This window comes from Alkalihalophilus pseudofirmus (genome assembly GCF_029094545.1).
GTDB classification, from domain to species: Bacteria; Bacillota; Bacilli; order Bacillales; family Bacillaceae_D; genus Alkalihalophilus; species Alkalihalophilus pseudofirmus.
Window position 1 is genome coordinate 1 of sequence record NZ_CP117835.1, and the last position, 57,671, is coordinate 57,671.

At 42.6% G+C, this 57,671-nt stretch carries 44 protein-coding genes, 1 tRNA gene, 6 rRNA genes, 1 other RNA gene and 2 other annotated features; of the genes, 46 read left to right on the forward strand and 6 right to left on the reverse strand.

The window, feature by feature from the left end:
• The 11 genes from dnaA to rrf (PQ478_RS00055) all read left to right on the forward strand — a co-directional run bounded on the left by dnaA (window position 1) and on the right by rrf (PQ478_RS00055) (window position 15,835).
• The gene (gene dnaA, locus PQ478_RS00005; RefSeq protein WP_075681595.1) at window positions 1-1,353 is read left to right on the forward strand and encodes a chromosomal replication initiator protein DnaA; all 1,353 of its coding nucleotides are present in this window, start codon (window positions 1-3) and stop codon (window positions 1,351-1,353) included.
• Between the two features lie 179 nt (window positions 1,354-1,532).
• A complete protein-coding gene (dnaN, locus tag PQ478_RS00010; RefSeq protein WP_012957019.1) occupies window positions 1,533-2,675 on the forward strand; it encodes a DNA polymerase III subunit beta in 1,143 nt (380 codons plus the stop codon).
• A 253-nt stretch (window positions 2,676-2,928) separates the two neighbouring features.
• Window positions 2,929-3,144, forward strand: coding sequence for a S4 domain-containing protein YaaA (yaaA, locus tag PQ478_RS00015; protein ID WP_012957020.1), 216 nt, complete (start codon window positions 2,929-2,931; stop codon window positions 3,142-3,144).
• 11 nt (window positions 3,145-3,155) lie between these two features.
• On the forward strand, window positions 3,156-4,271 hold the full coding sequence (gene recF / locus PQ478_RS00020; RefSeq protein ID WP_289235500.1) for a DNA replication/repair protein RecF: 1,116 nt from the start codon (window positions 3,156-3,158) through the stop codon (window positions 4,269-4,271).
• Window positions 4,272-4,282: 11 nt separating this feature from the next.
• Window positions 4,283-4,573 carry an extracellular matrix regulator RemB gene (remB, locus tag PQ478_RS00025; RefSeq protein ID WP_289235501.1) on the forward strand — a complete coding sequence of 97 codons (291 nt, stop codon included), beginning with the start codon at window positions 4,283-4,285 and terminating at the stop codon, window positions 4,571-4,573.
• Window positions 4,574-4,693: 120 nt separating this feature from the next.
• A complete protein-coding gene (gyrB, locus tag PQ478_RS00030; RefSeq protein WP_289235502.1) occupies window positions 4,694-6,634 on the forward strand; it encodes a DNA topoisomerase (ATP-hydrolyzing) subunit B in 1,941 nt (646 codons plus the stop codon).
• 26 nt (window positions 6,635-6,660) lie between these two features.
• The gene (gene gyrA, locus PQ478_RS00035; RefSeq protein WP_289235503.1) at window positions 6,661-9,228 is read left to right on the forward strand and encodes a DNA gyrase subunit A; all 2,568 of its coding nucleotides are present in this window, start codon (window positions 6,661-6,663) and stop codon (window positions 9,226-9,228) included.
• A 183-nt stretch (window positions 9,229-9,411) separates the two neighbouring features.
• On the forward strand, window positions 9,412-10,521 hold the full coding sequence (locus PQ478_RS00040) for an HD-GYP domain-containing protein (protein WP_289235504.1): 1,110 nt from the start codon (window positions 9,412-9,414) through the stop codon (window positions 10,519-10,521).
• Between the two features lie 282 nt (window positions 10,522-10,803).
• A 16S ribosomal RNA gene (locus PQ478_RS00045) occupies window positions 10,804-12,355 on the forward strand.
• 363 nt (window positions 12,356-12,718) lie between these two features.
• Window positions 12,719-15,658, forward strand: a 23S ribosomal RNA gene (locus PQ478_RS00050).
• Window positions 15,659-15,719: 61 nt separating this feature from the next.
• Window positions 15,720-15,835: ribosomal RNA gene (gene rrf / locus PQ478_RS00055) — 5S ribosomal RNA — on the forward strand.
• Together the 16S, 23S and 5S rRNA genes form the textbook arrangement of a ribosomal RNA operon.
• A 363-nt stretch (window positions 15,836-16,198) precedes the next feature.
• On the opposite strand, the gene PQ478_RS00060 is transcribed toward rrf (PQ478_RS00055), so the two are convergent.
• On the reverse strand, window positions 16,199-17,161 hold the full coding sequence (locus tag PQ478_RS00060; RefSeq protein ID WP_289235505.1) for a YaaC family protein: 963 nt from the start codon (window positions 17,159-17,161) through the stop codon (window positions 16,199-16,201).
• 150 nt (window positions 17,162-17,311) lie between these two features.
• On the opposite strand from PQ478_RS00060, the gene guaB reads away from it, so the two are divergent.
• The 5 genes from guaB (at window position 17,312) to serS (ending at window position 23,487) form a co-directional block, all read left to right on the forward strand.
• The gene (guaB, locus tag PQ478_RS00065; protein ID WP_075684328.1) at window positions 17,312-18,769 is read left to right on the forward strand and encodes an IMP dehydrogenase; all 1,458 of its coding nucleotides are present in this window, start codon (window positions 17,312-17,314) and stop codon (window positions 18,767-18,769) included.
• A 163-nt stretch (window positions 18,770-18,932) separates the two neighbouring features.
• A complete protein-coding gene (locus PQ478_RS00070) occupies window positions 18,933-20,228 on the forward strand; it encodes a D-alanyl-D-alanine carboxypeptidase family protein (RefSeq protein WP_435521074.1) in 1,296 nt (431 codons plus the stop codon).
• Window positions 20,229-20,393: 165 nt separating this feature from the next.
• The gene (gene pdxS, locus PQ478_RS00075; RefSeq protein ID WP_075684329.1) at window positions 20,394-21,278 is read left to right on the forward strand and encodes a pyridoxal 5'-phosphate synthase lyase subunit PdxS; all 885 of its coding nucleotides are present in this window, start codon (window positions 20,394-20,396) and stop codon (window positions 21,276-21,278) included.
• A 36-nt stretch (window positions 21,279-21,314) separates the two neighbouring features.
• Window positions 21,315-21,911 carry a pyridoxal 5'-phosphate synthase glutaminase subunit PdxT gene (pdxT, locus tag PQ478_RS00080; protein WP_289235507.1) on the forward strand — a complete coding sequence of 199 codons (597 nt, stop codon included), beginning with the start codon at window positions 21,315-21,317 and terminating at the stop codon, window positions 21,909-21,911.
• Window positions 21,912-21,913: 2 nt separating this feature from the next.
• Window positions 21,914-22,132: a binding site (T-box leader), on the forward strand.
• A gap of 80 nt (window positions 22,133-22,212) precedes the next feature.
• Entirely contained in the window at window positions 22,213-23,487 is a 1,275-nt protein-coding gene (serS, locus tag PQ478_RS00085) for a serine--tRNA ligase (protein WP_289235508.1), read from the forward strand.
• Between the two features lie 46 nt (window positions 23,488-23,533).
• On the opposite strand, the gene PQ478_RS00090 is transcribed toward serS, so the two are convergent.
• From PQ478_RS00090 to opp1C, 4 genes are read right to left on the reverse strand one after another with little or no spacing between them, the layout of a single operon-like run.
• Window positions 23,534-24,547 carry an ABC transporter ATP-binding protein gene (locus PQ478_RS00090; RefSeq protein ID WP_289235509.1) on the reverse strand — a complete coding sequence of 338 codons (1,014 nt, stop codon included), beginning with the start codon at window positions 24,545-24,547 and terminating at the stop codon, window positions 23,534-23,536.
• The gene (locus PQ478_RS00095) at window positions 24,528-25,556 is read right to left on the reverse strand and encodes an ABC transporter ATP-binding protein (protein ID WP_289235510.1); all 1,029 of its coding nucleotides are present in this window, start codon (window positions 25,554-25,556) and stop codon (window positions 24,528-24,530) included. The genes PQ478_RS00090 and PQ478_RS00095 overlap by 20 nt, the downstream gene beginning before the upstream one ends.
• 32 nt (window positions 25,557-25,588) lie before the next feature.
• Window positions 25,589-26,509, reverse strand: a complete 921-nt coding sequence (gene nikB / locus PQ478_RS00100) for a nickel ABC transporter permease (RefSeq protein WP_012957034.1) — start codon at window positions 26,507-26,509, stop codon at window positions 25,589-25,591.
• A 17-nt stretch (window positions 26,510-26,526) separates the two neighbouring features.
• Complete coding sequence (opp1C, locus tag PQ478_RS00105) at window positions 26,527-27,423, reverse strand: nickel/cobalt ABC transporter permease (protein ID WP_012957035.1); 897 nt, start codon at window positions 27,421-27,423, stop codon at window positions 26,527-26,529.
• 323 nt (window positions 27,424-27,746) lie between these two features.
• On the opposite strand from opp1C, the gene PQ478_RS00110 reads away from it, so the two are divergent.
• The 22 genes from PQ478_RS00110 to rsmI all read left to right on the forward strand — a co-directional run bounded on the left by PQ478_RS00110 (window position 27,747) and on the right by rsmI (window position 46,932).
• A complete protein-coding gene (locus PQ478_RS00110) occupies window positions 27,747-29,363 on the forward strand; it encodes a glutathione ABC transporter substrate-binding protein (RefSeq protein ID WP_289235511.1) in 1,617 nt (538 codons plus the stop codon).
• Window positions 29,364-29,477: 114 nt separating this feature from the next.
• Window positions 29,478-29,570: transfer RNA gene (locus PQ478_RS00115), tRNA-Ser, on the forward strand.
• Between the two features lie 75 nt (window positions 29,571-29,645).
• Window positions 29,646-30,134, forward strand: coding sequence for a tRNA adenosine(34) deaminase TadA (gene tadA, locus PQ478_RS00120; RefSeq protein WP_289235512.1), 489 nt, complete (start codon window positions 29,646-29,648; stop codon window positions 30,132-30,134).
• 81 nt (window positions 30,135-30,215) lie between these two features.
• Window positions 30,216-30,481: signal recognition particle sRNA large type (ffs, locus tag PQ478_RS00125), an RNA gene on the forward strand.
• A 141-nt stretch (window positions 30,482-30,622) separates the two neighbouring features.
• Complete coding sequence (gene dnaX / locus PQ478_RS00130) at window positions 30,623-32,308, forward strand: DNA polymerase III subunit gamma/tau (RefSeq protein ID WP_289235513.1); 1,686 nt, start codon at window positions 30,623-30,625, stop codon at window positions 32,306-32,308.
• Between the two features lie 18 nt (window positions 32,309-32,326).
• Window positions 32,327-32,638, forward strand: a complete 312-nt coding sequence (locus tag PQ478_RS00135) for a YbaB/EbfC family nucleoid-associated protein (RefSeq protein WP_012957039.1) — start codon at window positions 32,327-32,329, stop codon at window positions 32,636-32,638.
• Window positions 32,639-32,649: 11 nt separating this feature from the next.
• A complete protein-coding gene (recR, locus tag PQ478_RS00140) occupies window positions 32,650-33,246 on the forward strand; it encodes a recombination mediator RecR (protein ID WP_012957040.1) in 597 nt (198 codons plus the stop codon).
• Between the two features lie 16 nt (window positions 33,247-33,262).
• Window positions 33,263-33,490 (forward strand): YaaL family protein, encoded by a 228-nt coding sequence (locus tag PQ478_RS00145; protein WP_012957041.1) that lies wholly within the window; start codon window positions 33,263-33,265, stop codon window positions 33,488-33,490.
• 64 nt (window positions 33,491-33,554) lie between these two features.
• The gene (locus PQ478_RS00150) at window positions 33,555-33,818 is read left to right on the forward strand and encodes a pro-sigmaK processing inhibitor BofA family protein (protein ID WP_012957042.1); all 264 of its coding nucleotides are present in this window, start codon (window positions 33,555-33,557) and stop codon (window positions 33,816-33,818) included.
• 309 nt (window positions 33,819-34,127) lie between these two features.
• Window positions 34,128-35,679 (forward strand): 16S ribosomal RNA (locus PQ478_RS00155).
• 363 nt (window positions 35,680-36,042) lie between these two features.
• Window positions 36,043-38,982 (forward strand): 23S ribosomal RNA (locus tag PQ478_RS00160).
• 183 nt (window positions 38,983-39,165) lie between these two features.
• Window positions 39,166-39,281: ribosomal RNA gene (gene rrf, locus PQ478_RS00165) — 5S ribosomal RNA — on the forward strand.
• A gap of 682 nt (window positions 39,282-39,963) precedes the next feature.
• Window positions 39,964-40,170 (forward strand): sigma factor G inhibitor Gin, encoded by a 207-nt coding sequence (locus PQ478_RS00170; protein ID WP_289235514.1) that lies wholly within the window; start codon window positions 39,964-39,966, stop codon window positions 40,168-40,170.
• Window positions 40,171-40,308: 138 nt separating this feature from the next.
• Complete coding sequence (locus tag PQ478_RS00175; protein ID WP_289235515.1) at window positions 40,309-41,760, forward strand: aminotransferase class I/II-fold pyridoxal phosphate-dependent enzyme; 1,452 nt, start codon at window positions 40,309-40,311, stop codon at window positions 41,758-41,760.
• Window positions 41,757-42,398, forward strand: coding sequence for a dTMP kinase (gene tmk / locus PQ478_RS00180; protein ID WP_289235516.1), 642 nt, complete (start codon window positions 41,757-41,759; stop codon window positions 42,396-42,398). The genes PQ478_RS00175 and tmk overlap by 4 nt, the downstream gene beginning before the upstream one ends.
• A gap of 34 nt (window positions 42,399-42,432) precedes the next feature.
• Entirely contained in the window at window positions 42,433-42,762 is a 330-nt protein-coding gene (gene darA / locus PQ478_RS00185; protein WP_075684083.1) for a cyclic di-AMP receptor DarA, read from the forward strand.
• Window positions 42,763-42,777: 15 nt separating this feature from the next.
• Window positions 42,778-43,767 (forward strand): DNA polymerase III subunit delta', encoded by a 990-nt coding sequence (holB, locus tag PQ478_RS00190; protein ID WP_289235517.1) that lies wholly within the window; start codon window positions 42,778-42,780, stop codon window positions 43,765-43,767.
• Window positions 43,768-43,771: 4 nt separating this feature from the next.
• Window positions 43,772-44,602 (forward strand): PSP1 domain-containing protein, encoded by an 831-nt coding sequence (locus PQ478_RS00195; protein ID WP_012957050.1) that lies wholly within the window; start codon window positions 43,772-43,774, stop codon window positions 44,600-44,602.
• A gap of 15 nt (window positions 44,603-44,617) precedes the next feature.
• Complete coding sequence (yabA, locus tag PQ478_RS00200) at window positions 44,618-44,968, forward strand: DNA replication initiation control protein YabA (protein WP_012957051.1); 351 nt, start codon at window positions 44,618-44,620, stop codon at window positions 44,966-44,968.
• A gap of 110 nt (window positions 44,969-45,078) precedes the next feature.
• Entirely contained in the window at window positions 45,079-45,819 is a 741-nt protein-coding gene (locus PQ478_RS00205; RefSeq protein ID WP_075684081.1) for a tRNA1(Val) (adenine(37)-N6)-methyltransferase, read from the forward strand.
• Window positions 45,816-46,085 carry a GIY-YIG nuclease family protein gene (locus PQ478_RS00210; RefSeq protein ID WP_012957053.1) on the forward strand — a complete coding sequence of 90 codons (270 nt, stop codon included), beginning with the start codon at window positions 45,816-45,818 and terminating at the stop codon, window positions 46,083-46,085. The genes PQ478_RS00205 and PQ478_RS00210 overlap by 4 nt, the downstream gene beginning before the upstream one ends.
• Window positions 46,069-46,932 carry a 16S rRNA (cytidine(1402)-2'-O)-methyltransferase gene (gene rsmI / locus PQ478_RS00215; RefSeq protein ID WP_289235518.1) on the forward strand — a complete coding sequence of 288 codons (864 nt, stop codon included), beginning with the start codon at window positions 46,069-46,071 and terminating at the stop codon, window positions 46,930-46,932. The genes PQ478_RS00210 and rsmI overlap by 17 nt, the downstream gene beginning before the upstream one ends.
• A gap of 48 nt (window positions 46,933-46,980) precedes the next feature.
• Here the strand turns inward: rsmI and abrB are convergent, their stop codons facing one another.
• On the reverse strand, window positions 46,981-47,271 hold the full coding sequence (abrB, locus tag PQ478_RS00220; protein ID WP_012957055.1) for a transition state genes transcriptional regulator AbrB: 291 nt from the start codon (window positions 47,269-47,271) through the stop codon (window positions 46,981-46,983).
• A 202-nt stretch (window positions 47,272-47,473) separates the two neighbouring features.
• On the opposite strand from abrB, the gene PQ478_RS00225 reads away from it, so the two are divergent.
• From PQ478_RS00225 to yabG, 8 genes are all read left to right on the forward strand, one after another.
• A complete protein-coding gene (locus PQ478_RS00225) occupies window positions 47,474-48,436 on the forward strand; it encodes a DNA double-strand break repair nuclease NurA (protein WP_289235519.1) in 963 nt (320 codons plus the stop codon).
• 12 nt (window positions 48,437-48,448) lie between these two features.
• A complete protein-coding gene (locus tag PQ478_RS00230; RefSeq protein ID WP_289235520.1) occupies window positions 48,449-50,281 on the forward strand; it encodes an ATP-binding protein in 1,833 nt (610 codons plus the stop codon).
• Window positions 50,282-50,351: 70 nt separating this feature from the next.
• Window positions 50,352-50,593, forward strand: a binding site (T-box leader).
• Between the two features lie 67 nt (window positions 50,594-50,660).
• Window positions 50,661-52,661 (forward strand): methionine--tRNA ligase, encoded by a 2,001-nt coding sequence (metG, locus tag PQ478_RS00235; RefSeq protein ID WP_289235521.1) that lies wholly within the window; start codon window positions 50,661-50,663, stop codon window positions 52,659-52,661.
• Window positions 52,662-52,746: 85 nt separating this feature from the next.
• Entirely contained in the window at window positions 52,747-53,517 is a 771-nt protein-coding gene (locus PQ478_RS00240; RefSeq protein ID WP_289235522.1) for a TatD family hydrolase, read from the forward strand.
• 228 nt (window positions 53,518-53,745) lie between these two features.
• A complete protein-coding gene (locus PQ478_RS00245; protein WP_289235523.1) occupies window positions 53,746-55,005 on the forward strand; it encodes a G5 and 3D domain-containing protein in 1,260 nt (419 codons plus the stop codon).
• A gap of 116 nt (window positions 55,006-55,121) precedes the next feature.
• A complete protein-coding gene (gene rnmV, locus PQ478_RS00250) occupies window positions 55,122-55,682 on the forward strand; it encodes a ribonuclease M5 (protein WP_289235524.1) in 561 nt (186 codons plus the stop codon).
• Window positions 55,675-56,583, forward strand: a complete 909-nt coding sequence (gene rsmA / locus PQ478_RS00255) for a 16S rRNA (adenine(1518)-N(6)/adenine(1519)-N(6))-dimethyltransferase RsmA (RefSeq protein ID WP_289235525.1) — start codon at window positions 55,675-55,677, stop codon at window positions 56,581-56,583. Before rnmV ends, rsmA begins: the two co-directional genes overlap by 8 nt.
• Before the next feature lie 49 nt (window positions 56,584-56,632).
• On the forward strand, window positions 56,633-57,508 hold the full coding sequence (gene yabG, locus PQ478_RS00260) for a sporulation peptidase YabG (RefSeq protein WP_075684073.1): 876 nt from the start codon (window positions 56,633-56,635) through the stop codon (window positions 57,506-57,508).
• Window positions 57,509-57,671: the final 163 nt, after the last annotated feature.

Genomic DNA, 57,671 nt, shown 5'->3' on the forward strand with positions numbered 1-57,671 from the left:
TTGGAGAACATACACGATTTATGGGAACGGGCTTTAGCTGAGATGGAGAAGAAAGTAAGCAAGCCTAGTTATGAAACATGGCTGAAGTCTACAAAAGCAAATGATATTCAAAATGATGTCATCACCATTACAGCACCAAATGAATTTGCACGTGATTGGCTAGAGGAGCACTACGCCGGACTAACCTCCGATACTATAGAGCATCTAACTGGAGCGCGGCTTACACCAAGATTTGTCATCCCTCAAAATGAACTTGAGGATGATTTTTTAATTGAACCGCCAAAAAAGAAAAAGCCGGTTTCAGACAACGGATCTACCAATAACGGTACAAAAACAATGTTAAATGACAAATATACATTTGATACGTTTGTTATTGGTTCAGGCAACCGCTTCGCGCACGCTGCATCACTTGCAGTAGCTGAAGCGCCAGCAAAAGCATACAATCCTCTATTTATTTACGGGGGGGTTGGGTTAGGAAAAACGCACTTAATGCATGCGATTGGCCATTATGTAATGGATCATAATCCAAATGCGAAAGTTGTTTATTTATCATCTGAGAAATTCACAAATGAATTTATTAATTCTATTCGAGATAATAGAGCCGTCAATTTTCGCAATAAATACCGCAATGTAGACGTGCTGCTAATAGATGATATTCAGTTTTTAGCTGGAAAAGAACAAACTCAAGAAGAATTTTTCCATACATTTAATGCCTTGCATGAAGAATCTAAGCAAATCGTCATTTCAAGTGACCGTCCGCCTAAAGAGATTCCAACGCTTGAGGACAGACTGCGTTCAAGATTTGAGTGGGGATTGATTACTGATATTACACCGCCGGATTTAGAGACGCGAATTGCAATCTTAAGGAAAAAAGCAAAAGCTGAAAACCTTGATATTCCTAATGAAGTTATGCTCTATATTGCGAATCAAATTGATACGAATATTAGAGAATTAGAAGGCGCACTTATTCGAGTAGTTGCTTATTCATCTCTTATTAACCAGGATATGAATGCAGATCTTGCAGCTGAGGCACTAAAAGATATCATTCCTAACTCTAAGCCAAAAGTGTTAACCATTACGGATATCCAAAAACTTGTTGGAGAGTTTTATCACGTTAAATTAGAAGATTTTAAGGCTAAAAAGAGAACGAAATCCGTAGCTTATCCAAGACAAATTGCTATGTACTTGTCTCGGGAGATGACTGATGCTTCTCTTCCTAAGATCGGGAGTGAGTTTGGAGGACGCGATCACACAACTGTCATTCATGCTCATGAAAAAATTTCTAAAATGCTCACAACAGATCAAGAGCTTCAGCAAAAAGTTCAAGAAATTATGGAACAGCTTCGTTCTTAATATATTTAAGTTCTGTGTACATTGTTAATAAACCGTGCAGGCCTATCAACACACTATCCACATGTTGATAGGCTGTCTATTTCAGCTTTCTTGCAGGGTTATCCACAAATCCACACCCCCTATTACTATTATTACGATCTTTTTTAAATATAAATTAATTATTAAAGGAGCATTTAATCATGCAATTTACTATTCAACGAGATCGTTTTGTTCATGATGTTCAAAATGTAGCTAAAGCCGTTTCTTCACGTACCACAATTCCGATTTTAACTGGAATTAAAATTGTCGCTGATCACGAAGGAGTTACACTTACTGGAAGTGACTCTGATGTTTCAATTGAAACGTTTATCCCTAAAGAGGATGCAGAAAATGAAATTGTTACAATAGAACAAGAAGGCAGCATTGTTCTTCAAGCGCGTTTCTTTGCAGAAATCGTAAAGAAGCTTCCAGGTGAGACAATTGAATTGATCGTGCAAGATCAGTTTGCAACAACGATTCGCTCAGGTTCCTCTGTATTTAATTTAAACGGACTTGACCCTGAAGAATATCCACGTTTGCCTCAGCTTGAGGAAGATCTATTATTCCGATTGCCTCAAGACATGTTAAAAAATATGATCCGCCAAACAGTGTTTGCCGTGTCCACTCAGGAAACACGCCCGGTGTTGACAGGTGTAAACTTGGAAACGGAAGAAGGGGAATTAATCTGTACTGCTACAGACAGCCACCGTCTAGCGATGCGCAAAGCAACGATTGAGCGGAATGATGAAGAGCTGACTTTTTCAAATGTAGTAATACCTGGAAAATCACTTAATGAACTTAGCAAAATTATTGATGATTCAAATGAATTGATCGATGTCGTCGTTACAGAAAATCAAATTTTGTTTAAGTTTAAAAATCTCTTATTCTTCTCCCGTTTACTTGAAGGGAAATACCCTGTAACGAAAAATATGATTCCAGCTCAATCAAAAACTTCGTTTACGCTAAAAACAAAGCCTTTTCTGCAAACGTTAGAACGTGCGTTGCTTTTATCACGAGAAGGAAAGAATAATGTAATTAACTTAAAGACCTTGGACGAAGGCTTAATAGAGATTACCTCTATTCAGCCAGAAGTAGGGAAAGTAACAGAGAATATTCAAAGTGAGCAGATGCAAGGAGAGGATATGCGTATATCCTTCAACGGTAAAAATATCATTGATGCTCTTAAGGTCATTGACAGTGAAGAAATTAATATTGTGTTCACAGGAGCTATGAGCCCATTTGTCATTAGACCTACAGACCATGATCACTACCTGCATTTATTCTCACCTGTCCGTACGTACTAGTCCATAAGGGCAAGTGTTCTATAAGTGTTTATTTAAGTAGGACTTGGCTATCTGGCTTGTCTCTAGTACAATAGAGTAAAGACTAACTAAATGACGGAAAACAAAGAAGGCAGCATCTCACCATTGATTTGCTGTCTTAACTTTGATGGATAAAGATCGTCTGTTTCTATGCATAAAACTATATGTACAAAACAAATAGACGTGAGAGTAGACGATTTGGTTTAAATCATTTTAGAAAGAGTGAGGATTCTTAATGGAGAAGCTTTCGATTTCAACAGAATATATCACCCTGGGACAAGTGTTAAAAGAAGTTGGTGCGATCGATACGGGTGGAATGGCGAAATGGTATTTAAGTGAGTATGAAGTATATGTTAACGGAGAACTCGAAAATCGCCGCGGAAAAAAACTCTTCAGTGGAGATCGTGTGAAACTAGCTGATGAGACGTCAATAGAAATCGTACATGAATAAGGAGCAGGCTGATGTTTATTAAGTCACTCCTTATTCGCCAATTCAGAAATTACGAACGGGTTGAACTTGAATTTGATGAAAGAATGAATGTGTTTATCGGTGAGAACGCGCAAGGGAAAACGAATGCGATAGAGGCAATCTATGTATTGGCACTTGCTAAGTCACACCGGACCTCAAAAGACAAAGAGTTAATCCGCTGGAATGATGAGTTTGCTAAAGTGCAAGGTCAAGTACAGAGACAATCTGGACTAATTGAGCTTGACTTAGTGATTTCAACTAAAGGGAAAAAAGTTAAATTAAATGGGCTTGAACAGCGGAAGTTAAGTGAATACGTAGGGGCCGTTAATGTCGTCATGTTTGCACCTGAGGATTTAAACTTAGTGAAAGGCAGTCCACAGCTGCGCAGACGGTTTATTGATATGGAACTTGGGCAGATCAGTCCGGTTTATCTTCATCACTTAGGACTCTACCAAAAAGTCTTGCAGCAGCGAAATTTTTTGTTAAAGGATTTACAGATTGGCAAAGGCTCTAAGGATATGCTTGATATTCTTACGGATCAATTAATTGAGTTAGCTGTGCAGATTACGAAGCGGCGCTTTGTCTTTTTAGGTCAGCTGCAAAAGTGGGCTGAAGAAATCCATCGCGATATCAGCCGGGCTAAAGAGACGCTTAAAATTATATATAAACCCTCTTGTGATGTATCAGAAGAGATGGATATGCCGAAAATGAAAGAAGTATTCATAGAAACATATGAAAATAAGAAGCAAAGAGAAATTGCTCGCGGCGTAACATTATTTGGTCCCCACAGAGATGATCTTGGTTTTCTAGTAAATGAGCATGATGTTCAGACCTACGGTTCGCAAGGGCAGCAAAGAACAACAGCTCTAAGCGTGAAACTCGCTGAGATTGAATTAATTCATGCGGAAGTAGGAGAGTATCCCATTCTTCTTCTTGATGATGTCCTCTCAGAGTTAGACGATTACAGACAGACTCATTTACTGCATACAATAGGCCAGCGTGTACAGACATTTGTGACGACAACATCTATAACTGGCGTCCATCACGAAGCGCTTGATGGAGCTTCGATATTTAAAGTCGAGCAAGGAACCATTTCAAACGACGCATAAGGCGGTGGGTTATGTTTATTCATTTAGGCGGAGATGTCATTATTCGTTCAAAAGAGATCATTGCCATCCTAGATCGGGATGTAGGTGATATGTCGGTTATAACGAAGGATTACTTAAAGTCAGAAAAAGAGCGGAAAAAGTGTACAGTTATCTCGCAAGATTTCACAAAATCTATTGTTATAACGGATGATGTTGTATATTTATCTCCTGTTTCGTCTCTGACTTTAAATAAAAGAGCCCAGGCTGTCTCAGAACTTGAGCTTCAATTAAGTACAGAAGAAGATCAAGTACAGAAGAATTAAATACAGAAGAATTAAATACAGAAGAAGATTAAATGCCGAAGATGATTGAATAAGACTGAGTGAAGAAGAAGACGTATAAAAAAGTTAGGTCTTTTTTAAATAGATGGAAGAACTTTGAGAATGAAGGTGAAAAAAGTGACGAATGAACAACATTCTGAACAGCAATCGTACGATGAGAGTCAAATACAAGTCCTTGAAGGTTTAGAAGCAGTTAGAAAACGTCCTGGGATGTACATAGGTTCGACTAGCGGACGGGGCCTTCACCACTTAGTATGGGAGATCGTTGATAATAGTATTGACGAGGCAATGGCAGGGCATTGTGACACCATTCAAGTAACCATTGAAGAAGATAATAGTATTTCAGTAGAGGATAATGGACGTGGTATTCCAGTTGGGATTCATGAAAAAATGGGGCGCCCGGCAGTAGAAGTAATCATGACGGTACTGCATGCCGGCGGTAAATTCGGCGGCGGCGGTTATAAAGTGTCAGGCGGTCTTCACGGTGTAGGGGCTTCTGTTGTAAATGCGTTATCTACAAAGCTTGAGGTTGAAGTACACAGAGAAAATCAAGTGTATTACCAAGAATTTCACCGAGGAGTTCCTGCTGCAGATCTTGCTGTAATTGGTGAAACAGAAAAGCGTGGAACAATTATTCGCTTTAAACCAGATTCGGAAATTTTTACGGAAACGACTGAATATGAGTATGATATTTTAGCTACTCGTTTACGTGAACTTGCATTTTTAAACAAAGGCTTAACGATTACCATCACTGACAAGCGAGAAGAAAATAAATCGTCTACTTATTTTTATGAAGGCGGTATTGCTTCTTTTGTCGAGCACTTAAACCGTTCAAAAGAAGTTCTTCATGATGAGCCAATTCATATTGAAGCTGAAAAAGACGGCTTAAATGTAGAAGTGGCCGTTCAATACAATGACGGCTATGTGAGCAATATTTATTCCTTTGCAAATAACATTAGTACGCACGAAGGCGGGACACATGAGTCTGGTTTTAAAACAGGATTAACGCGTGTCATTAATGATTATGCTAGAAAACATAATCTCTTTAAAGAAAATGATCCAAACTTAACAGGAGAAGATGTACGTGAAGGGTTAACTGCTATCATCTCTGTTAAAATTCCCGATCCTCAATTTGAAGGGCAGACAAAAACAAAGCTTGGGAACAGTGAAGCGCGTACGGTTACAGATTCCTTGTTCTCAGAAGCATTCTCCCGCTTTATGATCGAGCATCCTCAAGTCGGGAAGAAAATTGTTGAGAAAGGTTTAATGGCTTCTCGTGCTCGTGAAGCGGCTAAGAAAGCACGTGAACTAACGAGACGTAAAAGTGCGCTAGAAGTAAGTTCTCTGCCAGGTAAGTTAGCAGACTGTTCTTCAAAGGATGCAACAATTAGTGAGATTTATATTGTAGAGGGTGACTCTGCCGGCGGTTCAGCTAAGCAGGGCCGTGATCGTCATTTCCAAGCAATCCTTCCGCTAAGAGGAAAGATTATTAATGTGGAGAAAGCTAGACTTGATAAGATCCTTGCAAATAATGAGATCCGAGCGATTATTACGGCATTAGGCACTGGTATTGGCGATGATTTTGATATTGAAAAAGCTCGTTACCATAAAATTATCATTATGACAGATGCCGATGTCGATGGAGCGCATATTCGAACATTGATTTTAACGTTCTTTTATCGCTACATGAGACCTTTAATTGAAAAAGGATATATTTATATCGCACAGCCTCCTTTATACAAAGTGACTCAAGGCCGCGATCTTCAATATGCCTATAATGATAAAGAGTTAGATCAAATTATGTCTCAATATACAGAACGTAATAAAGTAGGTATTCAACGTTATAAGGGTCTAGGGGAAATGAATCCGACTCAGCTTTGGGAGACAACGATGGACCCTGAATATCGTACGGTCCTGCAAGTGACTTTAGAAGATGCAATGAAGGCTGATGAAATCTTTGAGATCTTAATGGGTGACCGTGTGGAACCGAGACGTGATTTCATTCATGAAAATGCACAATACGTGAAAAATCTTGATATTTAGGCGGATAGATGGAGGTTTGTTATTAAATGGCTGAACAAGACCAATCAAGAGTAAAAGAAATAAATATTAGCCAGGAAATGAAATCATCGTTTATGGACTATGCGATGAGTGTCATTGTCAGTCGTGCCCTTCCGGATGCGCGCGACGGGCTAAAGCCTGTTCACCGTAGAATTTTATATGCGATGAATGAGCTTGGTATGACGTCTGATAAAGCCTACAAAAAATCAGCCCGTATCGTAGGGGAAGTTATTGGTAAGTATCATCCTCATGGTGACTCTGCCGTGTATGAAACGATGGTACGTATGGCTCAAGATTTTAGTTATCGTTACATGCTTGTTGATGGGCACGGTAACTTTGGATCAATCGATGGAGATGCCGCTGCTGCCATGCGTTATACGGAAGCGAAAATGTCCAAAATCTCTATGGAGCTCCTTAGAGATATAAACAAAGATACCATTGACTATCAGGATAACTATGATGGTTCTGAGCGTGAACCAATTGTAATGCCTGCTAGATTCCCTAACTTATTAGTAAACGGGGCTTCGGGGATTGCTGTTGGTATGGCGACTAATATCCCGCCTCATCAATTAGGAGAAGTAATTGATGCAGTTCTTGCATTATCAAAGAACCCTGATATCAGTATTCCAGAACTAATGGAATATATTCCGGGTCCTGACTTCCCGACAGGAGCAGAAATTTTAGGACGCTCTGGGATCAGAAAAGCGTATCAGACTGGTAGAGGGTCGATTACCTTAAGAGCTCAGACTGAAATTGAAGAGTATAAAGGGAAACCAAGAATCCTTGTATCTGAACTCCCTTATCAAGTGAACAAAGCCAAGCTGATTGAAAAAATTGCTGAGCTTGTTCGCGACAAGAAAATAGACGGCATTACTGATTTACGTGATGAGTCTGACCGTAACGGAATGCGTATTGTTATTGAATTAAGACGTGATGCGAATGCGAATGTCTTACTAAATAATTTATACAAACAAACGGCGCTTCAAACAAGCTTCGGTATCAACCTGCTTGCTTTAGTAGAAGGACAGCCGAAAGTCTTAACTCTCAAAGAATGTTTAGAGCATTATTTGGGACATCAAGTACAAGTCATCCGTCGTCGTACGGCGTTTGAGTTAAGAAAAGCGGAAGCTCGTGCGCATATCCTTGAAGGGCTGCGTATTGCTCTTGATCATCTTGATGAAGTCATCAGCTTAATCCGCAGCTCACAAACTACTGAAATTGCTCGAAATGGTTTAATGGAGCAATTTTCACTAAGCTATGAGCAGGCTCAAGCAATTCTTGATATGCGTCTTCAGCGTTTAACAGGACTAGAGCGCGATAAGATTGAAAACGAGTATAAAGAATTAATTGCAAAAATTGCTGAATTGAAAGCAATCCTTGCAGATGGTGAAAAAGTGTTGGAGATTATTCGTGAAGAACTAATCGAACTAAAAGAGAAGTTTAATGATGAGCGTCGTACAGTGATTTCTATGAATGAAGATCATCTTGAGGATGAGGATTTAATTCCAAGACAAAATGTTGTCATTACACTTACTCATCATGGCTATATTAAACGGATGCCTATCTCTACTTACCGCAGCCAAAGACGTGGGGGGAAAGGAATTCAGGGGATGGGAACGAATGATGATGACTTTATGCAGCATCTTTTCACAACTAATTCCCACCATACGATTCTCTTCTTTACGAATAAAGGGAAGGTATACCGTCTGAAAGGTTATGAAATTCCAGAGCTAGGTCGAACAGCAAAAGGAATTCCAATCATAAACCTCTTGCAAATTGAACAAGATGAGACGATTAGTACAGTCATTCCTATTGAAGAATTTGATGATAATTCTTATCTATTCTTCTTAACAAAGCACGGAATTGCCAAACGTACACAGTTGTCTTCATTTGCTAATATCCGTCGAGGCGGCTTGTTTGCGATTACCTTGCGTGGTGATGATGAACTTCACGGCGTGCGTTTAACAGATGGTGGACAAGAAGTTATCATTGGTACAAAACACGGGATGGCTATCAGATTCCATGAAACAGACGTCCGTCTAATGGGCCGAACAGCAGGCGGGGTCAAAGGGATTTCCCTGTCAGACGACGATCATGTTGTAGGAATGGATATTTTAGAAGAAAACCATCAAGTACTTATTGTAACCGAAAACGGCTACGGAAAACGAACGCCTATTGAGGAATATCGTGTTCAAAATCGTGGTGGTAAAGGGATTAAGACATGTAATATCACCGAGAAGAATGGTTCACTCGTATCCTTAAAAGTGGTGTCTGATGAACATGATATTATGATTATTACGGCGAGCGGTATTATCATCCGTATGCATGTTGAAGGAATTTCAACGACTGGACGTAATACACAAGGAGTTACTTTAATTCGAGTGAATGAAAAAGAAGAAGTAGCAACTGTAGCTCGTGTTGATATTGAAGATGAAGAAATAGAAGAGATTGATGAAGTCGAAGGGAACGACGAAGGAGCTTCAGAAGAGGTTACTTCAGAAGAAACTGCCTCAATAGAAGAGCAAGAAGAACCTTCTATGCCTGAAGCGGAAGAAGATCTTGATAAGGAAGAATAACAACCAAAAACATCCGGGAGTACATCACTCTCGGGTGTTTTTTTATGTTGAAATATAGATGTGAGATAGGTCTTTTTAATTTTATTTGACGTTTATTGATATATAAGTACCTTAATTTGTTAAATGTCGTATAATATAAGGATAAAAGAACTAGTCCTTATTAATTAGAAGGAGGGAGAGTGTATGAAAGTGTTACCGACGCAGCTAGAGGAAGGGTGTATTTTATCTGAAGCTGTAATGGGACAAACAGATATACCGATTATTCCTAATAAAACCATTTTATCTTCTCAACATATATCCGTGCTTCAAACATTTCTAATCTCTTCGGTTGAAGTTGAATCAACCTTAGCGAATGGTGAAAAGTTTTATCCAATTGAAGCAGTCAAAGATTCACCAGAAGAATCGAATGATCAAATAAAAGATCAATTAAATGTTGAATCAAAAAGAGATATAGAATTCATTAATTATTACCATGACACGGTTAAACACTATACAAGGCTTTATTCTGAATGGCAGTCAGGTAAAAGGGTAGAGATTGTGGCAGTGAAAAAATGTTTTATTCCTTTTATTGAATATATGATAGATCACCCGAAGAATTTCTTAAACATGCATCAACTAAGTCAAAAAGATGGGTATATGTATCATCATGCCGTAGCTGTTGCGTGTTTAGCTGCCTTTCTAGCAAAAAAACTTCACTACCCAAAGACAGACTGGATGCAAGCAGGGATCAGCGGGGCGTTAGCTGATATAGGAATGATGAGAATTCCAAATCGAATCTTATCTAAAAAAGGCCCTTTGTCTTCATTAGAATTAAAAGAAGTGCAAAAGCATCCTATATACAGCTATAACATGTTAAGCCAAATAAAAGGAATATCTAAGCCTGTATTATGGTCGGTTCTTCAACACCATGAGCGAATTGATAAGAGCGGTTATCCATTAGGAAGCAATGAAGCTAAACTACATCCTTTAAGTCAAGTAGTGGCAGTCGCAGATGTATTTCACGCTATGACATCTGATCGTATCTATAGTAGGAAGCAATCACCGTATAAAGTGATTGAACATCTGTGTACTGAACAATTTGGTAAGTATGATCATAGAATAGTACAAACATTAAAGAATAGTTATGAGCAGCTCTCTATCGGAATGAAGGTTCGTCTGCAGAATGGTGAGAGAGCAGAGATCGTCTTTTTTCCGAGTCAACATGTAAACAATCCTATGGTGAGAAGACTGGGAACTGATGAAGTGTTCCAATTAAAAAGTGAGCAATTCTATGATATAGAAGAAATGATTTAAGAAGATGAGAGTATTCTCGTCTTTTTTTATTTTATTTTTAAAAAGGGTTGCGTTTATTTTAGATTCTGTGTTATATTATTACTTGTCGCTGAGACACACCACAACAACAAACGAAAACAACTTTTAAAAAAGATGTTGACGAAACGTTGATGTGATGGTATATTAGTTAAGTCGCCAACGAGCGGCGGACGAAAAAGTTCTTTGAAAACTGAACAAAAGCCAAGCGAAATAGAGATACATGATATCTCGTCAATGAATTATTTTTGAGCTTAATCAAACACTTTTATGGAGAGTTTGATCCTGGCTCAGGACGAACGCTGGCGGCGTGCCTAATACATGCAAGTCGAGCGGACTGATGGGAGCTTGCTCCCTGATGTTAGCGGCGGACGGGTGAGTAACACGTGGGCAACCTGCCTGTAAGACTGGGATAACTCCGGGAAACCGGGGCTAATACCGGATAACCCGTTCCACCTCATGGTGGAGCGGTAAAAGATGGCCTCTGGCTATCACTTACAGATGGGCCCGCGGCGCATTAGCTAGTTGGTAAGGTAACGGCTTACCAAGGCGACGATGCGTAGCCGACCTGAGAGGGTGATCGGCCACACTGGGACTGAGACACGGCCCAGACTCCTACGGGAGGCAGCAGTAGGGAATCTTCCGCAATGGACGAAAGTCTGACGGAGCAACGCCGCGTGAGTGATGAAGGTTTTCGGATCGTAAAGCTCTGTTGTTAGGGAAGAACAAGTGCCGTTTGAATAAGGCGGCACCTTGACGGTACCTAACCAGAAAGCCACGGCTAACTACGTGCCAGCAGCCGCGGTAATACGTAGGTGGCAAGCGTTGTCCGGAATTATTGGGCGTAAAGCGCGCGCAGGCGGTCTCTTAAGTCTGATGTGAAAGCCCACGGCTCAACCGTGGAGGGTCATTGGAAACTGGGAGACTTGAGTACAGAAGAGGAGAGTGGAATTCCACGTGTAGCGGTGAAATGCGTAGATATGTGGAGGAACACCAGTGGCGAAGGCGACTCTCTGGTCTGTAACTGACGCTGAGGCGCGAAAGCGTGGGGAGCAAACAGGATTAGATACCCTGGTAGTCCACGCCGTAAACGATGAGTGCTAGGTGTTAGGGGTTTCGATGCCCTTAGTGCCGAAGTTAACACATTAAGCACTCCGCCTGGGGAGTACGACCGCAAGGTTGAAACTCAAAGGAATTGACGGGGGCCCGCACAAGCAGTGGAGCATGTGGTTTAATTCGAAGCAACGCGAAGAACCTTACCAGGTCTTGACATCCTTTGACCACTCTAGAGATAGAGCTTTCCCCTTCGGGGGACAAAGTGACAGGTGGTGCATGGTTGTCGTCAGCTCGTGTCGTGAGATGTTGGGTTAAGTCCCGCAACGAGCGCAACCCTTGATCTTAGTTGCCAGCATTCAGTTGGGCACTCTAAGGTGACTGCCGGTGACAAACCGGAGGAAGGTGGGGATGACGTCAAATCATCATGCCCCTTATGACCTGGGCTACACACGTGCTACAATGGATGGTACAAAGGGCTGCAAAACCGCGAGGTTGAGCGAATCCCATAAAGCCATTCTCAGTTCGGATTGTAGGCTGCAACTCGCCTACATGAAGCCGGAATTGCTAGTAATCGCGGATCAGCATGCCGCGGTGAATACGTTCCCGGGCCTTGTACACACCGCCCGTCACACCACGAGAGTTTGTAACACCCGAAGTCGGTGAGGTAACCTTTTGGAGCCAGCCGCCTAAGGTGGGACAGATGATTGGGGTGAAGTCGTAACAAGGTAGCCGTATCGGAAGGTGCGGCTGGATCACCTCCTTTCTATGGAGTATTTAACTCTAGTCGATGTATGATCTTACGATCATATACGCTTTGGATCTTTTGTTCAGTTTTGAAGGAACTATCCTTCAATTAGATACTAATTCTCACCAAGTTGAGTAAGGGTTAGTACTTGGTTCTTTGAAAACTAGATAATGAAAACGGACAAAGAGAAACGAGAAGATCGAGGATACGATCAAATGAGTGCTCGGATCGTACATCGGTACGTGAGAACACGAATTGTGAAGTAGACGAAGAGATTCGAAGTTTATCTGAAGTCCATGTAAACATATTTGTTCATCGGTATCTTTTAATAGAGAAGATTGAACGAGCATGTCAAGAATTCAACAACCTTTTTTAAATTTTGGTTAAGTTAGAAAGGGCGCACGGTGAATGCCTTGGCACTAGGAGCCGAAGAAGGACGCGACGAACGGCGAAACGCCTCGGGGAGCTGTAAGTGAGCTTTGATCCGAGGATATCCGAATGGGGGAACCCACTATTCGTAATGGAATAGTACCCATACCTGAATACATAGGGTATGAGGAGGCAGACCTGGGGAACTGAAACATCTAAGTACCCAGAGGAAGAGAAAGCAAATGCGATTACCTGAGTAGCGGCGAGCGAAACGGTATCAGCCCAAACCAAGAGGCTTGCCTCTTGGGGTTGTAGGACACTCTATACGGAGTTACAAAGAAATAGGATAGGCGAAGCGATCTGGAAAGGTCCGCGACACAAGGTAACAGCCCTGTAGTCGAAATTCTATTTCCTCCTGAGTGGATCCTGAGTACGGCGGGACACGTGAAACCCCGTCGGAATCCGGGAGGACCATCTCCCAAGGCTAAATACTCCCTAGTGACCGATAGTGAACCAGTACCGTGAGGGAAAGGTGAAAAGCACCCCGGAAGGGGAGTGAAACAGATCCTGAAACCGTGTGCCTACAACTAGTTGGAGCCCGTTAATGGGTGACAGCGTGCCTTTTGTAGAATGAACCGGCGAGTTACGATGTCGTGCAAGGTTAAGCTGATAAGGCGGAGCCGTAGCGAAAGCGAGTCTGAATAGGGCGAATGAGTACGCCGTCGTAGACCCGAAACCGTGTGATCTACCCATGTCCAGGGTGAAGTTCAGGTAACACTGAATGGAGGCCCGAACCCACGCATGTTGAAAAATGCGGGGATGAGGTGTGGGTAGGGGTGAAATGCCAATCGAACTCGGAAATAGCTGGTTCTCCCCGAAATAGCTTTAGGGCTAGCCTCGAGGTTGAGAGTTTTGGAGGTAGAGCACTGATTGGACTAGGGGTCCCCACAGGATTACCGAATTCAGTCAAACTCCGAATGCCAAAAACTTTTACTCGGGAGTCAGACTGCGAGTGCTAAGATCCGTAGTCAAGAGGGAAACAGCCCAGACCATCAGCTAAGGTCCCAAAGTATACGTTAAGTGGAAAAGGATGTGGAGTTGCCCAGACAACCAGGATGTTGGCTTAGAAGCAGCCACCATTTAAAGAGTGCGTAATAGCTCACTGGTCGAGTGACTCTGCGCCGAAAATGTACCGGGGCTAAACGTATCACCGAAGCTATGGATTGACACCTTAGGTGTCAGTGGTAGGGGAGCGTTCTAAGTGCAGCGAAGTCAGATCGTGAGGACTGGTGGAGCGCTTAGAAGTGAGAATGCCGGTATGAGTAGCGAAAAGAGGGGTGAGAATCCCCTCCGTCGAAAGCCCAAGGTTTCCTGAGGAAGGCTCGTCCGCTCAGGGTAAGTCGGGACCTAAGCCGAGGCTGAAAAGCGTAGGCGATGGACAACAGGTTGAAATTCCTGTACCACCTCCTCACCGTTTGAGTAATGGGGGGACGCAGTAAGGTAGGGTAAGCGCACTGATGGATATGTGCGTCCAAGCAATTAGGCTGAGAAGTAGGCAAATCCGCTTCTCGTGAAGGCTGAGTTGTGATGGCGAGGGAAATTTAGTACCGAAGTTCCTGATCCTCCACTGCCAAGAAAAGCCTCTAGCGAGGTGAGAGGTGCCCGTACCGCAAACCGACACAGGTAGGCGAGAAGAGAATTCTAAGACGCTCGGGAGAACTCTCGTTAAGGAACTCGGCAAAATGACCCCGTAACTTCGGGAGAAGGGGTGCTCTGGTAGGGTGTATGCCCGAGAGAGCCGCAGTGAAAAGATCCAAGCGACTGTTTAGCAAAAACACAGGTCTCTGCGAAGCCGCAAGGCGAAGTATAGGGGCTGACACCTGCCCGGTGCTGGAAGGTTAAGAGGAGGGGTTATCCCTTACGGGAGAAGCTCTGAATTGAAGCCCCAGTAAACGGCGGCCGTAACTATAACGGTCCTAAGGTAGCGAAATTCCTTGTCGGGTAAGTTCCGACCCGCACGAATGGTGTAACGACTTGGATACTGTCTCAACGAGAGACCCGGTGAAATTATAGTACCTGTGAAGATGCAGGTTACCCGCGACAGGACGGAAAGACCCCATGGAGCTTTACTGTAGCTTGATATTGGATGTTGGTACAGTTTGTACAGGATAGGTAGGAGCCTTGGAAGTCGGAGCGCCAGCTTCGATGGAGGCGTCGGTGGGATACTACCCTGACTGTGCTGACATTCTAACCTCGAGCCGTGATCCGGTTCAGGGACAGTGTCAGGTGGGCAGTTTGACTGGGGCGGTCGCCTCCTAAACAGTAACGGAGGCGCCCAAAGGTTCCCTCAGAATGGTTGGAAATCATTCGTAGAGTGCAAAGGCAAAAGGGAGCTTGACTGCGAGACCTACAAGTCGAGCAGGGACGAAAGTCGGGCTTAGTGATCCGGTGGTTCCGCATGGAAGGGCCATCGCTCAACGGATAAAAGCTACCCTGGGGATAACAGGCTTATCTCCCCCAAGAGTCCACATCGACGGGGAGGTTTGGCACCTCGATGTCGGCTCATCGCATCCTGGGGCTGAAGTAGGTCCCAAGGGTTGGGCTGTTCGCCCATTAAAGCGGTACGCGAGCTGGGTTCAGAACGTCGTGAGACAGTTCGGTCCCTATCCGTCGCGGGCGTAGGAAATTTGAGAGGAGCTGTCCTTAGTACGAGAGGACCGGGATGGACACACCGCTGGTGTACCAGTTGTTCCGCCAGGAGCATCGCTGGGTAGCTACGTGTGGACGGGATAAGTGCTGAAAGCATCTAAGCATGAAGCCCCCCTCAAGATGAGATTTCCCATGGAGTTAATCCAGTAAGACCCCTTAGAGATGATGAGGTTGATAGGTCTGGTGTGGAAGCATGGCGACATGTGGAGCTGACAGATACTAATCGGTCGAGGACTTATCCAAATTATTCTTGACGTATGTTTACACATTATCTAGTTTTGAGAGAACCATCTCAATTCTATAGCTTGGTGGCGATAGCAAAGAGGTCACACCCGTTCCCATGCCGAACACGGTCGTTAAGCTCTTTTGCGCCGATGGTAGTTGGGGGCTTCCCCCTGTGAGAGTAGGACGTTGCCAGGCAGATAAAACACAATCCATTAGGATTGTGTTTTTTAGTATGCATAAAGGGATAAGGAGCGCAAAAGAGCTTAAGTAGGAGAGGAAGGGTTAGCTAGGACGTTGTCAGGCAGTCTCCCCGTCTCAATCAACTGACCCAATAAACAACAAACTCAATACAATACCACATGACAATGAGACCAATAGCTCGTAAACCGGTGCAAAAAACAACCTTTGACGCAATGAGCCTCAGAACCCGAGCAATTACAAGGAATGCCGACGTAATTGCACACTTAACTCACGCAATAACGTCCTCAATCCGCGCAATAGGTATAGACACCGTACAAGCTACAGGTAACAAGTTACGAAGCGATCTTATCATTGGCCTCAATCACGCTTAAGTAACCCTACAATAAGAGCTGGCACTCTATGTTGAGCATAGTTCACATATTGGGTGATGAAGGGGAGGTCATTACCATCAAATGTATGCAGCAGCTCTCCCCACCACTCTGTTTCATACCGGCAGATCATGCTGAGGTTGTATAATAATAAATAATGTACTAATACTTCTGGCAAACGTAAATGACTTTCTTTCGTTTTAAAAAGATGAGGTATATTATCTTGATCGAATATAAAAGGAAAACCATTAAGAGTTGATGGTTTCTTAGAAAAAGGTATGGAAATATATCTTTTATCTTCTTCAATAGAGGCTCCTTTTTTATACCACGGTTGTTGCTGGTAGTGAATAAACTGGGTAAATCGATTTGCGGTCATGTGATAAGTATCTAAAATATTGGAAGAGAAACGTATCACTGACGTTTCGTATATGCCTTTTTCTAAGTATTTAGCGTAGTTAAACTGTTTAAAAAGGGTTTGCATTTCTGGTAATTGCTGCAATAAAGATGTCATTTTTATTTTCTCATAATCCAAATGTTTCATGTGAAACATTTTTTCTAGTAAATGAGAGAACAGTCCATTTCGTTGGATTTTCACTTCATCATCTAAAAACGTAAAACCTGATTTTTTACGTTTTCTCGTTGTTACCCCATGAGCTAAGACTTGCGAATTTGCAGGATATGTGGGGTCTTTTGTGAGTATAGCTGCTTTTAAGAATTGAACAAGTCCATAAAATAAGAGCATCGGTTTTAACTCCATAGGAGCCATACCAGCTTGTTCTGTGTAAAGCTGTCCGTGTTTCAAGTGATAAATGAATGTATAGCAAGTGTTAAAGCTCTTTGTTTTTGGCTGCTCAATATTGGTCTCTTCATATGATTTTGTTAAATAAGATCTTGTGAAGGCAGCTGAATAGAATGGATCGAGCTGTTTATAATAGTGAGTCAATATGATCACCACCTTTTTCTGTTTATTGGGAAAAATCGCACTTTATATGACTTCTTGACAGTAGTTTGCCCAGTTGATAAGCTACTAATAATATTTTCAAGCATGATTTATGGAAACTATATTTTATGAATAAACCTTTTGGGGAGGATGAATGTACTAATGTGGGAGAATAAATTTCAAAAAGAGGGTTTAACGTTTGATGATGTATTACTAGTTCCTGCTAGGTCAGAAATATTACCTCGTGATGTGTCGGTGAAAACGAAGTTATCGGAGAATCTTCAATTAAATATCCCGTTAATTAGTGCAGGTATGGATACGGTAACCGAAGCGGCAATGGCGATTGCTATGGCACGTGAAGGTGGTCTTGGAATCATTCATAAAAACATGTCAATTGAAGAGCAAGCTGAACAAGTTGATCGTGTTAAACGTTCAGAAAGCGGAGTTATCACAAATCCATTCTTCTTAACTCCTGATCGTCAAGTGTTTGACGCGGAGCATTTAATGGGAAAATACAGAATCTCAGGCGTACCAATTGTTGATGAGGATCAGAAGCTTGTTGGAATTTTGACAAACCGTGATTTGCGCTTTATCGAAGATTATTCAATTCAAATTGATGAAGTTATGACTAAAGAAGATTTAGTCACTGCTCCTGTTGGGACAACACTTCAGGAAGCTGAATCAATTTTACAGAAGTACAAAATTGAAAAGCTTCCGCTTGTTGATGATGAAGGAATCTTAAAAGGGTTAATTACAATTAAAGATATTGAGAAGGTTATCGAATTCCCTAACTCGGCCAAAGACTCCCAAGGAAGATTGGTTGTAGGTGCTGCAATCGGTGTTTCTGCAGACGCTGATACTCGTATTGCTGCTTTAGTAGAAGCTGGTGTAGATGCGATTGTTATTGATACAGCTCATGGTCATTCTAGAGGGGTACTAGACAAGGTTAGTGCAGTTCGTGAACAATATCCTGACTTAACAATTATTGCAGGAAACGTGGCTACAGCAGAAGCTACAAGAGATCTAATTGAAGCGGGAGCAGATGTAGTAAAGGTTGGAATTGGACCTGGTTCCATCTGTACAACACGTGTTGTAGCAGGAATCGGTGTACCGCAAATTACTGCTGTTTATGACTGTGCTACAGAAGCCCGCAAGCATGGTGTACCGATTATTGCGGACGGCGGAATCAAGTATTCTGGAGACATCGTAAAAGCATTGGCAGCCGGTGGACATGCTGTTATGTTAGGCAGTCTTTTAGCTGGAGTGAGTGAGAGCCCTGGCGAGCGAGAAATTTACCAAGGCCGTCAATTTAAAGTGTACCGTGGCATGGGTTCTCTTGGTGCAATGGAAAAAGGAAGTAAAGATCGCTATTTCCAAGAGAATGCACAAAAGCTTGTACCAGAAGGTATTGAAGGACGTATTCCTTATAAAGGGCCGTTAAATGATACGATCCACCAGCTTATCGGCGGAATACGTGCTGGGATGGGGTACTGCGGAACAGCTACATTAGATGATTTACGTAATGACGGGCAGTTCATCCGTATTACTGGAGCAGGCTTACGTGAGAGCCACCCTCATGACGTTCAAATTACGAAAGAAGCTCCAAACTACTCAGTATAATCCGTTTAAAATAGTTCACAAAAAAGGTATAAAGACTAAGATAGATAGGGCCTTCCCTATCTATTTTTTTATGGATTGTTGTGATAAAATAACGCTTATGTGAGAAAAATGTGGAGGTGCGATTGTGAAATTGTTAGGTAAGAAAAAATGGGTTGCCGCGTTCATGTCATTTATTTTAATGGCTACGCTTATAGTACAACCAGCAACAGCTGATGCAGCGCTTGATTTAGATGCAGAATCAGCTATTTTAGTAGAGGCAGAGTCTGGTAAAATTTTATATCAAAAGAATATAGATGCTGTTTTACCATTGGCAAGTATGACTAAAATGATGAGTGAATATTTAATTTTAGAGGCGATCAGTGAGGGGCGTATTAGCTGGGATCAGCAAGTACCGATTAGTGACTGGGTTAGAACGCTTTCTCTTCAAACCGCTTTATCAAATGTTCCTCTTCGTCAAGATGAAACGTATACAGTTCGTGACCTATATGAATCTGTAGCAATTTATTCTGCAAATGCTTCAACGATTGCTTTAGCTGAATTAATCTCCGGCTCAGAAACACAATTTGTTCAACTGATGAACGAAAAAGGGGAAGAGCTTGGATTAGAAGATTTTAATTTCGTTAATTCATCTGGTTTAAATAACCGTGACTTACAAGGAAATCATCCAGAGGGAACGGGTGCCGAAGCTGAAAATGAAATGTCTGCTAGAGCAACTGCTAAACTAGCATATGCTCTATTACGTGATTATCCTGAAGTGCTTGAAACAGCAAGTATTCCTATGAAGGATTTCCAAGCAGGCCCTGGAGAAGTCATTCCGATGGAAAACTGGAACTGGATGCTTCCAACTATCCGGCCTCAGCACGATTATGAGGGGATTGACGGTCTTAAAACCGGATTCACATCTGCTGCTGGAAATACCTTTACTGGAACAGCAGAGCGAGATGGAATGCGTTTGATCTCGGTTGTCATGCGTACAGAATCACGTGATGCACGCTTTAATGAGACAAGAAAATTATTAGATTTTGGTTTTAATAACTTTAGTACGGTTGAGCTTTTTGATGAAGGACATGTAGTGGAAGGTGAGGAGAGCTTGCCGGTAGCTGCGGGTAAAGAACGTGAAGTCGCTATTTCAAGTGCAGAAGCGCTTTCTGCCGTTGTAAGAAATGGACAAAACGATCAATACAGTGTAGAGCTTGGCCTTGATCAAGAAAAGTTAAATGAAGATGGTGAATTAGTTGCTCCTCTAGAAGCAGGAGAAGCAGTAGGGACTCTTTCTCTTTCATTTGAAGGAGAAGGCGAGGAATTTTTATATTCCGGCCAGCAGGAAGGCGTTCCGATGGTAACTGATACAGCAGTTGAGAAGGCTGGATGGTTCACGATGATGATGCGTGGCATTGGTGGATTTTTCTCTGGGATCTGGAATGCAGCTGTTAATACTGTAAGCGGATGGTTCTCATAATCTGAAGCTGATTGCCATTTAAAGAATGAGCGAGTCTATTGGGAAAAATAGGCTCGTTCTTTTTAAAAAATAATAACAGAAAATTATGCGAACATCTTAGTTTTGCGGTATACTATTAAAGATAAGCAAGTCCAACTAACAAGAACGGTCTAGGAGGAAATACATATGAGTCAAACAGGTACTGATCGCGTAAAACGTGGTATGGCAGAAATGCAAAAAGGTGGCGTCATCATGGACGTTATCAATGCTGAGCAAGCTAAAATTGCTGAGGAAGCAGGTGCGGTGGCTGTTATGGCCCTTGAGCGTGTACCAGCTGACATTCGTGCAGCAGGCGGCGTAGCACGTATGGCTGATCCAACTATTGTTGAAGAAGTTTTAAATGCTGTATCAATCCCAGTTATGGCAAAGGCACGTATTGGCCACATTGTAGAGGCTCGTATTCTTGAGTCTATGGGCGTTGATTATATTGATGAGAGTGAAGTATTAACACCAGCTGATGAAGTGTATCACTTGTATAAGCGTGATTTCACCGTACCTTTCGTATGTGGAGCGCGTGACTTAGGTGAAGCTGCTCGTCGTATTGGCGAAGGGGCTTCTATGATTCGTACAAAGGGTGAGCCGGGAACAGGAAACATCGTTGAGGCAGTACGCCACATGCGTATGATGCAAGCTCAAGTGAAAAAAGTTGCTGGTATGTCTACAGATGAATTAATGACTGAAGCAAAAAATCTTGGTGCATCTTATGACTTGCTTCTTGAAATCAAAGAAACAGGTAAGCTTCCTGTAGTTAACTTTGCAGCAGGCGGTATTGCAACTCCAGCAGATGCAGCATTAATGATGCAGCTTGGTGCTGACGGTGTATTCGTAGGTTCTGGTATCTTCAAGTCAGATAATCCAGAAAAATTTGCACGTGCGATTGTTGAAGCAACGACTCACTTTGAGGATTATGCTCTAATTGCTGAACTTTCAAAAGGTCTTGGTACGGCAATGAAAGGGATTGAAATTTCAACTCTTCAGCCATCTGAACGTATGCAGGAGCGCGGCTGGTAAGAAGCTTAGTTTTTCATATAGAAAGGATACAACGAGATGTTAAAAATAGGTGTATTGGCCCTTCAGGGTGCTGTGCGTGAACATGCTGCTTGTCTTCAAGGTCCTGAGGTCGAAGTCATAGCAGTTAAAAAAGTTGAACAGCTTGATGAGCTCGATGGCCTTGTTCTTCCTGGCGGGGAAAGCACGACCATGCGTCGCTTAATTGATAAATACAACTTTCTAGAACCTTTAAAAGCATTTGCAGAGACCGGAAAGCCTGTCTTTGGAACATGTGCAGGTCTCATTTTAATGGCAAAGGATATTGCAGGGCAGCCAGAGGGTCACCTTTCTTTAATGAATATGACCGTTGAGCGAAATGCTTTTGGACGTCAACGTGAGAGCTTTGAAGCTGATCTTATTGTCACTGATGTGGGCGAGGATGTTCGTGCAGTATTTATCCGTGCGCCGCTGATAAAAGAGGTCGGTGAGGATGTAGAAGTAATTTCGAAGTTTAATGATGAGATTGTAGCAGCTAGAGAAGGACGTTTTCTTGCTTGCTCTTTCCATCCCGAATTAACAGACGATCACCGTTTTCATCAGTATTTTGTCGATATGGTTGCACAAGCTAAGCTAGAAGGTGTAAAATCTGTATAACAGACAATGCGTAGATAGGGAATAGTAAATAAAGCTGCTTCTACAGAGAGCTGACGGCCGGTGTGAGTCAGTGTAGCACTTTTTTGAATCCACCCTTGAGTGAGTGGTGAAGCACTAAGCTGAAGCCATTCCGGTAAAGATAGCCGTTATCTATCTTTAGAGTGGTCTATATTTTATATATAGGCAACAAGGGTGGTATCGCGGGTGCTCTCGTCCCTTCTTCTTAGCTGAAGAGTGGATGAGAGCTTTTTTATTTGTCTAGGCTTGTCAAATAGAAGATTTTATTTAAGGAGGAATAAACATGTTAGATGTAAAACGATTAAGAAATGATTTCGCTGATATAAAAGAGAAGCTTTCAACACGTGGTGAGGACATCTCTGGATTAGATCAGTTTGGAGACCTTGATGAAAAGCGCCGTGCCATTATTGTAGAGGTGGAAGAGTTAAAAAGCAGACGTAATCAGGTGTCACAAGAAGTTGCTCAATTAAAACGTGAGAAAAAAGAAGCTGACCACCTCATTAAAGAAACAAGAGAGGTCTCTGAGAAGGTTAAACAATTAGATGAGGAACTGCGCGGTCTTGATGCAGAGCTTGATCATCTTCTTTTAACGATTCCAAATGTGCCGCATGAATCAACGCCAGTAGGTGAAACAGAAGATGATAATGTAGAAGCACGCAAATGGGGCGAGGTGCGTTCATTTGAATTTGAACCTAAGCCGCATTGGGATCTAGCAACAGACCTAGGTATTCTAGATTTTGAGCGCGCATCAAAAGTAACTGGAAGCCGTTTTGTGTTTTATAAAGGGCTCGGAGCGCGTCTAGAGCGTGCATTAATGAACTTTATGATGGATCTTCATCAAGATGAACATGGCTATGAGGAAGTTCTTCCTCCTTACATGGTCAACCGCACAAGCATGACAGGCACCGGGCAGCTGCCAAAGTTTGAAGAAGATGCCTTCAAGATTCGTGAGGAAGATTACTTCTTAATTCCAACAGCAGAAGTCCCTGTTACAAACATGCACCGTGATGAAATTTTGCAAGCTGATCAATTGCCGATTGCCTATACAGCGTTTAGTGCTTGTTTCCGCTCAGAAGCAGGGTCAGCTGGCCGTGATACACGAGGCTTAATTCGCCAGCATCAATTCAATAAAGTAGAGCTTGTTCGTTTTGTAAAGCCTGAGGATTCATATCAAGAGCTTGAAAACTTAACTGGTCACGCGGAGAAAGTACTGCAATTACTAGAGCTTCCTTATCGTGTCATGAGCATGTGTACTGCAGATTTAGGCTTTACTGCAGCCAAGAAATACGATATTGAAGTATGGATTCCAAGCTATGACTCTTACCGCGAAATTTCTTCATGCAGTAACTTTGAAGATTTCCAAGCGCGCCGTGCGAACATTAAATTCCGCCGTGAGCCAAAAGCGAAAGCAGAGTTTGTTCATACGTTGAATGGATCAGGTCTTGCAGTCGGCCGTACAGTTGCTGCGATCCTAGAGAATTATCAGTTAGAAGATGGATCAATTGAGATTCCTAAAGTACTGCGTCCATACATGGGCAATGTTGAGAGAATCGGGTAATATAAAAAAACCCCTTACAGCACGCATGCTGTAAGGGGTTTTTAGTTTAAACATAATTAGGTTTGCGCTCTCCTGATTCAATTTCTTCCATGTAGTGACATGCTGCTTGGTGGCCTTCTTTCATATAATCGGCTGCACGCAGTTCAGGAGTATCTGTCTTACATTTCTCTGTTGCAAATGGACAACGAGTATGGAAGCGGCATCCTTGTGGAGGATTGATTGGAGAAGGAACATCACCCTTTAAGATGATACGCTCTTTCTTGCGCTCAGGGTCCGGTACAGGGATAGCTGATAATAATGCTTTTGTATAAGGGTGCTGCGGATTATCAAATAATGATTTCTTATCACCGATCTCAACGATGCGGCCCAAATACATTACAATAACTCGATCAGAAATATGACGTACAACGCCTAAGTCATGAGAAATAAACAGGTAAGTCAGCTGAAATTCACGCTGCAGACGTTTTAATAAGTTAATAACCTGTGCTTGGATGGATACATCAAGAGCTGATACAGCCTCATCACAAATAATTAATTTAGGGTCAACAGATAACGCACGTGCAATTCCGATACGCTGACGCTGACCGCCACTGAATTCATGAGGGAAGCGGTCAATTTGGTGAGCACCAAGACCAACTGTTTCCATTAACTCTTTAATACGGTCTGCACGCTTTTCACGTGGAATAACATTTTGAATCTCCATTGCCTCATCAAGTACTTGACGAACCGTTTGACGAGGGTTGATCGATGCATATGGATCTTGGAAAATGATCTGAAGATCTTTACGTTTTTTACGCATTTGCGATTTATTTAAGGCAAGTAAGTCCTCACCGTCAAACTCAACTGTCCCATCAGTTGGTTCATCTAAACGTAAGATTGCACGTCCTGTAGTAGACTTACCACAGCCAGATTCCCCTACGATACTTACTGTTTCACCTTCATAGATGGTAAATGATACACCATCTACTGCCTTAACGTGATTTACTGTACGACCAAGTAAACCACCTTTGATCGGGAAGTACTGCTTTAGGTCATTAACCTTAAGAAGTTCTTTCTTCATACACGTTCACCTCCGGGTCCCCGTCCCACTCATCTGAATAAATCCAGCAACGAATTTGGTTTCCATTTTCATCTTCTTCAAGCTCCGGTAAACGCTCACGGCAGATGTCACTTGCAAACGGACAACGCGGAGCGAAACGACAGCCCTTAGGCATATCTGCAGGACTTGGTACAGATCCTTTAATAACAGATAGCTCCTCACCATCCAAATCAATATCATGACGCGGAAGGGAGTTTAGAAGACCGACTGTATACGGGTGGCGTGGGTTTTTGAATAAATCTTTAATGCTTGCGTATTCAACCACTTTACCGCAATACATAACTGCAACATAATCACATGTTTCAGCAACTACACCTAGGTCATGTGTAATCATAATGATCGACATACCTAAGCGGTCTTGAAGGTCTTTCATTAATTCAAGAATTTGTGCTTGAATCGTTACATCAAGTGCTGTTGTAGGTTCATCGGCAATAAGAAGCTCTGGATTACAAGCAAGAGCCATTGCAATCATCACACGTTGACGCATACCACCAGATAATTCATGCGGATACTGATGAACACGCTGCTCTGGTGACGGGATGCCTACTAGCTTTAGCATTTCAATCGAACGTTCGATTGCTTTTTTCTTTCCTAAGCCTTCATGAATTCTAAAGGCCTCTCCGATTTGCTCTCCTACTGTGTAAACAGGATTAAGAGAAGTCATTGGCTCTTGGAAAATCATTGAAATTTCATTTCCACGAATCTTACGCATTTTAGCCTCAGATTTTTTAAGAAGATCTTCTCCTTTGAAGATCATTTCTCCCCCAACGACTTTTCCTGGATTTTGGATTAAACGAAGAATTGATAATGAGGTAATACTTTTACCTGAACCAGATTCTCCAACAATACCAAGTGTTTTACCTTTTGGTACATCGAATGTAACGCCATCAACAGCTTTTACTTCACCTTGATCAGTGAAGAATGATGTACGAAGGTCCCGCACTTGAATAATGGATTCATTTGTAGTCAAAATGTTTCACACCCTTCATTAATAAGTAAGTCTTAATCAAGGTCAATACGCTTGTTTAAGAAGCGGTAAGAAATATCTACGAGTAAGTTCACGAGAACGAATAGTAATGAAATAACAAGTACTGTACCTTGTACGATAGGGAAGTCACGTGCACGAATCGCATCAATGATTAAACGTCCCATACCGTTAATAGCAAATACTGTTTCTGTTAATACTGTTCCGCCAAGAAGCACACCAAATTGTAAACCAACGACTGTTACAACAGGAATTAATGCATTCTTAAGAGCGTGACGGTAAATAACAACTCTTTCTTTTACCCCTTTAGCACGTGCAGTTCGAATATAATCTTGTCCGATAACTTCTAACATACTTGAACGAGTCATACGAGCAACAATGGCTGCCCCTGCCGTACCGAGAGTAATAACCGGAAGGACGGCTTGCTGCCAGGATCCCCATCCCGAAGGCAAGAACCATCGGAATTCGATAGCAAAGTATTGAATTAACATTAATCCAAGCCAGAAGTTAGGCATTGAAAGACCGAATAGAGCCACAATCATAATCATTGTATCTAAGAACGTGTAATGTCTTGTTGCTGAAATGATACCGGCAATTAAACCAATAAATACAGATAAAATCGTACTGTATATGGCAAGTTCTATTGTTACCCAGAACCGGCCTGAAATTTCTTGAGTTACTTCACGGCCACTACGGATCGAATTCCCTAAATCACCCTGTATTGCATTTCCAATATAATTAAAGTACTGCTGTGGGAGCGGATCATTTAAGCCTAGTCGCTCACGCATTTGCTCAACTTGAGCTTCGGATGCACTTTCACCGGCGATGATTTGAGCCGGGTCACCAGGAATGAGGTGCATCATTGAGAAAACGAGAATTGTAACACCAAAAAGAACAGGGATCGTTTGAATTAATCGTCTAACTATATAAGTAAACAATCATCTACACCTCTTTTCTAGTTTTTCATTTTCGGATCAAGTGCATCACGTAATCCGTCACCAAAAATATTAAATGCTAGTACAACAATAACAATCGCCAAACCTGGGAATAACGCTACATGTGGTGCGTCATACATATAATTTCGTCCGGCACTTAACATTGCCCCCCACTCCGGAGTTGGAGGCTGAGCGCCCATTCCTAAGAATGATAGACCACTAGCGGTAAGAATCGCTGTTGCCATACGCAAAGTAGCTTGGACAATAATAGGTGATAAAATATTCGGTAAAATGTGTTTAAAAATAATACGCCCGTCGCTTGCACCAAGTGCACGAACAGCATCCACGTATTCTAGCTTTCTAACAGAAAGTACAGATCCACGTACAATCCTTGCAAATACAGGAATCGAGAATATTCCGACAGCTATGATTACATTTGTTAAGCTTCCGCCTAATACACTTACAATAGCTAAAGCTAGTAAAATACCAGGGAATGCTAGTAATACATCCATGCAACGCATAATAAATGCATCTACACGCTTGCCGTAATAACCAGAAATCAATCCTAGGAAAACACCAAAAACAGTACCGATAATAACAGAGAAGAGGCCAATATATAATGTAATTGACATTCCATGAATAATACGGCTGAAGATATCACGACCATGATGGTCTGTTCCGAACCAGTGTTCAGATGAAGGAGTTGCAAGTTTGTTCACATGATTTTGAACCGTTGGATCGTACGGTGCAAAAAATGGACCGATAATCGCTACAATAACAAAAAATAAGATCAGAATTCCTCCGACCATAGCAGCTTTGTTTTTACGAAGCTTTCTATAGAAGTTTTTCATACTCTTAACCCGAGGGCTCGGAGGAGGACTTTTTGTCATAGCATCATTTATCGTCTGTTCGCTCATAATAGACACCCTTTCTCAAAATGCTTTAAATTTTGACAAAATTATTGTTATACTACACCGCATTATTATATCACGTACATAATTTTTTACAATGTTTAAAATACTTTTGTAAGATAATGTCGTTTGTTAGTTTATTTTAAACATTCTGAATAATAAATGGATTATGTAAGCGTTTTCCATTTTACCTTTCTTCAATAAAAATGAGAAAGTAAATGAACTATTAATAATTTTATAAAATTTCTTGTTTTATTGTGAAAGTTAAGTTATAGTAATATTGAATTTTAAAAGTTCACACAAAAAGGAATTTAAGGGGGTTTTTAAAAGTGAAGATGTCTAAAAATTCACTTTTCGCTTTCTTGCTTGCGATGGTACTAGCTTTTGCGCTGGCAGCATGTGCAAGTGAGCCGGACAGTTCAGGCGAACCAGCTGGTGATGCAGATGGGGAAGATACTGAAGCTGCAGAAGGTGCAGAAGGCGGCGATTTAGTTATTGCTACATTATCAGATGCAGTATCATTAGATCCTGCAAGCTCAAATGACGTTCCATCAAGTAACGTTATTGCTAACATTTTTGAAACACTTGTTTATCAAAACGAAGATCTTGAGCTTGAGCCTGGCTTAGCTGAAGATTGGGAAATGATCGATGATAACACATGGGAATTCAAAATCCGTGAAGGAGTAACTTTCCATGATGATTCAGAATTAAACGCTGAGGTTGTAAAAGCTAACTTTGATCGTATTCTTGATCCAGAAGTTGCATCTCCACGTTCTTTCTTAATTGATATGGTAACAAGCATTGAAGCAACTGATGAGTATACTCTTCAATTAACAACTGAGTATCCTTTCTCTCCGCTTCCTGCTCACTTAGCTCATAACGGACTTTCTATTAGTTCACTTCCTTCTATTGAAGCGGACCAAGAAGCTGTAGCTGGCGGAGGAACTCCTGGTGCTTCAATCAGTGAAAACCCAGTCGGAACTGGTTTCTTCAAATTCGAAGAGTGGAACCCTGGTACAGCTGTGAAATTAGTTAAAAATGAAGATTACTGGGGCGAGCCTGCAAAGGTTGACTCTGTAACATTCTCTGTAGTACCTGAAGATTTAACTCGTATTGCTGAGCTTGAAACAGGTGGAGCACACATTATTTTCCCTGTCAGCCCAAGTGATGTAACACGTGTTGAGAATACTCCAGAAGTAAGTCTTGATCGTACAAACAGTGTGAGTCTTTCATACATCGGGTTCAACATGGACAAAGAGCCATTTGATGATGAGCGTGTTCGTCAAGCAATCTCAATGGCAATTAATAAAGAAGGTATTATCAGCGGTATCTTAGATGACACTGGTATCCCTGCGGTTGGACCGCTTGCTCCAGATGTATTTGGTTTTGATGATTCTGTTGAGCCATTAGGTTATGACACAGAAGCTGCACAAGAACTTCTTGCTGAAGCTGGTTTTGAAGATGGATTCTCTACAACAATTTGGACAAATGACAGTCGTGAGCGTATGGCAATCGCTGAGTATGTTCAAGCTGAACTTGCGAAAATTAATGTAGATGTAAGTATTGAGATCCTTGAGTGGGGTGCTTATTTAGAGCAAACTGCTAACGGACAACATGATATGTTTATCCTAGGCTGGTCTGTAGTTACAGGTGATGCTGACTACGGTATGTACCCACTATTCCACTCATCTAATGTAGGTGAAGCCGGTAACCGTACATTCATGCAAGATGCTGAGCTTGATGAGATCTTAGAAGAAGCTCGTCAAACAGCTGATGAGGAAACTCGTCTAGGTCTTTACAAGCAAGCGCAAGAAATGTTAGTTGAAGATGCTCCAATGATCTACCTTTACCATCAAGAGTACCTTGTAGGTCTTCGTGATGAAGTACAAGGTTTCTGGAAACATCCAAACGGAACTTACATGCTTCATGATGTAACGATCAACTAATATAATAGAAGAAAGATGGTCTTTTGAAAAAAGATCATCTTTTTTTATAAAAAAGCTTGCACTACTTTATGTAGGATGATATTATATTCCTTGTCAGCAGGTTTGTAACAACACGGAGGAATACCCAAGTCCGGCTGAAGGGATCGGTCTTGAAAACCGACAGGCGGGTTAAACCGCGCGGGGGTTCGAATCCCTCTTCCTCCGCCATATTTTAAAATGACACACATCACCTATTGGGTGGTGTTTTTTTATATCTATATACATTGCGAGGAGGTTGCTCTGGTGGCTGAGACACACGAGGATTGGATGAAGCTTGCGCTGCGGGAAGCTGATGCGGCGGAGCAAATAGGAGAGGTGCCGATCGGAGCAGTGATTGTGAAAGACGGCGAAGTGATTGCTGCTGCTCATAATCGCAGGGAGTGTGACCATCAAGCAATCGCGCATGCAGAATTACTTGCCATAAAAGAAGCGTGCGATGTGTTAGGCAACTGGAGGTTGTCTGGCTGCACTCTTTATGTAACGCTTGAACCATGCCCAATGTGCGCAGGGGCCATTGTACAGTCTCGGTTAGATCTTGTAGTATATGGTGCAGCAGACCCTAAGGCTGGCTGTGCAGGAACGTTAATGAACCTGCTGGACGAACCGCGATTTAATCATCGTGCAGAAGTGGTAAGCGGGTGTTTAGAAACAGAGTGTGGAGAAAGGCTTACCACCTTTTTTCGAAAGCTTAGAGCAAAAAGAAAGGAAGCGAAAAGAAATGGAGCTTCCTAATTCTTACACTTGCAATTTCTCCTCAAACAAACTATACTAGGAAATGCGTCAGTAAGACGCCTAACAACGTTATACAATTTGCCGTGCTAGGTGGGGAGGTAGCGGTGCCCTGTACCCGCAATCCGCTGTAGCGGGACTGAATCCCTTTCCGAGGTTTTGTCATCGTAAGGTCTGACCTAAGTAAGTGGTGTTGACGCTTGGGTTCCACGCAACGGAAACCCACGAACCCTGTCAGGTCCGGAAGGAAGCAGCAGTAAGTGGCCCCTTCCGTGTGCCGTGGAGCAGCCTGGGCCGAGCTAACTGCTTAGGTAACGCTTAGGGTGGCACTATCGAAGAAAGGTGCACGGTATTATATACATAAGATAACAACTGCTTTTGCGGTTGTTTTTTTATTGGGTTTTTTTATAGGTATCCCCCTTAAGATACTTTATTATCATCTTTTAAATCAGTATAATATGGAGTAGTAAGTGAAGAAGGAGTGGGAATCAATGAGCTATCAAGCATTATACCGCGTATGGCGTCCGCAGCAATTAAGAGATGTTGTTGGACAGGAACATATAACGAAAACGCTTCAAAATGCTTTATTGCAAAATAAGTTTTCCCACGCTTATTTGTTTTCAGGACCACGCGGGACAGGTAAAACAAGTGCTGCAAAAATCATTTCTAAAGCAATCAACTGCGAGAAGGCCCCCGTGGCAGAGCCGTGCAATGAATGTGCTGCCTGTAAAGGGATCACCTCAGGTGCAATTGTAGATGTGATGGAGATTGATGCAGCATCAAATAACGGAGTAGATGAAATTCGTGATATTAGGGATAAGGTTAAGTTTGCGCCTAATGAAGTGCCTTACAAGGTATACATCATCGATGAGGTTCACATGCTTTCTACTGGTGCATTTAATGCTTTATTGAAAACATTAGAAGAACCTCCTGGTCATGTTATCTTCATTTTAGCGACAACTGAACCTCATAAAATTCCGTTAACGATTATTTCAAGATGTCAGCGCTTTGACTTCAAACGAATCCCGAATACGGCCATTGTAGGACGGATGAATCAGATACTCTTGCATGATGGGATAGAAGTAGATGATGAGGCTCTGAATATGATCGCCCGAGCCGCTGATGGAGGAATGCGTGATGCATTGAGTTTGCTTGACCAAGCGATCTCTTATGCTGAAGGTCCGTTAACATTAGAAGATGTTCTAGCGATCACAGGCGCTGTCTCAGAACAAGTTTTAGTTAATTTGGTGGAAGCAGTGGCAAATAAAGATTCGGCGGTCGTTCTTGAATCACTTGATCAGCTTGTAAGAGATGGGAAAGAACCTGGCCGTATTTTAGAAGATCTTATCTACTACATGAGAGATTTGCTGTTATGTAAAACGGCTCCTGATTCGAAAGATTTATTAGAAAGAGCAGATTCGGGAGATATAGCTGTTTCTCTAAGCGAACAATTTGACTTCCCTTGGCTGTATCAAGCGATTGAGGTTTTGAATGGCTCGGTGCAAGAGATGAAATGGTCTACCCATCCGAAAGTGATTCTCGAGATGGCCTTAATAAGGTTAGTGAATCAGCGTCCAAGCGAATCTTCTGCCGGTAGTGAAGTTAAGTCAGAAACCGTTAAGCAGCTAGAGGCAAAAATTATTTCCCTTGAAAAAGTAGTGAAGCAGCTTCAAGCAGGAGGCGGTACCCCATCAACTATGGGGGATAGCGCACCTCAACAGTCGGTAAGACGGCCGAAAAAGCAAATTCCTCAAACGAGAGTAAATACATCTAAAGTAAAAGAGCTTCTTAAGGGAGCGAGTAAGCAGGAGCTTCAAAAGGTTACAGGGCAGTGGGGTTCTGTAATGGAACAAGTGAAAGCTCAAAATATTCCTGCACATGCCTGGTTGAGTGACAGCCGTCCAGTTGCAGCTGCTGAAGGCTTCATCCTTCTAGCGTTTCAAAATGAAATGCATCGTGATATGATGGATACAAAGTTCCGTCCATTTTTAGAAGAGGTGTTTCAGCAGATATTCTCCACTCAAGTGACCTTTATGACACTGCTTCAAACTCAGTGGGATAGGTTGAAGGAAGAGTATATGAAGGAACAGCGCGGGGGAGAGAGTGAGAGTGACCCTGTTGTAGACGAAGCACTCAAATTAGTAGGTGCAGATCTAGTCGAAATAATAGACGGTTAAAACAAGGAGGATCTTATTATGAAAAACATGGGTAGTATGATGAAGCAAATGCAAAAAATGCAAAAGCAAATGATGAAGGCGCAGGAAGAATTAAAAGAAAAGACAGTTGAAGCAACGGCTGGCGGCGGTATGGTGACAGTCATTGCTAGTGGAGATAAGCGTATTGTAGATGTGCAAATCTCTGAAGATGTTGTAGATCCAGATGATATTGATATGCTTCAAGATCTAATTCTAGCAGCTACAAATGAAGCATTGAAAAAAGTAGATGAGCTTGTTGAGCAAGATATGGGTAAATTCACAAAAGGAATGAACATCCCAGGAATGTTCTAGGAGGTTTTGCTTTGCAATATCCAGAACCAATCGCAAAGTTAATTGAAGGATTTATGAAACTGCCAGGTATCGGACCGAAAACGGCGAGCCGCCTGGCTTTCTTTGTTTTAGATATGAAGGAAGATGATGTCTTAGATTTCGCAAAAGCTCTTGTAAATGCTAAGCGGAATTTAACGTATTGCTCGGTTTGTCATAATATTACTGATACGGACCCTTGCCGTATATGTGAGGATAAACATCGAGATGATTCTATGGTTTGTGTTGTCCAAGAAGCGAAAGATGTGATCGCTATGGAAAAGATGAAGGAGTATCGTGGTCATTACCATGTCTTACATGGTGCGATCTCTCCAATGGACGGCATAGGACCTGAGGATGTCAAAATCCCAGAACTATTAAAGCGACTGCAAGACGACACCATTCAAGAGGTAATCATTGCTACCAACCCGACTATTGAAGGGGAAGCAACGGCGATGTATATATCGCGCCTGGTTAAGCCTACCGGTATTAAAGTGACGAGAATTGCGCACGGACTGCCAGTTGGTGGAGATCTAGAATATGCTGATGAAGTGACATTATCTAGAGCAATTGAAGGTAGAAGAGAATTGTAGCGTCGAGGGGGCCGTTATGTTTTTTCGAAAAAGAGGAAAGTTGCGGAAAGAAGAAAGCGACCGTCTATTACGATCGATTGAATCGATGAAAGAACGATTGGATAATGAAAAGCATTACGTATCACACAGTGTCGATCCATCGGACGACGTGCTTGCGAGAATGAGGGCGACTGAATCTGCCTATACCTTCTTATTAAGAGAAGCTAGAACTCAAAAAATGCGACAGAACAAGCTTGTTAGATAGCTTGTTCTTTTTTTGTGTGAGCACACATAAAATGAACTAAAGACAAGCATTAAGAGGTGATGAGATGGATCCGATCTTAGTTATCGCAATTTTGGCAGGGCTGGTTATCTTGTTATTAACGGTTGGGGCACCACTTAAGCCCATTCGTTTCGTCGGGCAGCTAGCCGTTAAACTTGTAATCGGAGCTTTGATGTTGTTCTTTGTAAATGCTTTTGGTTCGTTCTTTGCCTTTCACATTCCGATCAATGGAGTGACTGCATTAGTCTCCGGTGTCCTCGGAATACCTGGTCTCCTTCTATTAATTGTGACGAAACAGTTTATTCTTTAAGTAGAAGCTGCGATTCTTCTAATAAGAAGATCGCGGGCTTTTTTCTTTTTAATAAATCTTTTTATAAAAAGGGGTTGCATTTATTTTCGGAACTGTGTTATATTATTACTTGTCGCTGAGACACACCACAACAACAAACGAAAACAACTTTTAAAAAAGATGTTGACGAAACGTTGATGTGATGGTATATTAGTTAAGTCGCCAACGAGCGGCGGACGAAAAAGTTCTTTGAAAACTGAACAAAAGCCAAGCGAAATAGAGATACATGATATCTCGTCAATGAATTATTTTTGAGCTTAATCAAACACTTTTATGGAGAGTTTGATCCTGGCTCAGGACGAACGCTGGCGGCGTGCCTAATACATGCAAGTCGAGCGGACTGATGGGAGCTTGCTCCCTGATGTTAGCGGCGGACGGGTGAGTAACACGTGGGCAACCTGCCTGTAAGACTGGGATAACTCCGGGAAACCGGGGCTAATACCGGATAACCCGTTCCACCTCATGGTGGAGCGGTAAAAGATGGCCTCTGGCTATCACTTACAGATGGGCCCGCGGCGCATTAGCTAGTTGGTAAGGTAACGGCTTACCAAGGCGACGATGCGTAGCCGACCTGAGAGGGTGATCGGCCACACTGGGACTGAGACACGGCCCAGACTCCTACGGGAGGCAGCAGTAGGGAATCTTCCGCAATGGACGAAAGTCTGACGGAGCAACGCCGCGTGAGTGATGAAGGTTTTCGGATCGTAAAGCTCTGTTGTTAGGGAAGAACAAGTGCCGTTTGAATAAGGCGGCACCTTGACGGTACCTAACCAGAAAGCCACGGCTAACTACGTGCCAGCAGCCGCGGTAATACGTAGGTGGCAAGCGTTGTCCGGAATTATTGGGCGTAAAGCGCGCGCAGGCGGTCTCTTAAGTCTGATGTGAAAGCCCACGGCTCAACCGTGGAGGGTCATTGGAAACTGGGAGACTTGAGTACAGAAGAGGAGAGTGGAATTCCACGTGTAGCGGTGAAATGCGTAGATATGTGGAGGAACACCAGTGGCGAAGGCGACTCTCTGGTCTGTAACTGACGCTGAGGCGCGAAAGCGTGGGGAGCAAACAGGATTAGATACCCTGGTAGTCCACGCCGTAAACGATGAGTGCTAGGTGTTAGGGGTTTCGATGCCCTTAGTGCCGAAGTTAACACATTAAGCACTCCGCCTGGGGAGTACGACCGCAAGGTTGAAACTCAAAGGAATTGACGGGGGCCCGCACAAGCAGTGGAGCATGTGGTTTAATTCGAAGCAACGCGAAGAACCTTACCAGGTCTTGACATCCTTTGACCACTCTAGAGATAGAGCTTTCCCCTTCGGGGGACAAAGTGACAGGTGGTGCATGGTTGTCGTCAGCTCGTGTCGTGAGATGTTGGGTTAAGTCCCGCAACGAGCGCAACCCTTGATCTTAGTTGCCAGCATTCAGTTGGGCACTCTAAGGTGACTGCCGGTGACAAACCGGAGGAAGGTGGGGATGACGTCAAATCATCATGCCCCTTATGACCTGGGCTACACACGTGCTACAATGGATGGTACAAAGGGCTGCAAAACCGCGAGGTTGAGCGAATCCCATAAAGCCATTCTCAGTTCGGATTGTAGGCTGCAACTCGCCTACATGAAGCCGGAATTGCTAGTAATCGCGGATCAGCATGCCGCGGTGAATACGTTCCCGGGCCTTGTACACACCGCCCGTCACACCACGAGAGTTTGTAACACCCGAAGTCGGTGAGGTAACCTTTTGGAGCCAGCCGCCTAAGGTGGGACAGATGATTGGGGTGAAGTCGTAACAAGGTAGCCGTATCGGAAGGTGCGGCTGGATCACCTCCTTTCTATGGAGTATTTAACTCTAGTCGATGTATGATCTTACGATCATATACGCTTTGGATCTTTTGTTCAGTTTTGAAGGAACTATCCTTCAATTAGATACTAATTCTCACCAAGTTGAGTAAGGGTTAGTACTTGGTTCTTTGAAAACTAGATAATGAAAACGGACAAAGAGAAACGAGAAGATCGAGGATACGATCAAATGAGTGCTCGGATCGTACATCGGTACGTGAGAACACGAATTGTGAAGTAGACGAAGAGATTCGAAGTTTATCTGAAGTCCATGTAAACATATTTGTTCATCGGTATCTTTTAATAGAGAAGATTGAACGAGCATGTCAAGAATTCAACAACCTTTTTTAAATTTTGGTTAAGTTAGAAAGGGCGCACGGTGAATGCCTTGGCACTAGGAGCCGAAGAAGGACGCGACGAACGGCGAAACGCCTCGGGGAGCTGTAAGTGAGCTTTGATCCGAGGATATCCGAATGGGGGAACCCACTATTCGTAATGGAATAGTACCCATACCTGAATACATAGGGTATGAGGAGGCAGACCTGGGGAACTGAAACATCTAAGTACCCAGAGGAAGAGAAAGCAAATGCGATTACCTGAGTAGCGGCGAGCGAAACGGTATCAGCCCAAACCAAGAGGCTTGCCTCTTGGGGTTGTAGGACACTCTATACGGAGTTACAAAGAAATAGGATAGGCGAAGCGATCTGGAAAGGTCCGCGACACAAGGTAACAGCCCTGTAGTCGAAATTCTATTTCCTCCTGAGTGGATCCTGAGTACGGCGGGACACGTGAAACCCCGTCGGAATCCGGGAGGACCATCTCCCAAGGCTAAATACTCCCTAGTGACCGATAGTGAACCAGTACCGTGAGGGAAAGGTGAAAAGCACCCCGGAAGGGGAGTGAAACAGATCCTGAAACCGTGTGCCTACAACTAGTTGGAGCCCGTTAATGGGTGACAGCGTGCCTTTTGTAGAATGAACCGGCGAGTTACGATGTCGTGCAAGGTTAAGCTGATAAGGCGGAGCCGTAGCGAAAGCGAGTCTGAATAGGGCGAATGAGTACGCCGTCGTAGACCCGAAACCGTGTGATCTACCCATGTCCAGGGTGAAGTTCAGGTAACACTGAATGGAGGCCCGAACCCACGCATGTTGAAAAATGCGGGGATGAGGTGTGGGTAGGGGTGAAATGCCAATCGAACTCGGAAATAGCTGGTTCTCCCCGAAATAGCTTTAGGGCTAGCCTCGAGGTTGAGAGTTTTGGAGGTAGAGCACTGATTGGACTAGGGGTCCCCACAGGATTACCGAATTCAGTCAAACTCCGAATGCCAAAAACTTTTACTCGGGAGTCAGACTGCGAGTGCTAAGATCCGTAGTCAAGAGGGAAACAGCCCAGACCATCAGCTAAGGTCCCAAAGTATACGTTAAGTGGAAAAGGATGTGGAGTTGCCCAGACAACCAGGATGTTGGCTTAGAAGCAGCCACCATTTAAAGAGTGCGTAATAGCTCACTGGTCGAGTGACTCTGCGCCGAAAATGTACCGGGGCTAAACGTATCACCGAAGCTATGGATTGACACCTTAGGTGTCAGTGGTAGGGGAGCGTTCTAAGTGCAGCGAAGTCAGATCGTGAGGACTGGTGGAGCGCTTAGAAGTGAGAATGCCGGTATGAGTAGCGAAAAGAGGGGTGAGAATCCCCTCCGTCGAAAGCCCAAGGTTTCCTGAGGAAGGCTCGTCCGCTCAGGGTAAGTCGGGACCTAAGCCGAGGCTGAAAAGCGTAGGCGATGGACAACAGGTTGAAATTCCTGTACCACCTCCTCACCGTTTGAGTAATGGGGGGACGCAGTAAGGTAGGGTAAGCGCACTGATGGATATGTGCGTCCAAGCAATTAGGCTGAGAAGTAGGCAAATCCGCTTCTCGTGAAGGCTGAGTTGTGATGGCGAGGGAAATTTAGTACCGAAGTTCCTGATCCTCCACTGCCAAGAAAAGCCTCTAGCGAGGTGAGAGGTGCCCGTACCGCAAACCGACACAGGTAGGCGAGAAGAGAATTCTAAGACGCTCGGGAGAACTCTCGTTAAGGAACTCGGCAAAATGACCCCGTAACTTCGGGAGAAGGGGTGCTCTGGTAGGGTGTATGCCCGAGAGAGCCGCAGTGAAAAGATCCAAGCGACTGTTTAGCAAAAACACAGGTCTCTGCGAAGCCGCAAGGCGAAGTATAGGGGCTGACACCTGCCCGGTGCTGGAAGGTTAAGAGGAGGGGTTATCCCTTACGGGAGAAGCTCTGAATTGAAGCCCCAGTAAACGGCGGCCGTAACTATAACGGTCCTAAGGTAGCGAAATTCCTTGTCGGGTAAGTTCCGACCCGCACGAATGGTGTAACGACTTGGATACTGTCTCAACGAGAGACCCGGTGAAATTATAGTACCTGTGAAGATGCAGGTTACCCGCGACAGGACGGAAAGACCCCATGGAGCTTTACTGTAGCTTGATATTGGATGTTGGTACAGTTTGTACAGGATAGGTAGGAGCCTTGGAAGTCGGAGCGCCAGCTTCGATGGAGGCGTCGGTGGGATACTACCCTGACTGTGCTGACATTCTAACCTCGAGCCGTGATCCGGTTCAGGGACAGTGTCAGGTGGGCAGTTTGACTGGGGCGGTCGCCTCCTAAACAGTAACGGAGGCGCCCAAAGGTTCCCTCAGAATGGTTGGAAATCATTCGTAGAGTGCAAAGGCAAAAGGGAGCTTGACTGCGAGACCTACAAGTCGAGCAGGGACGAAAGTCGGGCTTAGTGATCCGGTGGTTCCGCATGGAAGGGCCATCGCTCAACGGATAAAAGCTACCCTGGGGATAACAGGCTTATCTCCCCCAAGAGTCCACATCGACGGGGAGGTTTGGCACCTCGATGTCGGCTCATCGCATCCTGGGGCTGAAGTAGGTCCCAAGGGTTGGGCTGTTCGCCCATTAAAGCGGTACGCGAGCTGGGTTCAGAACGTCGTGAGACAGTTCGGTCCCTATCCGTCGCGGGCGTAGGAAATTTGAGAGGAGCTGTCCTTAGTACGAGAGGACCGGGATGGACACACCGCTGGTGTACCAGTTGTTCCGCCAGGAGCATCGCTGGGTAGCTACGTGTGGACGGGATAAGTGCTGAAAGCATCTAAGCATGAAGCCCCCCTCAAGATGAGATTTCCCATGGAGTTAATCCAGTAAGACCCCTTAGAGATGATGAGGTTGATAGGTCTGGTGTGGAAGCATGGCGACATGTGGAGCTGACAGATACTAATCGGTCGAGGACTTATCCAAATTATTCTTGACATATGTTTACACATTATCTAGTTTTGAGAGAACCATCTCAAACATTTACAAAGAGGATCGAACAGTTCGAGGAAGCGACGAAGTGAATGCCCGGAGCGTATCAAGCATACGTGAGGACATGAATGAGGAAGCTGACGAAGAAATATGAAGATCATCTGAAGTAAATCATAGTCTGGTGGCGATAGCAAAGAGGTCACACCCGTTCCCATGCCGAACACGGTCGTTAAGCTCTTTTGCGCCGATGGTAGTTGGGGGCTTCCCCCTGTGAGAGTAGGACGTTGCCAGGCAGATAAAACACAATCCATTAGGATTGTGTTTTTTAGTATGCATAAAGGGATAAGGGGCGCAATAGAGCTTACCTGGTCCAAAGGAGCAGCGCCACTTTCGAATGCTTCTTGTATCCTTCATGACATTCATCTTGAACAATCTTCATGTTCCCCCTGTGAGACGAACCCTTTCTCTTCGTAACGATTCATGAAAAACTTCGAAGAGAAACAGCATGAATAATCTTCCCCGTAGAAGAGAAAGGGTAAGCCAGGACGTTGCCAGGCACATAAACCATTCCTTAAAGGAATGGTTTTTTTTTGTGCAAAAGATATAGTGTTAGCAGATCTCTCTCAATCAACTGGCGCAATAAACAGCAAACGCAATAAAATACCTCATGACAATGACGCCAATAGCTCGTAAACCAGCACAATAAACAATCTTTGACGCCATGATCCTCTGAATCCGAGCAATTACACAAAACCCCGGCGCAATTATACACTATACCAACGCAATTCACTCACGAACCCGCGTAATCTTCCGACCTTCACGAGAGCCTATTAAATAAAATATCTCTTCAATGGATAGGCACCAACCTGCTTCCGAATGAATACACTAAAGGAAAGGTCTTTCGACGATATGTGAGCTCATTCATGTGTATAAAGAAAGATAACAGTGCCGACAATGAGACTAGAGGTGATAAGGATGAAACAAACCAGAGTCATTCATGTACGGCTTGTGGAGAAATGTGTTTGTTGTCAGGATGTTAGGACGGAAGGGTTACGTATATTTGATTCATTCATTTGCTTAAAATGTGAAGAAGGAATTGTTGATGTGGAAAGTAATGAAGAGCCTTATGGACATTTTATAACTGCGTTAAGAGGCATTACCCCTTCTGTGAACGAAAATTAAATAGCGGTTTTAAACTGATTCTAACACATTCACATCTAACCCTAGATGCATCTATGTTAGAATCAGTTTTTTTTAGGAGACAGATAAAAGCATGAACCATTAGTTTGATTTATAATAGAAAGAAAGGAGTGTAGGGCATTGAATAGAGAAGACTCAAACATACCATTAATTAGTGCCATTCAGCAGCATTTTAAAAGGGAGCCGATCTCTTTTCATGTGCCTGGACATAAAAATGGGAAGCTTTTTCATTCATCTTTAATGGAAGATTTTAAAGATATACATAAGTATGATGTAACAGAACTTGAGGGACTTGATGATCTTCACCACCCAACTGGAGTGATATTAGAGGCACAGGAGCTTTGTGCATCGTTTTATCAGGCGAAAGAAAGTGTCTTTCTCGTAGGAGGTTCGACAGCAGGAAACTTAGCAATGGTCCATGGTTTAACAGAAGCAGGCGATCAAATATTAATACAGCGCAATAGTCACAAATCATTGTTTCATGCAATAGAATTATTTCAAGTAGAGCCTATTTTCTTAAAACCTGAACTAGAAAAGGAGACAGGACATCCGCTAGGACCTTCGCTTACAACAATTGAAGAGGCGATTGATCATTTTCCGGAAGCAAGTGTGTTATTTTTGACGTACCCTAACTATTACGGAGCATCCTTTGAAATAAAAGCATTGATTGATAAGGCTCATGAAGCAGGGCTTATCGTTTGTGTAGATGAAGCGCATGGAGCACATTTTGCACTAGGGGATCCATTCCCTCCTTCCGCTTTACAGTTAGGGGCCGATATCGTTGTGCAGTCTGCTCATAAAATGCTGCCTGCTTTGACGATGGGGTCTTATCTGCACTTTCACCCCTCTTTAGCAAAAGAAAAAGTAGAACTGGTGAAGCACTCACTCGCGATGCTGCAATCTAGCAGTCCGTCTTATTTAATTATGGCAGCATTAGACGGGGCTCGGGCATATATTGAACAATTAAATGAGGAAAATATAAATGAAATGATAGCAGGAGTTCAATCTTTTATAGACGAAATAGCTACTATCCCTCAACTAGAGGTCATAAAGAGAAGCCACTCCTCCTATTCACAAGACCCATTAAAGGTTACAATAAAGTCATGTACAAAGCTATCTGGATTCGAGCTGCAAGACTTATTGTTTAAAGAAGGAATTGATGTTGAGTTAGCTGATGATAAACATGTTTTGTTTGTTTTCGGATTAGGAGATTATACGGATACATCTTATCTTGCCTTAAAACTTAGGGGACTGCTCTCTGAATATAACGTAATAAATGAAGAAGTAAACATAGTAAGCAGCACGGATAAGATCACTCAATTAAGCATTCCATCCCATCAGGTTAAAAAGTATTCTTATAAAGTTTGTTCAATAGATAAGGCTGTCGGTCATATAGCAGCTGAAGAGATTGTACCATATCCTCCAGGCATTCCCCTTGTGTTTAAAGGAGAAGTGCTCAAGGAAAGTGTTATGAAAGATATAGTGAGATTACATGAAAGTGGAGCTGTGTTTCAAGGGAACAACCCATTAACAGACGGATTGAAGGTAGTAGATTTGGAGGAAATAAGATGAAGACAGGTTTGTTTATCACTGTTGAAGGTGGAGAAGGAGCCGGTAAGACAACGATCGTTGATAAAATAGAGCGAGATCTGCGGGCAAGAGATATTAGTGTAGTGAGGACACGAGAGCCTGGCGGTATACGCATAGCAGAACGGATTAGAGAAGTCATTCTCGATGTTAGGCATACAGAAATGGATGCGAGAACGGAAGCTCTTTTATATGCTGCGGCTAGAAGGCAGCACCTCATAGAAAAAGTGCTCCCGGCACTCGAAGAAGGAAACGTAGTTATATGTGACCGCTTTATTGACAGCAGCCTCGCCTATCAAGGTCATGCACGCGGGATTGGTTTTAACGATGTGCTGGCGATTAATGAATTTGCCATTGAAGGAAACTACCCTGATCTAACGTTGTTTTTTAATATTGAACCGGAAGTCGGACTCGCACGAATTAAGAGAAGCGGGACTCGCGAGGTCAATCGGCTGGATCAAGAAGTATTTAATTTCCACGAGAAGGTAAAAGAAGGCTATGAGAAAGTGATCGCACAGTATCCTGAACGAATGGCTGTGATAAATGCCAATCAAGATGTAGATGCTGTATTTTTGGATGCGATGGCGGTTATTAACGACTTTCTAAAGAAATCTTCTAAGTAGTTTTACCATTATTCATTTTGAAGGAGTGGTTATGATGAAATTAATCATTGCGGTAGTTCAAGATAAAGACAGCAACAGACTATCAGAGGCGTTAGTTAAGGCGAACTTTAGAGCGACAAAGCTTGCTAGTACAGGAGGCTTTTTGAAGGCTGGTAATACTACTTTCTTAATTGGAACGGAAGATGTGCATATTGAGCAGGTAAAAGAAATTATCAAGAAAAACTGTCAAAGCCGTGATCAGCTTGTTGCTCCAATTTCACCAATGGGCGGCAATGCAGATTCTTATGTTCCTTATCCGGTAGAAGTACAAGTAGGCGGCGCGACTGTATTTGTTTTACCAGTAGAGCAATTTGAACAGTTTTAAGGATGATGCATGAAAATGGAAACATGGAACGAATTAAAAGACAGTCAGCCGAAAGTTGTCCAATTATTACAGAGAAGTTTAGAAAAAGACCGCCTGGCTCACGCTTATTTATTTGAAGGAAGCAAGGGGACAGGGAAGAAGCAAATTGCATTTCAGCTGGCAAAAAGCTTTTTATGTAAGAAGAGTGAAGGGGCTGAACCTTGCTTAGCTTGCGTTGATTGTAAACGTATTGAGCATCGCAATCACCCGGATGTACACATTATTGAACCAGAGGGGCTTTCTATTAAAAAGCAACAGGTTGAACACTTGCAAAAAGAATTTACTTACCGCGGGGTAGAATCAGGCAAGAAAGTCTATATTGTTGACCAAGCAGATAAAATGACGGCGAGTGCTGCAAACAGTCTGCTTAAATTTCTAGAAGAACCAACTGCCCCGACTTTAGCTGTGCTGATGACAGAGCGAGCGAGCAGTGTGCTGCCTACAATTCAATCACGGAGTCAGCAATTAAGTTTTTCGCCTCTCCCAAGAGAAAAATTTATTGAACGTTTGGAAAAAGAAGGAATATCACGTACGCTAAGTACGTTAATAGCAGGTCTGACTCAAAGCTATGAAGAGGCAATTGCGCTAATGGAGTCAGATTGGATTGCACAAGCACGAAGCGTAGTGATACAATTAAACGAAGAGCTTTATGAAAGACCGCATCAAGTGTTCTTAACAATTCAGGATAAATGGATTCCTACATTTAAAGAACGACGTGAACTTGAACTCGGTCTTGATATGATTCTCTTATGGTTGCGAGACCTTTTATATACACAGGTCGGCAAAACGGACCAATTAGTATTTGCTGACCAGCAGACGTTGCTAGAGCAGCAGGCCCTCTCTAGCTCGCAGGAGAATACGAGTCAAAGCATGTCTTTTGTACTCGAAGCAAAGCGCCATTTAAGCGCCAATGTAAATCCGCAGCTGGTGATGGAGAAGTTGTTCTTTAGCATACAGGAGGGATAGACGGTTGCATCAAGTCGTAGGCGTCCGTTTTAAAAAAGCGGGCAAAATCTATTACTTCTCCCCAGGTGATTTAGAGCTTGAAAAAGGAGAAGCTGTCATCGTCGAAACATCAAGAGGTGTCGAGTATGGCCGTGTGGTCATTGGTGTCAAATCTGTAGAGGAACAAGATGTCGTATTACCTTTAAAACAAGTGATCCGCATTGCTACAGAAAAGGACCGGCTGACTGTTCAAGAAAACCGTGAACAGGCTCAAAAGGCATTTGATGTTTGTACAGATAAAATTAATGAACATCAGCTTGATATGAAGCTAGTTGATGTTGAATATACATTTGACCGCAATAAAGTATTGTTTTATTTTACAGCAGATGGTCGTATTGACTTTAGAGAGTTAGTTAAAGACCTTGCCGCTGTTTTTAGAACACGTATTGAATTGCGTCAAATTGGAGTCCGAGATGAAGCGAAAATGCTCGGCGGGATTGGCCCATGTGGGAGAGTTTTATGTTGTTCATCATTTTTAGGTGATTTTGAACCGGTGTCAATAAAGATGGCAAAGGATCAGAACTTATCATTAAATCCAGCTAAGATATCTGGCTTATGCGGGCGTTTAATGTGTTGCTTAAAGTATGAAAATGATATGTATGAGTCAGCTAAAAAAGAATTGCCTGATGTAGGAAAACATATTAAAACTCCACATGGAAAAGGTAAAGTAGTAGGGCTGAATATGCTTGAGCGGCTCGTTCAAGTAGATATACTTGAAAGTGACGAAGGAGTTCTTGAGTTTACACTCGATGAGCTGACAGAACACAAAGTCGCAGCAGCTGAAGCCAGAGAATAAAGAGGTGGGAGCTACGTGGAGAAAAAGGCAATCTTTCAAAAGGTGAGTCAAATTGAAGAACGGATCGGAGAGCTTCATCATGAGCTACGTGGCTTAAAAGAGCAGCTCGCCCACTTAATTGAAGAAAATCATTATATGCAAATAGAAAATGATAACTTAAGGAAGCGGCTCGACTCAGAAGAGGAACGAACAAATGATAAGCCTCTTGAAGATAAAGCACAGAAGAAGCCGGTGGTGGGTGAAGGCTATGATAATTTAGCGCGCCTTTATCAAGAAGGGTTTCATGTGTGTAATACTCATTATGGAAGCTTGCGTTCTGATGGTGATGATTGCCTCTTTTGCTTATCATTTTTGCATCAAAAATAAAGTTGATGTATGCCTCTTAAAAAGGCCTTCCATTTTAAAAGGAAGGCCTTTTGTTTACATAGAAAGCGTTTAAGACAATGTTTAAGACAATAGAAAGGTAGTTGGACAGCTTGGATAATCTATACCAGGATGAGCGGATTGATTATATTGCCGGGACAGATCTAAAAGTCATTCAAAGTCCATCGGTATTCTCATTTTCAATAGATGCCATCTTACTCGCCCGATTCACTTATCTTCCCATCCAAAAAGGAAACGTTCTTGATTTGTGTTCTGGCAATGGAGTCATTCCTCTTGTATTAAGCACCCGCACAAAAGCAACGATTACAGGTGTTGAAATTCAGGAAAGACTATGGGACATGGCTCAGAGAAATTCGAAACTAAATAAATTGAACAAGCAGCTGCATTTTGAGTTAGCAGATCTTAATCACCTGCCGCCATCGATAAAAAAAGGCAGCTTTGATGTGGTGACATGTAATCCTCCTTATTTTGAAACCGTATCTGAAGAAGAGAAGAATAAAAATCTTCATTTAGCCATTGCAAGGCATGAAATTCACTGCTCATTAGAAGATGTGATTCGCGTATGCAGCCAATATGTTAAACAAAAGGGGAAAGTGACGCTTGTCCATCGTCCGGAGCGCCTAGGGGATATCATTTACTTAATGAAGAATTACAGAATTGAACCAAAACGAATGCAGCTCGTTCACCCGAAAAAGGGCAAGGATGCCAACATTGTGTTAATAGAGGGTATTAAAGATGGAAGCTCCGGTCTTAAGTGCTTGCCCCCAATAACCGTTTATGGACTTGACGGGGAATATACAAAGGAATTTGAAGAGGTGTATATTGGATCATGAGCCATTATGTCTATATTCTTGAATGCAGCGACCACAGCTGGTATACAGGTTATACGACAGATGTAGGTAGAAGACTAGATATGCATAGCTCAGGCAAAGGTGCGAAGTATACAAAAGGACGAGGGCCGTTCACGCTTAAGTATGTACAAGAATTCGAAACGAAAAAAGAAGCACTTCAAGCAGAGTATGCTATTAAGAAACTGAGTAGAAAGCAGAAGGAACGTTATGTTTTAGAGAGTGGTGAAAATAATGAAGCAACAAGCTAGTTTTAGAAGTGATGCGCAAGTGGGTGTCATTTATTTAGTGCCAACACCAATTGGCAACCTAGAAGATATGACTTACCGTGCCATCCGTACATTAAAAGAAGCAGACTATATTGCTGCTGAAGATACGAGACAATCTAAGAAGCTTTGTAATCATTTTGAGATTACAACCCCTTTGGTAAGATATGATGAGCATAATAAAGAAAAAGCAGGAAATATGTTGATTGAAAAAGTAAAAGAAGGAAAAACAATTGCACTGGTAAGTGATGCGGGTATGCCAGCCATTTCAGATCCAGGACATGACCTTGTCAAGCTAGCCATTGGAGAAGACATTTCTGTCATATCACTTCCGGGCCCGAATGCAGCCCTCACAAGCCTGATCGCCTCAGGCCTTAATACAGAATCCTTCTTCTTTGCGGGTTTTTTGCCTCGTCAGAAGAAAAACAGGACCGAAACCCTTGAGGAGTTGAAACCAATCAAAGCAACACTTATGTTTTATGAGGCTCCTCATCGCTTAAAAGAGACTTTAGAAGCCATGCATCAAACCTTGGGAAACAGAAAAATAACCATTTGCCGGGAGTTAACAAAGAAGTTTGAAGAGTATCAGCGCGGCACGTTAGAAGAAGCCGTTGAGTGGTGTAAAACTGGTACGGTTAAAGGAGAATTTTGCCTGATTGTAGAAGGTTTAACAGAAGAAATTAAAGAGGACAAGTGGTGGGACGAGCTAGATCTAAATCAGCATGTAGAACATTATATCGCTCTAGGGATGCCTTCAAAAACTGCGATAAAACAAGTAGCAGTTGATCGAAATCTGCCAAAGCGAGAAGTATATCAGGCATATCATACGTAATACAAAAAAAGACTCTGGATAACAGAGTCTTTTATCATAAAAGGCTTATTAAGATTGTGTTGAACGAGAAACGTAATCTTGTAATTCTTTGATGATATCTTGAGCACCTTGTGGGCTAAGGATGATTTTACCACCTGCGATAGATAGGTTATCATCAGAAACTTCACCAGTAATTTGGCAAGTCATGTTTGGCTTATATTTCTTTAGAATGATGCGATCGTTATCAACGTAGATCTCAAGAGCATCCTTCTCTGCAATATCAAGTGTGCGGCGTAGTTCAATTGGAATAACTACACGACCTAATTCATCAACTTTACGTACGATACCTGTAGATTTCATTATGAATCGTCTCCTCTCAGACTTAAAAATATTTATAAGTTTTTGTGTCATTATTCGACATTTTTCTCTCTGTTTTTAGAATACCAGTGTTTCCAAAACAAGTCAATTAATTTATAAATATTTTTATATAAAAACGCATGTAATTTATTCCATGTCTATAAACCTTGATATATCAACTGTTTAAAAAGGAGGTAAATAAAGTATGTTAAACTTGTCCCCAGATCTTGCAAAAAAGTTGGAAGGTATAGGAAATGAATTGAAAGCAATCTACGCTGATTCGACAAATGAAAAAGAGATTATTCGACAAAAGTTGCGTGACTCTGGCACTTACTTTCGACAAATGGAGTCGATTTCGACAAGAACTTTGTCGAATTGGTTAAATGGTCGTGAGATAGCAGGAGTGGATGGGTCTGTAAATCAAACAAAAGGACAACCACCGCATCTTCTTTATTTATTCCAAGCATTAGCGAAAACCATCTCAGGATATGAATGCAGAGAGTCAGATGTCTACACTCCTTTGCTTGATACAAAAGAAGAGATTGAACAGGAGAAGCAGCCAATTAAATGGCGGTCTCATTTATTAGCTAAAATTGAACTTGAGGTGGCTAAGAGATTAATAGAAGAAAAGGATGTAGGATTCCTTATGATGGACGGGGCCCTATATCATTATAGGATTGATGCTCCGGAAGAATGGGAAAGTTTACGGCTTCTTGCTTTAGAGAAAGACGTGCTCCTTGTTGGGGTATCAGAGGAAATTACGACAGAAAATTTGATTAAGCTGCCAGCTTTCAAAGATCATGCTAGAAAACCTCATACGTATGACCGTGATTTGTTGTTTGGTAAACTTAATCGAGGCGAGATGATTCATTTAGAAGACATTCAACAAAAGGCAGGCTTGTCATCATCATGGATGCGCCCTAGCTCAGCACCTAGTATTACAGGATTTGACCTCTTAATTGAGCAGTCTGAGAAACGCGATCTTGTCTCTGATCTCCTCTACACCCTTACCCCAAAGGACGGGAGAGGCATCCCTTTTTGGCTGGATCATGTCGATCGGGATGTTCGAGTGACAGACCGCCTAGTAGAAGCGTTAGTTGAGCAATACATTGACCCGGAAATTAAACAACGTTTGTTTATACAAAAACGTCAAGACAGACCTTATTAAGGAGGAAGAAAAATGCAAATTGTAGGGGTTACGACTCAGCATGAAGTATATGTTGCATCCAAAGAGCATAAGTTCCGGATGAATGAAATGGTTGTGATAGAAGATCAGTCATTAAAAAACCCTAAAGGAGAAGTAGTCGAAACCTTCTCCTATAACCGTTATATTCCAATGGGATTTGATAAGGGAATTGTCGATGATCAAGTACTGAAAACGTTAGAGCATATTGGATATGATATTGGAGCTGATGATATTCATCTAGCAAAGGTGCGTCTTTTTGAAGAGGCGCCGCAGCCTATTCAGACTGGGGCCAGAATCAGGCATCCAGAGTTTCATGAAATAGAATCGCTGCTTGTACAATCTAATCCGAAAGATGGGATGGTGCTTGGGGAAGTGAAATCAACGGATTTTATTGCACCCAGTCTGCCAGATTCCTTAAACGGGCTGTTACATATTCAAGAAGAAGATAATCTTCGTCCTCAAAACGGTGTTCCGTTTATCTTTGATATTCGTGCAATGCAGCAATACCCTCATATTGGGGTATTTGGCGGTTCTGGCTCGGGTAAGTCATTTGGCCTGCGTGTAATGCTTGAGGAATTGATGAAACTTCAAATTCCAACGATCGTATTTGACCCCCATTTCGAAATGAATTTTGCTGCTGCAGCGAGCGGAATAGATGATGCCCCGTCTTATCATGAACGCTATACGGTGGTGCAGATTGGCCGTGATGTCGGGGTTGACTTTTCAGCTTTATCAACGAGAGATGTAGAGAGGCTTCTTCAAGCAGCGGGATCTCTTAGTGAATCTATGGTCAATGTCATTCAAACGATTCACAAGCGTAAAGACAGCTATCAGTCTTTCAGTGATCGTGTCGCCAATTTGGCAGAAGCGCTTGAGCTTGGCAAACAAAAAGTAGAGGGCTTCCTTCATGATGGGGGAATGTCACGCGAGGAAATTTCGAAATACGCGACATTCAAAAAGCTGTTAGATCAATTTGGCAGTCTGCCGCTAGCATCAGTTAAAGGGATTCAGTGGCGGGTGAGTCGCTTAAATCAAGCAGGTTTATTCCAGCAAAATATTCGAGCGATTGAACAAGGCATTCATGCAGGACGGCTTGTTGTAGTCCAAGGTGCTGTATGGCTTCTGCAAGTTTTCTCAAGCTATGTGATTGGCTCGCTTTACGGAAAGCGGCGCACTTATAAAGATGCGAAGCTTCAGCAGCAGCAAGGGGAGTTTTTCCCCCCATTTGTCGTTGTAACTGATGAGGCACATAACTTCGCTCCAAAAGGCTACGATGCCCCAGCAAAATCAGTCTTAAAAGAAATTGCTCAAGAGGGCAGGAAGTATGGAGTGTTTCTAATTTTTGCTACTCAAAGACCAACGCTGCTTGATGAAACGATTACAGCGCAGTTGAACTCGAAATTCGTATTCAGAACGGTCAGAGGGACAGATATACAGACGATAAAAGAAGAAACAGACTTAACTCATGATGAAGGAAAACGCCTGCCGTATTTGCGAAGTGGTGATGTATTCGTATCCTCCGCCATCATTGGAAGGACAATGGCTGTGCGGATAAGGTTAGCCCATTCTGCCAGCCCGCATACACTAAACCCATTTGATGAATTAAGACAAATGACCGAAGCTGGAGATGAAGCGATTCTTACCGCTCTAAAGCCACATCTTCCGATCGCTGAGATGAGTATAATGAAGGAACTCGACACATTAAATAAAGAAGCACAAAAAAGCTGGGACGTTCAATCGTGGAAGCAAGAGCTTGAACGCCTGTGTCAGCAAGGAAAATTAACAAAACAAAAGACCCCTTTTGCTACGCTTTATGATCGCTCTTGACAGCAGTCTCTTTAGTTCGGTATATTTTGGATAGATTCTTGGGATAATTGAAATAAATACAATGTATATTTATGATCCAATGACGGGATAAGTACATGTATGACCTATTTGACAGAGAGCCGGAGGAGCTGAGAACCGGTAGTAGGCTGCATCGAAAATGGTCCTTGAGGAATCATCCTTGAGCAATGAAGGTATGTGAGGGGATGACGTAGCTGGCGTTAACAGGGAAGTCATAGACTTCATGAGCCTTTCTGCTGTGAAGAGAAAGGGAATGTTGGGTGGTACCACGTGAGATATGCTCTCGTCCCGATTTTAGGATGAGGGCTTTTTGTATTGTTTAAAAACCTATTGTTTAATACCAAGTGGGAGGATTCTTTTTATGAGCGAGAACAAAACATTCTATTTAACAACACCAATTTACTACCCAAGTGCAAAATTACATATCGGACATGCCTATACGACCGTTGCAGGGGATGCGATGGCTCGTTATAAGCGATTACGTGGATATGATGTCCGTTATTTAACAGGAACAGATGAGCATGGTCAAAAAATTGAACAAAAAGCAGCTGAAAAGGGTCTGACACCGCAGCAGTTTGTTGATGAGATTGTCGCTGATATTCAGTCATTATGGAAAAAACTCGATATTTCCTATGATGATTTTATTCGTACAACAGAAGACCGTCATAAAAAAGTCGTTCAAACGATCTTTGAACGCTTGCTTGAACAAGGGGATATATACCTAGATGAATATGAAGGCTGGTATTCTATTCCTGATGAAACGTTCTACACAGAGCTTCAGCTTGTAGACCCTGTTCGTGATGAAGATGGTAAAATCATTGGCGGAAAAAGCCCTGACAGCGGACATCCGGTAGAGAAGGTCCGTGAACAGTCTTATTTCTTCAAGATGAGCAAGTATGCTGATCGCCTATTGAAGTTTTACGAAGAAAACCCGACGTTTATTCAGCCGGAATCACGTCGTAATGAAATGATTAATAACTTTATCAAGCCCGGACTTGAAGACTTAGCGGTTTCACGTACATCATTTAAATGGGGCGTACAAGTGCCAAGCAACCCTGAGCATGTAGTATACGTATGGATTGACGCTCTTTCTAACTACATTACTGCTCTTGGTTATGGACAAGATAATGATGAGTTCTATCAAAAATATTGGCCGGCAAATGTTCATTTAGTAGGGAAAGAAATTGTTCGCTTCCACACGATTTATTGGCCGATCATGTTAATGGCCCTCGACCTGCCGCTGCCAAAGAAAGTATTTGCTCATGGCTGGCTTCTAATGAAGGACGGCAAGATGTCAAAATCAAAAGGAAATGTCGTTGATCCAGAAACATTAATTGACCGCTACGGCTTAGATGCTCTGCGTTACTACTTATTACGTGAAGTACCTTTTGGTTCTGATGGAGTATTCACGCCAGAAGGGTTTGTTGAGCGAGTGAATTACGACTTAGCGAATGACCTTGGTAACTTGCTAAATCGTACTGTAGCGATGATTAATAAATATTTTAATAGTTCGATTCCAACATATGTGAAAGATGCGACACCATTTGATGCGGATCTCTTAGATCTAGTCAACGCAACAGTTACAAAAGTAGAAAATGCGATGGAAGAAATGGAATTCTCCGTTGCGCTTACAGCGATTTGGCAGCTAGTAAGCCGTACAAATAAATATATTGATGAAACACAGCCTTGGATGCTTGCTAAGGACGATTCTAAAAAAGAGGAATTAGGATCTGTCATGTATCATTTAGCAGAATCGCTTCGCTATATATCTGTCCTCATTCAGCCATTCTTAACGGAGACGCCGAAGAAGGTTTGGGAGCAGCTTGGTTTAGGAGAAGAAGTGACAACATGGGAATCTCTAAGTGAGTTTGCACAAATTCCAGCTGGCGTTACCGTTCAAAAAGGAAAGCCTATCTTCCCGCGCTTAGAGGTAGCTGAAGAAGTAGCCTATATTGTAGAAAAAATGGGCGGCGCAAAAGCTAGTGAGGAACCAAAAGAAGATAAGAAACAAGAGAAAAAAGAAGAGGTACCTGAAGTCGATGAAATTACAATCGACGACTTTACAAAGGTTGAGCTTCGTGTGGCAGAAGTTTTAGAAGCAGAACCAGTAAAAGGAGCAGACCGACTGCTTAAAATTCAGCTTGATCTCGGATATGAGAAGCGTCAAGTGGTATCAGGTATAGCGAAATATTATTCTCCAGACGAATTAGTAGGGAAAAAAGTGATCTGTGTAACCAACTTGAAGCCTGTTAAACTTCGCGGAGAACTGTCACAAGGTATGATTTTAGCCGGTTCAAAAGGGAAGAAACTACAATTAGCTACGATTGATGGCAGTCTGCCGAATGGGGCACAAGTGAAGTAATCAAATGAAGTCAAAAGGAGAAGAGACATGCTTCTCCTTTTGCTATTTATTTTACTAATATAATTTACTAGGAGGCAGTGTAAAGATGTTATTTGATACACATGTACACTTAAATGCTGATCAGTTTGAAGATGATGTAGAAGAGGTAATCAACCGGGCTAAAGAAGCCGGGGTAAGTGAAATGGTCGTTGTCGGATTTGACGAAAAAACAATTAATCGCGCGCTCGAGTTAATAGAAAAATACGATATGTTATATGCTGCTGTTGGCTGGCACCCTGTTGATGCAATTGATATGAAAGATGAACACTTAGTTTGGCTAGAAGAGCTTGCTGCACATCCGAAAGTCGTCGCACTAGGTGAGATGGGACTAGATTATCATTGGGACAAATCTCCAAAAGAAGTTCAAAAAGAGGTATTTAGAAAACAAATTCAGCTGGCTAAGAAGGTTAAGCTGCCGATTGTCATTCATAATCGTGAAGCAGATCAGGATATTGTCGATATTCTTGAAGAAGAAAAGGCAGAAGAAGTCGGCGGCATCATGCATTGCTTTGGAGGAAGTGTCGAGATTGCCGAACGATGCCTAAAGATGAATTTCTATATTTCACTTGGGGGACCCGTTACTTTTAAAAATGCAAAAAGGCCCAAAGAGGTAGCTAAGCATATTCCGATGGACCGTTTACTAATCGAAACAGACTGTCCGTATCTTGCCCCGCATCCATACAGAGGTAAACGTAATGAGCCGGCGTATGTGAAGCTTGTTGCCGAAGAAATTGCCGGGCTAAAAGAGGTAAATGTGGACGAGGTGGCGAATACAACTCGTGAGAATGCAAAAAGACTTTTTGGCATAAATCGATAGCAGGTTTTGTCGCTATGTGACGGGGCTTGTCTATAAACTTTTTCATTCGTTTTTGTTCTACACGACAAAGGACTCGCATAGAGTGGACGTGTCGAGAAGTTAGGGTTTTCTTAGCCGCATTTTTCATGGATAATAAAGTCGATGCGGCAAGATGCCCAAATTTAGTCAGTTGACAAAAAGGAGGTACAGTGTTTATAATTCGGACGTTGAGAAGGAGGAATGGATGACATGGAAGCGAATATACGCAGGTTTCTTCCAGGGAATGGTTCTCTGATGAAACTAGTCATCTCCGTCATAAGTCTCATTCTCTTCGTTGGCGTGGTAATTTACGCTGTATACGAGACGACGAAGGCAACAGTAACGGTTATGGTTGATGAAGAAGAAGTAACCGTTCAAACACATGCATCAACTGTTGCTGAATTGATGATGGAGCAGGAATGGGATGTTAACGAATATGATCATATCGAACCATCGCTTGATACAGAGATTGATGGGAATATGCTTGTAACGTGGCAGCCTGCAAAGCAAGTAGCTATAACAATTGATGGTCAAGAGCAAGACGTGTGGACGACTGCTGATACGATTGAGGAGCTTTTACACGAACTAGATATTGCCTATACAGATCATGATAATATTGAACCAGCAGTTACTACAGAAATTTCAGAGGATTTAGCTGTAAACTATGAATCTGCCTTTCAAGTTGAGCTTACTAGTGACGGTGAACAACAAGAATTTTGGACAACTTCGACGACTGTCGCTGACTTTTTAGAAAGAGAGAATGTTACATTAGGAGAGCTTGACCGAGTCGAACCTGCGTTAGAAGAACGCATAGACGAAGCAACAGACATCCGAGTGATTCGTGTAGAAAAAGTCACCGATGTTGTGGAAGAAACCGTTGCATTTGGGACGGTTACCAAACGAGATGAAGACCTTGAAAATGGAAAAGAAAAAGTAGTGAATGCTGGTGAAGAAGGCCAGGTTAATAAGCATTATGAAGTGGTGCTAGAAGACGGGGAAGAAATTTCTCGTGAGCTAGTTAAAACGGAAACCGTAAAGGAAAGCCAAGATCGTGTAGTTGCAGTAGGTACACGTCCGGCTGCGCCTAGTGTTTCCCGTGGTTCAAGCCCTAGCCCTAGTACAAATACGAATAACTCATCAGGCGGCCAATCGTCTGGCGGATCATCTGAAGCTAGCAGCGGACGCACGATGACTGTGACAGCAACTGCTTATACAGCTTCATGCAGCGGGTGCAGCGGTGTGACAGCAACTGGAATTAATTTGAATAATAATCGTAATATGAAAGTGATTGCTGTTGACCCAAGTGTAATCCCTCTTGGATCTCGTGTTCATGTTGAAGGATACGGGACTGCTGTAGCAGGTGATACAGGCGGCGCAATTAAGGGTAATAAGATTGACGTCCATGTTCCGACGAAAGAAGATGCAAGACGTTGGGGACGTAAGTCAGTTAAGATCACGATTTTAGATTAACATTCGTCTATAGTTCCGTGGATGCACAGAGCGTTATCGTTCTGTGCTTTTTTTTTATGGTAAAACGGTCTACAATATAAAGATCATAGAGAATGAGTGCGTAAAGGAGTTCTTGGATGAAAATTAAAGAAGTTATCGTCGTAGAAGGGCGAGACGATACAGTGGCTGTCAAACGTGCAGTGGATGCAGATACAATTGAAACAAATGGGTCTGCTGTTAATAAATCATGTCTAGAGAGGATTGCACTGGCGAAAGAGCGCAGAGGTGTCATTGTCTTAACCGACCCAGATTACCCTGGCGAGCGGATCAGGAAAATTGTAAGCCAAGCTGTACCTGGCGTAAAGCATGCATTCCTTCCAAAAGCCGAGGCTATATCGAAAAATGGTGATGATTTAGGTGTGGAGAATGCTTCGATTGAGGCGATAAAAGAAGCATTAAAAAATGTGCATGAAACCTACGAGGAGCCGCTTGAGACCATCACCTGGGACGATTTACATGCAGCAGGTTTAATAGGAGGTCCTCTTAGCAAACAGCGCAGAGAGCTTCTAGGGCTGCATTTAAAAATAGGGTATGCTAATGGAAAACAATTACTTAAAAGGCTTCATGCCTTTCATATAACGGAGCAGGAATTTAAAGAGGCATTAATAAAGGTGTATGAGGAGGAAACAAATGAATAACGATCTGACAAATAAAGAGACAGCACATAAAGATATAGCAACACCAAATCGAACAAAAGAAATACTTAAGAAATACGGGTTTAACTTTAAAAAGAGTTTAGGTCAAAACTTTTTGATTGATACGAACGTCTTACGTAATATTGTTGATGCTGCGAATCTCGATGGAACCTCAGGTGCGATTGAAATTGGACCTGGGATCGGAGCGCTGACCGAACAGCTGGCTAAAAGAGTAGATCAAGTCGTAGCGTTTGAGATTGACCAGCGCTTACTGCCTGTTCTAAAAGATACTCTCTCGCCATATGATAATGTTCAAATCATTCACTCTGATGTGTTAAAAGCGGATATTAACGAAGCGATCAAGGCCCACTTTAAAGATGGTCAAGACTTAATGGTGGTTGCAAACCTGCCTTATTATGTAACGACGCCGATTTTGATGAAGCTGTTAGAATTAAAGCTTCCTATTCGAGGGATCGTTGTCATGATCCAAGCAGAAGTGGCCGAAAGAATCGCAGCAAAGCCAGGTACGAAAGATTATGGTTCTTTATCAATCGCTGCCCAGTACTATGCAGAAGCTGAAAAGGTCTTAACTGTACCTGCCTCTGTCTTTGTACCACAGCCAAGAGTGGACTCAGCTGTTCTTCGTTTAACGATTAGAGAGAAGCCGGCGGTCGAAGTTATAGATGAGCAATACTTCTTTAAAGTGTTCCATGCGAGCTTTGCAAATCGCCGTAAAACGATCTTAAATAACTTAGTTCACAACCTGGCTTCTAAAAGCCAAAAAGCTGAAATTGAGCAAGCGTTAGCTGAAGCAGACATTGATCCTAAAAGACGTGGCGAAACACTCTCTATTGAAGAGTTTGCAAAACTTAGTGACAGCTTGTACAAAATCCTCCAACCTTAGCACCGTTTTCCCCTTTTTGACATAGTCTGAGTTGAGAGGGGGAAGTGCCGTGAAATTAAAAGTTGGAGATATTGTGGCTCGGCTTTCCTACAATTGCGACTTACTATTTAGAGTACAAAAAATCAGCGGGGATATAGTAGAACTTGTAGGTGAAGAAATGCGCCTGTGGGCAGATGCCCCCTTAAATGACCTAGTGCTTATTTCAGAAGAGGAACGTACGAAGCGTAGAGAGAAGGCTTTAGAAAAAGAATTAAACTCCTACCGGCTTTTCAGGCAGGATGCTAAGCTGATGAAAGAACGTAATGAATATGAGTCAACATCTGGTTATGAAGCGGAAGCAACCTTTTTTGAGATGCGGGGAAGAGTGCTGCATCTAGACGGTGATCCGCTCTATTTACGTAAATGTACCGAGCTTTATGAGAGGCTTGGCGTACCAGTTTACGGGGTGCATGTGCCTGAAAAGGAAATGCCAGCGCAGATAGGCTCTCTTCTTGAAATGGTACAGCCAGATATTTTAGTCGTGACAGGGCATGATGCTTTTTTGAAAGGAAAAGGCGACGAGAATGATCTGCGTTCTTACCGGCATACAAAGCAGTTTGCCGAATGCGTGAGGATTGCTAGGAAGCATGTTGCTCATCGCGATGAATTAGTTATTTTTGCAGGAGCATGCCAATCTCATTTTGAAACATTGATCAGGGCAGGGGCTAATTTTGCAAGTTCTCCTGAACGGGTGAATATCCACGCTCTAGACCCTGTGTATATAGCCGCTAGAGTAAGCTTAACCTCTTTTATGGACCGAATTGGTTTGTGGGATGTCCTGCGTAATACAATCACTGGAGAAAAGGGGCTCGGGGGCATTGAAACCCGAGGGGTCATGAGACGAGGAATGCCGACCAAACAAGAGTATCAGCCAGAAGAGGGCTGATACTCTTGTTTTTTATAAGGAAAATATAGAATATGTACATAAAATAAGACAAACTTAGACAAAATAAAGAAGGATAAAAAAATAGTTGCACGGATTTTGTTGAAAGCATTGACAATAGATATGTCCAATTGATATAATTTAAAATTTATTTGACAAAATTAGA

Coding starts and splice junctions, on each gene's coding strand:
- pdxS (WP_075684329.1), top strand. CDS start 20,394: ATGAGTCAAACAGGTACTGATCGCGTAAAACGTGGTATGGCAGAAATG.
- abrB (WP_012957055.1), bottom strand. CDS start 47,271: ATGAAATCTACAGGTATCGTACGTAAAGTTGATGAATTAGGTCGTGTA.
- PQ478_RS00135 (WP_012957039.1), top strand. CDS start 32,327: ATGAAAAACATGGGTAGTATGATGAAGCAAATGCAAAAAATGCAAAAG.
- yaaA (WP_012957020.1), top strand. CDS start 2,929: ATGGAGAAGCTTTCGATTTCAACAGAATATATCACCCTGGGACAAGTG.
- opp1C (WP_012957035.1), bottom strand. CDS start 27,423: ATGAGCGAACAGACGATAAATGATGCTATGACAAAAAGTCCTCCTCCG.
- serS (WP_289235508.1), top strand. CDS start 22,213: ATGTTAGATGTAAAACGATTAAGAAATGATTTCGCTGATATAAAAGAG.
- rnmV (WP_289235524.1), top strand. CDS start 55,122: ATGAAAATTAAAGAAGTTATCGTCGTAGAAGGGCGAGACGATACAGTG.
- dnaN (WP_012957019.1), top strand. CDS start 1,533: ATGCAATTTACTATTCAACGAGATCGTTTTGTTCATGATGTTCAAAAT.
- dnaX (WP_289235513.1), top strand. CDS start 30,623: ATGAGCTATCAAGCATTATACCGCGTATGGCGTCCGCAGCAATTAAGA.
- PQ478_RS00225 (WP_289235519.1), top strand. CDS start 47,474: ATGTTAAACTTGTCCCCAGATCTTGCAAAAAAGTTGGAAGGTATAGGA.
- PQ478_RS00040 (WP_289235504.1), top strand. CDS start 9,412: ATGAAAGTGTTACCGACGCAGCTAGAGGAAGGGTGTATTTTATCTGAA.
- PQ478_RS00170 (WP_289235514.1), top strand. CDS start 39,964: ATGAAACAAACCAGAGTCATTCATGTACGGCTTGTGGAGAAATGTGTT.
- darA (WP_075684083.1), top strand. CDS start 42,433: ATGAAATTAATCATTGCGGTAGTTCAAGATAAAGACAGCAACAGACTA.
- PQ478_RS00240 (WP_289235522.1), top strand. CDS start 52,747: ATGTTATTTGATACACATGTACACTTAAATGCTGATCAGTTTGAAGAT.
- guaB (WP_075684328.1), top strand. CDS start 17,312: ATGTGGGAGAATAAATTTCAAAAAGAGGGTTTAACGTTTGATGATGTA.
- rsmA (WP_289235525.1), top strand. CDS start 55,675: ATGAATAACGATCTGACAAATAAAGAGACAGCACATAAAGATATAGCA.
- PQ478_RS00145 (WP_012957041.1), top strand. CDS start 33,263: ATGTTTTTTCGAAAAAGAGGAAAGTTGCGGAAAGAAGAAAGCGACCGT.
- PQ478_RS00150 (WP_012957042.1), top strand. CDS start 33,555: ATGGATCCGATCTTAGTTATCGCAATTTTGGCAGGGCTGGTTATCTTG.
- rsmI (WP_289235518.1), top strand. CDS start 46,069: ATGAAGCAACAAGCTAGTTTTAGAAGTGATGCGCAAGTGGGTGTCATT.
- gyrB (WP_289235502.1), top strand. CDS start 4,694: ATGAAGGTGAAAAAAGTGACGAATGAACAACATTCTGAACAGCAATCG.
- PQ478_RS00090 (WP_289235509.1), bottom strand. CDS start 24,547: ATGAAGAAAGAACTTCTTAAGGTTAATGACCTAAAGCAGTACTTCCCG.
- PQ478_RS00245 (WP_289235523.1), top strand. CDS start 53,746: ATGGAAGCGAATATACGCAGGTTTCTTCCAGGGAATGGTTCTCTGATG.
- metG (WP_289235521.1), top strand. CDS start 50,661: ATGAGCGAGAACAAAACATTCTATTTAACAACACCAATTTACTACCCA.
- tmk (WP_289235516.1), top strand. CDS start 41,757: ATGAAGACAGGTTTGTTTATCACTGTTGAAGGTGGAGAAGGAGCCGGT.
- PQ478_RS00230 (WP_289235520.1), top strand. CDS start 48,449: ATGCAAATTGTAGGGGTTACGACTCAGCATGAAGTATATGTTGCATCC.
- holB (WP_289235517.1), top strand. CDS start 42,778: ATGGAAACATGGAACGAATTAAAAGACAGTCAGCCGAAAGTTGTCCAA.
- gyrA (WP_289235503.1), top strand. CDS start 6,661: ATGGCTGAACAAGACCAATCAAGAGTAAAAGAAATAAATATTAGCCAG.
- recF (WP_289235500.1), top strand. CDS start 3,156: ATGTTTATTAAGTCACTCCTTATTCGCCAATTCAGAAATTACGAACGG.
- PQ478_RS00210 (WP_012957053.1), top strand. CDS start 45,816: ATGAGCCATTATGTCTATATTCTTGAATGCAGCGACCACAGCTGGTAT.
- PQ478_RS00070 (WP_435521074.1), top strand. CDS start 18,933: ATGTCATTTATTTTAATGGCTACGCTTATAGTACAACCAGCAACAGCT.
- remB (WP_289235501.1), top strand. CDS start 4,283: ATGTTTATTCATTTAGGCGGAGATGTCATTATTCGTTCAAAAGAGATC.
- pdxT (WP_289235507.1), top strand. CDS start 21,315: ATGTTAAAAATAGGTGTATTGGCCCTTCAGGGTGCTGTGCGTGAACAT.